The 57,671-nt window shown below is 43.7% G+C and carries 51 protein-coding genes, 2 tRNA genes and 3 pseudogenes (2 of these 56 only partly in view); 32 read left to right on the top strand and 24 right to left on the bottom strand.

Going from position 1 to position 57,671, the window contains the following annotated elements; genetic code table 11:
* The 4 genes from AC0L6V_RS08715 to AC0L6V_RS08700 all read right to left on the bottom strand — a co-directional run.
* A protein-coding gene (locus AC0L6V_RS08715) for an ABC transporter ATP-binding protein (RefSeq protein ID WP_265219190.1) crosses the window boundary here: on the bottom strand, window positions 1-884 show its 5' portion. The gene continues 115 nt to the left of window position 1, outside the view; only the first 884 of its 999 coding nucleotides appear in the window; it begins with the start codon at window positions 882-884; its stop codon lies off the left edge, out of view.
* A 1-nt stretch (window position 885) separates the two neighbouring features.
* On the bottom strand, window positions 886-1,824 hold the full coding sequence (locus AC0L6V_RS08710; protein WP_265219191.1) for an ABC transporter permease: 939 nt from the start codon (window positions 1,822-1,824) through the stop codon (window positions 886-888).
* Window positions 1,821-2,801: an ABC transporter permease gene (locus tag AC0L6V_RS08705; protein WP_265219192.1), complete on the bottom strand. Its 981-nt coding sequence runs from the start codon at window positions 2,799-2,801 to the stop codon at window positions 1,821-1,823. Before AC0L6V_RS08705 ends, AC0L6V_RS08710 begins: the two co-directional genes overlap by 4 nt.
* Window positions 2,802-3,082: 281 nt before the next feature.
* Window positions 3,083-4,615, bottom strand: a complete 1,533-nt coding sequence (locus tag AC0L6V_RS08700; protein WP_409419672.1) for an ABC transporter substrate-binding protein — start codon at window positions 4,613-4,615, stop codon at window positions 3,083-3,085.
* A gap of 221 nt (window positions 4,616-4,836) precedes the next feature.
* On the opposite strand from AC0L6V_RS08700, the gene AC0L6V_RS08695 reads away from it, so the two are divergent.
* The 6 genes from AC0L6V_RS08695 to AC0L6V_RS08670 all read left to right on the top strand — a co-directional run bounded on the left by AC0L6V_RS08695 (window position 4,837) and on the right by AC0L6V_RS08670 (window position 11,457).
* Window positions 4,837-5,457: an acyl carrier protein phosphodiesterase gene (locus tag AC0L6V_RS08695; protein ID WP_265219194.1), complete on the top strand. Its 621-nt coding sequence runs from the start codon at window positions 4,837-4,839 to the stop codon at window positions 5,455-5,457.
* A 243-nt stretch (window positions 5,458-5,700) separates the two neighbouring features.
* Complete coding sequence (ylqF, locus tag AC0L6V_RS08690; protein ID WP_409419671.1) at window positions 5,701-6,729, top strand: ribosome biogenesis GTPase YlqF; 1,029 nt, start codon at window positions 5,701-5,703, stop codon at window positions 6,727-6,729.
* Window positions 6,730-6,740: 11 nt separating this feature from the next.
* Window positions 6,741-7,121 carry a YacL family protein gene (locus tag AC0L6V_RS08685; RefSeq protein ID WP_111636645.1) on the top strand — a complete coding sequence of 127 codons (381 nt, stop codon included), beginning with the start codon at window positions 6,741-6,743 and terminating at the stop codon, window positions 7,119-7,121.
* 85 nt (window positions 7,122-7,206) lie between these two features.
* Window positions 7,207-7,806, top strand: coding sequence for a hypothetical protein (locus AC0L6V_RS08680; RefSeq protein ID WP_265219198.1), 600 nt, complete (start codon window positions 7,207-7,209; stop codon window positions 7,804-7,806).
* 155 nt (window positions 7,807-7,961) lie between these two features.
* Window positions 7,962-10,316 carry a fatty acid cis/trans isomerase gene (locus AC0L6V_RS08675; RefSeq protein ID WP_265219199.1) on the top strand — a complete coding sequence of 785 codons (2,355 nt, stop codon included), beginning with the start codon at window positions 7,962-7,964 and terminating at the stop codon, window positions 10,314-10,316.
* A gap of 157 nt (window positions 10,317-10,473) precedes the next feature.
* The gene (locus tag AC0L6V_RS08670) at window positions 10,474-11,457 is read left to right on the top strand and encodes an LLM class flavin-dependent oxidoreductase (protein ID WP_265219200.1); all 984 of its coding nucleotides are present in this window, start codon (window positions 10,474-10,476) and stop codon (window positions 11,455-11,457) included.
* Window positions 11,458-11,536: 79 nt separating this feature from the next.
* On the opposite strand, the gene AC0L6V_RS08665 is transcribed toward AC0L6V_RS08670, so the two are convergent.
* Window positions 11,537-12,466 (bottom strand): lysophospholipid acyltransferase family protein, encoded by a 930-nt coding sequence (locus tag AC0L6V_RS08665; protein WP_265219201.1) that lies wholly within the window; start codon window positions 12,464-12,466, stop codon window positions 11,537-11,539.
* Complete coding sequence (locus AC0L6V_RS08660) at window positions 12,459-13,169, bottom strand: 3-deoxy-D-manno-octulosonic acid kinase (RefSeq protein WP_265219203.1); 711 nt, start codon at window positions 13,167-13,169, stop codon at window positions 12,459-12,461. The genes AC0L6V_RS08665 and AC0L6V_RS08660 overlap by 8 nt, the downstream gene beginning before the upstream one ends.
* A 108-nt stretch (window positions 13,170-13,277) precedes the next feature.
* On the opposite strand from AC0L6V_RS08660, the gene AC0L6V_RS08655 reads away from it, so the two are divergent.
* A complete protein-coding gene (locus AC0L6V_RS08655) occupies window positions 13,278-14,303 on the top strand; it encodes a glycosyltransferase family 9 protein (protein WP_265219206.1) in 1,026 nt (341 codons plus the stop codon).
* On the opposite strand, the gene AC0L6V_RS08650 is transcribed toward AC0L6V_RS08655, so the two are convergent.
* Window positions 14,296-15,255: a hypothetical protein gene (locus AC0L6V_RS08650; RefSeq protein ID WP_265219208.1), complete on the bottom strand. Its 960-nt coding sequence runs from the start codon at window positions 15,253-15,255 to the stop codon at window positions 14,296-14,298. The two genes, AC0L6V_RS08655 and AC0L6V_RS08650, sit on opposite strands and share 8 nt — an antisense overlap.
* A gap of 194 nt (window positions 15,256-15,449) precedes the next feature.
* Here AC0L6V_RS08650 and AC0L6V_RS08645 point away from each other — a divergent pair, with 194 nt between their 5' ends.
* The 4 genes from AC0L6V_RS08645 to ppnP all read left to right on the top strand — a co-directional run bounded on the left by AC0L6V_RS08645 (window position 15,450) and on the right by ppnP (window position 18,809).
* Entirely contained in the window at window positions 15,450-15,995 is a 546-nt protein-coding gene (locus AC0L6V_RS08645; RefSeq protein ID WP_265219210.1) for a DUF1285 domain-containing protein, read from the top strand.
* A gap of 88 nt (window positions 15,996-16,083) precedes the next feature.
* Window positions 16,084-17,430, top strand: coding sequence for a DEAD/DEAH box helicase (locus AC0L6V_RS08640; protein ID WP_265219211.1), 1,347 nt, complete (start codon window positions 16,084-16,086; stop codon window positions 17,428-17,430).
* Window positions 17,431-17,571: 141 nt separating this feature from the next.
* Window positions 17,572-18,459: a transcriptional regulator GcvA gene (gene gcvA, locus AC0L6V_RS08635; protein WP_321160320.1), complete on the top strand. Its 888-nt coding sequence runs from the start codon at window positions 17,572-17,574 to the stop codon at window positions 18,457-18,459.
* A 59-nt stretch (window positions 18,460-18,518) separates the two neighbouring features.
* Window positions 18,519-18,809, top strand: coding sequence for a pyrimidine/purine nucleoside phosphorylase (gene ppnP / locus AC0L6V_RS08630; RefSeq protein ID WP_265219213.1), 291 nt, complete (start codon window positions 18,519-18,521; stop codon window positions 18,807-18,809).
* 66 nt (window positions 18,810-18,875) lie between these two features.
* Here the strand turns inward: ppnP and AC0L6V_RS08625 are convergent, their stop codons facing one another.
* From AC0L6V_RS08625 to gloB, 4 genes are all read right to left on the bottom strand, one after another.
* Entirely contained in the window at window positions 18,876-19,331 is a 456-nt protein-coding gene (locus tag AC0L6V_RS08625; RefSeq protein WP_418138931.1) for a LysM peptidoglycan-binding domain-containing protein, read from the bottom strand.
* Window positions 19,303-20,442 (bottom strand): transglycosylase SLT domain-containing protein, encoded by a 1,140-nt coding sequence (locus tag AC0L6V_RS08620; protein ID WP_418138930.1) that lies wholly within the window; start codon window positions 20,440-20,442, stop codon window positions 19,303-19,305. The genes AC0L6V_RS08625 and AC0L6V_RS08620 overlap by 29 nt, the downstream gene beginning before the upstream one ends.
* Window positions 20,443-20,587: 145 nt before the next feature.
* Complete coding sequence (locus tag AC0L6V_RS08615; protein ID WP_418138929.1) at window positions 20,588-20,761, bottom strand: hydroxyacylglutathione hydrolase C-terminal domain-containing protein; 174 nt, start codon at window positions 20,759-20,761, stop codon at window positions 20,588-20,590.
* On the bottom strand, window positions 20,715-21,362 hold the full coding sequence (gene gloB, locus AC0L6V_RS08610; protein ID WP_418138928.1) for a hydroxyacylglutathione hydrolase: 648 nt from the start codon (window positions 21,360-21,362) through the stop codon (window positions 20,715-20,717). The genes AC0L6V_RS08615 and gloB overlap by 47 nt, the downstream gene beginning before the upstream one ends.
* A 95-nt stretch (window positions 21,363-21,457) precedes the next feature.
* Here gloB and AC0L6V_RS08605 point away from each other — a divergent pair, with 95 nt between their 5' ends.
* From AC0L6V_RS08605 to dnaQ, 3 genes are read left to right on the top strand one after another with little or no spacing between them, the layout of a single operon-like run.
* Window positions 21,458-22,198, top strand: coding sequence for a class I SAM-dependent methyltransferase (locus AC0L6V_RS08605; RefSeq protein WP_265219218.1), 741 nt, complete (start codon window positions 21,458-21,460; stop codon window positions 22,196-22,198).
* On the top strand, window positions 22,195-22,638 hold the full coding sequence (gene rnhA / locus AC0L6V_RS08600; RefSeq protein ID WP_265219219.1) for a ribonuclease HI: 444 nt from the start codon (window positions 22,195-22,197) through the stop codon (window positions 22,636-22,638). Before AC0L6V_RS08605 ends, rnhA begins: the two co-directional genes overlap by 4 nt.
* Entirely contained in the window at window positions 22,635-23,348 is a 714-nt protein-coding gene (gene dnaQ / locus AC0L6V_RS08595; RefSeq protein ID WP_265219220.1) for a DNA polymerase III subunit epsilon, read from the top strand. The genes rnhA and dnaQ overlap by 4 nt, the downstream gene beginning before the upstream one ends.
* Before the next feature lie 126 nt (window positions 23,349-23,474).
* On the opposite strand, the gene nhaB is transcribed toward dnaQ, so the two are convergent.
* Window positions 23,475-24,977 (bottom strand): sodium/proton antiporter NhaB, encoded by a 1,503-nt coding sequence (gene nhaB, locus AC0L6V_RS08590; protein WP_265219221.1) that lies wholly within the window; start codon window positions 24,975-24,977, stop codon window positions 23,475-23,477.
* Between the two features lie 258 nt (window positions 24,978-25,235).
* Here nhaB and sohB point away from each other — a divergent pair, with 258 nt between their 5' ends.
* Window positions 25,236-26,282 carry a protease SohB gene (gene sohB / locus AC0L6V_RS08585; protein ID WP_265219222.1) on the top strand — a complete coding sequence of 349 codons (1,047 nt, stop codon included), beginning with the start codon at window positions 25,236-25,238 and terminating at the stop codon, window positions 26,280-26,282.
* 111 nt (window positions 26,283-26,393) lie between these two features.
* Here the strand turns inward: sohB and AC0L6V_RS08580 are convergent, their stop codons facing one another.
* From AC0L6V_RS08580 to folX, 3 genes are read right to left on the bottom strand one after another with little or no spacing between them, the layout of a single operon-like run.
* A complete protein-coding gene (locus AC0L6V_RS08580; RefSeq protein WP_265219223.1) occupies window positions 26,394-27,074 on the bottom strand; it encodes a CsiV family protein in 681 nt (226 codons plus the stop codon).
* On the bottom strand, window positions 27,071-30,484 hold the full coding sequence (mfd, locus tag AC0L6V_RS08575; protein ID WP_409419668.1) for a transcription-repair coupling factor: 3,414 nt from the start codon (window positions 30,482-30,484) through the stop codon (window positions 27,071-27,073). The genes AC0L6V_RS08580 and mfd overlap by 4 nt, the downstream gene beginning before the upstream one ends.
* Before the next feature lie 7 nt (window positions 30,485-30,491).
* Window positions 30,492-30,860 (bottom strand): dihydroneopterin triphosphate 2'-epimerase, encoded by a 369-nt coding sequence (gene folX / locus AC0L6V_RS08570; protein ID WP_265219224.1) that lies wholly within the window; start codon window positions 30,858-30,860, stop codon window positions 30,492-30,494.
* Between the two features lie 439 nt (window positions 30,861-31,299).
* Here folX and AC0L6V_RS08565 point away from each other — a divergent pair, with 439 nt between their 5' ends.
* The 9 genes and pseudogenes from AC0L6V_RS08565 (at window position 31,300) to sthA (ending at window position 39,934) form a co-directional block, all read left to right on the top strand.
* Complete coding sequence (locus AC0L6V_RS08565) at window positions 31,300-32,637, top strand: Na(+)-translocating NADH-quinone reductase subunit A (protein WP_265219225.1); 1,338 nt, start codon at window positions 31,300-31,302, stop codon at window positions 32,635-32,637.
* 3 nt (window positions 32,638-32,640) lie between these two features.
* On the top strand, window positions 32,641-33,837 hold the full coding sequence (locus tag AC0L6V_RS08560; RefSeq protein WP_265219226.1) for an NADH:ubiquinone reductase (Na(+)-transporting) subunit B: 1,197 nt from the start codon (window positions 32,641-32,643) through the stop codon (window positions 33,835-33,837).
* Window positions 33,830-34,630, top strand: a complete 801-nt coding sequence (locus AC0L6V_RS08555) for a Na(+)-translocating NADH-quinone reductase subunit C (RefSeq protein ID WP_265219227.1) — start codon at window positions 33,830-33,832, stop codon at window positions 34,628-34,630. The genes AC0L6V_RS08560 and AC0L6V_RS08555 overlap by 8 nt, the downstream gene beginning before the upstream one ends.
* Window positions 34,630-35,292 (top strand): NADH:ubiquinone reductase (Na(+)-transporting) subunit D, encoded by a 663-nt coding sequence (locus AC0L6V_RS08550; protein ID WP_111607677.1) that lies wholly within the window; start codon window positions 34,630-34,632, stop codon window positions 35,290-35,292. Before AC0L6V_RS08555 ends, AC0L6V_RS08550 begins: the two co-directional genes overlap by 1 nt.
* On the top strand, window positions 35,293-35,901 hold the full coding sequence (nqrE, locus tag AC0L6V_RS08545) for an NADH:ubiquinone reductase (Na(+)-transporting) subunit E (RefSeq protein ID WP_111607678.1): 609 nt from the start codon (window positions 35,293-35,295) through the stop codon (window positions 35,899-35,901).
* A gap of 42 nt (window positions 35,902-35,943) precedes the next feature.
* Window positions 35,944-37,171, top strand: a pseudogene (gene nqrF, locus AC0L6V_RS08540) (NADH:ubiquinone reductase (Na(+)-transporting) subunit F).
* Window positions 37,172-37,233: 62 nt separating this feature from the next.
* On the top strand, window positions 37,234-38,247 hold the full coding sequence (locus AC0L6V_RS08535; protein WP_265219229.1) for an FAD:protein FMN transferase: 1,014 nt from the start codon (window positions 37,234-37,236) through the stop codon (window positions 38,245-38,247).
* Window positions 38,248-38,284: 37 nt separating this feature from the next.
* On the top strand, window positions 38,285-38,518 hold the full coding sequence (gene nqrM / locus AC0L6V_RS08530; RefSeq protein WP_265219230.1) for a (Na+)-NQR maturation NqrM: 234 nt from the start codon (window positions 38,285-38,287) through the stop codon (window positions 38,516-38,518).
* A gap of 21 nt (window positions 38,519-38,539) precedes the next feature.
* Window positions 38,540-39,934, top strand: coding sequence for a Si-specific NAD(P)(+) transhydrogenase (gene sthA, locus AC0L6V_RS08525; RefSeq protein ID WP_418138927.1), 1,395 nt, complete (start codon window positions 38,540-38,542; stop codon window positions 39,932-39,934).
* Window positions 39,935-40,051: 117 nt separating this feature from the next.
* On the opposite strand, the gene AC0L6V_RS08520 is transcribed toward sthA, so the two are convergent.
* Window positions 40,052-40,603, bottom strand: coding sequence for a hypoxanthine-guanine phosphoribosyltransferase (locus AC0L6V_RS08520; RefSeq protein ID WP_265219231.1), 552 nt, complete (start codon window positions 40,601-40,603; stop codon window positions 40,052-40,054).
* Window positions 40,604-40,642: 39 nt separating this feature from the next.
* Window positions 40,643-41,488 (bottom strand): YihY family inner membrane protein, encoded by an 846-nt coding sequence (locus AC0L6V_RS08515; RefSeq protein WP_265219232.1) that lies wholly within the window; start codon window positions 41,486-41,488, stop codon window positions 40,643-40,645.
* A gap of 489 nt (window positions 41,489-41,977) precedes the next feature.
* Here AC0L6V_RS08515 and AC0L6V_RS08510 point away from each other — a divergent pair.
* The 8 genes and pseudogenes from AC0L6V_RS08510 to AC0L6V_RS08475 all read left to right on the top strand — a co-directional run bounded on the left by AC0L6V_RS08510 (window position 41,978) and on the right by AC0L6V_RS08475 (window position 50,493).
* Window positions 41,978-42,054 (top strand) — tRNA-Arg (locus AC0L6V_RS08510).
* 118 nt (window positions 42,055-42,172) lie between these two features.
* Window positions 42,173-43,499: pseudogene (gene tig / locus AC0L6V_RS08505) on the top strand (trigger factor).
* Between the two features lie 74 nt (window positions 43,500-43,573).
* On the top strand, window positions 43,574-44,206 hold the full coding sequence (clpP, locus tag AC0L6V_RS08500) for an ATP-dependent Clp endopeptidase proteolytic subunit ClpP (protein WP_111607686.1): 633 nt from the start codon (window positions 43,574-43,576) through the stop codon (window positions 44,204-44,206).
* Between the two features lie 16 nt (window positions 44,207-44,222).
* A pseudogene (clpX, locus tag AC0L6V_RS08495) lies at window positions 44,223-45,504 on the top strand (ATP-dependent protease ATP-binding subunit ClpX).
* Between the two features lie 214 nt (window positions 45,505-45,718).
* Window positions 45,719-48,112 (top strand): endopeptidase La, encoded by a 2,394-nt coding sequence (gene lon, locus AC0L6V_RS08490; protein WP_265219235.1) that lies wholly within the window; start codon window positions 45,719-45,721, stop codon window positions 48,110-48,112.
* A 124-nt stretch (window positions 48,113-48,236) separates the two neighbouring features.
* Window positions 48,237-48,509 (top strand): HU family DNA-binding protein, encoded by a 273-nt coding sequence (locus AC0L6V_RS08485; RefSeq protein WP_012069435.1) that lies wholly within the window; start codon window positions 48,237-48,239, stop codon window positions 48,507-48,509.
* Between the two features lie 7 nt (window positions 48,510-48,516).
* Window positions 48,517-48,593 (top strand) — tRNA-Asp (locus tag AC0L6V_RS08480).
* A 76-nt stretch (window positions 48,594-48,669) separates the two neighbouring features.
* Entirely contained in the window at window positions 48,670-50,493 is a 1,824-nt protein-coding gene (locus AC0L6V_RS08475; RefSeq protein ID WP_265219240.1) for a SurA N-terminal domain-containing protein, read from the top strand.
* A gap of 121 nt (window positions 50,494-50,614) precedes the next feature.
* On the opposite strand, the gene AC0L6V_RS08470 is transcribed toward AC0L6V_RS08475, so the two are convergent.
* From AC0L6V_RS08470 to AC0L6V_RS08440, 7 genes are all read right to left on the bottom strand, one after another.
* Window positions 50,615-51,514, bottom strand: coding sequence for a Dyp-type peroxidase (locus AC0L6V_RS08470; RefSeq protein ID WP_418138926.1), 900 nt, complete (start codon window positions 51,512-51,514; stop codon window positions 50,615-50,617).
* A gap of 30 nt (window positions 51,515-51,544) precedes the next feature.
* Entirely contained in the window at window positions 51,545-53,398 is a 1,854-nt protein-coding gene (locus AC0L6V_RS08465; RefSeq protein WP_409419663.1) for a BatD family protein, read from the bottom strand.
* Window positions 53,392-55,143 carry a VWA domain-containing protein gene (locus AC0L6V_RS08460; RefSeq protein WP_418138925.1) on the bottom strand — a complete coding sequence of 584 codons (1,752 nt, stop codon included), beginning with the start codon at window positions 55,141-55,143 and terminating at the stop codon, window positions 53,392-53,394. Before AC0L6V_RS08460 ends, AC0L6V_RS08465 begins: the two co-directional genes overlap by 7 nt.
* Window positions 55,140-56,153, bottom strand: coding sequence for a vWA domain-containing protein (locus tag AC0L6V_RS08455; protein ID WP_265219247.1), 1,014 nt, complete (start codon window positions 56,151-56,153; stop codon window positions 55,140-55,142). Before AC0L6V_RS08455 ends, AC0L6V_RS08460 begins: the two co-directional genes overlap by 4 nt.
* Window positions 56,146-56,643 carry a DUF4381 domain-containing protein gene (locus tag AC0L6V_RS08450; protein ID WP_265219250.1) on the bottom strand — a complete coding sequence of 166 codons (498 nt, stop codon included), beginning with the start codon at window positions 56,641-56,643 and terminating at the stop codon, window positions 56,146-56,148. The genes AC0L6V_RS08455 and AC0L6V_RS08450 overlap by 8 nt, the downstream gene beginning before the upstream one ends.
* Entirely contained in the window at window positions 56,643-57,401 is a 759-nt protein-coding gene (locus tag AC0L6V_RS08445) for a DUF58 domain-containing protein (protein ID WP_265219252.1), read from the bottom strand. The genes AC0L6V_RS08450 and AC0L6V_RS08445 overlap by 1 nt, the downstream gene beginning before the upstream one ends.
* A 201-nt stretch (window positions 57,402-57,602) precedes the next feature.
* Window positions 57,603-57,671, bottom strand: the 3' end of a protein-coding gene (locus AC0L6V_RS08440; protein WP_265219254.1) for an AAA family ATPase. It continues 900 nt past the right edge of the window; only the last 69 of its 969 coding nucleotides appear in the window; the start codon falls outside the window, past its right edge — the gene reads right to left on this strand; it ends in the stop codon at window positions 57,603-57,605.

Here is a 57,671-nt window from a genome sequence, read left to right as displayed (position 1 = left end):
TGCGTTGCGTAAGGGCATCTCGGGTGGAAGGCGCAACCGGAAGGGCGCTCAGCCAGTGATGGCATGCTGCCCTGAATTTGGTTCAATCTTTGTCCTGGTAACGTCATTTGGGGTAAGGCATTCAGTAAGCCCTGTGTATAAGGATGTTGCGGATCATTAATGATTTCCAGTGTGGGTCCTTCTTCGACAATATGACCGGCATACATGACAATAGTCCGCTCAGCCACTTTAGACACTACGCCAAGGTCATGACTAATCAGCACTAACGCCACGCCATTGTCTCTGCAGATTGCCAGTAGCAGCTGTAGAATTTCCGCTTGAATGGTGACGTCCAGTGCTGTTGTCGGTTCATCTGCAATAATAATATCTGGGTTTAGCAACAAAACCGAAGCAATGATGACCCTTTGTCTCATGCCGCCAGATAATTCGTGTGGGTATTGGTTAAAGCGTTTTTCAGGCGAGGCTATTTGGACGTGGTGCAGTTTTTCGATGGCAATATTGCGCGCGTCTTTGTAAGAGATTTTAGTATGGCTGCGGATGGTTTCGACCAGCTGATCGCCAATGGTTAAAACGGGGTTAAGCGTCATCATAGGGTCTTGAAATATCATCGCAATGCGTTTGCCACGAATTTCCTGAAGTTGACGCAGGTTCATTTTGGTCAGTTCTTTGTTTTCTAATTTAATGGAACCGGATTCGATATACCCAGGTTTGCCAATCAAGTTCACAATAGAGAAGCCCAATACCGATTTTCCCGCACCAGATTCCCCTACAATCGCGATGCGCTCTCCACGGTTTAGCGTGAAGCTGACGTCAATGAGGGCGGCGAGTTCGCGCTCTTTAGTGTGAAAGTTGACGTGGAGGTTGCTGACGCTTAGTAAATTCATTTTAGTCTTTGTAGGTCCTAGGGTTAAGGTGGTCGCGTAGCCAATCACCAAGAAGATTCATGACGAGAATCAAGAGTATTAGGGTGAGGCTTGGTATCACACAGATCCACCAAGATCCAGCAAACATGTAAGCAAATCCTGCGGATATCAAGGAGCCAAGAGAGGGTTCAGTGGCTGGCATGCCTAAGCCTAAAAAAGACAAGGCGGCTTCAGCGACAATGGCATTGGCGATTTGCACGGTAAAAATGACCAAAATTGGGGACAAGGTGTTAGGTAGGATATGGCGAAACATGATGCGTTTAGAGCTGATGCCCATGACACGAGCTGCATCGACGTATTCTTTCTGCTTTTCGGCCAATACCGAAGCACGAATCGTACGTGCGAAAAGTGGCCACTCAGTCAAACCAATTACTAAAATCAGAATAACCATCGCCAGTTGTTGATATAACGCAATGCCAAATAAAGATTGAAAAATAGCAAGAAAAACAATGGCCACCATCATGTTTGAGAAAGACAGTTGGATGTCCGCACAACGCATTAAAAAGTTATCGATGCGTCCACCCAAATATCCTGCGATGAGGCCGATACAGATGCCTAATGTCGCTTGTATTAATACGGCACAAATACCTATTGTTAAGGAAAGTCGCGTGCCGTACAGGATGACTGACAATAAATCACGCCCTTGAGCATCTGTGCCGAATAAAAACCGTTCGTCACCACTGATCCAGCTCGGCGCGATCTCGGCGTTCATGAGATCCATAAAGGCCGGATCTGCTATATCAAATGGCGCTACCAATGGTGCTAACAGGGCAACAAGGCAGTAAAAAAGAAAAACAATCAAGGCTAGGATAGCCAGTTTGTCACCGACAAAGCCAGACCAAACATGGTGCCAGCGGCTGCTTGGGATAGGATGAATAAGGTCTTTTTTCGAGTACTTCATAATCCGTGACTCGCTAAGCGTACGGTGGGATTGACCAATCCGTAAATTAAGTCCACTAAGGTATTAGTGATAACAAATATGCCTCCAACGACGATTAAATACGCAGAGACAAGCGGTGTGTCTACTCGGTTAACCGCATCCATAAACAAAAAACCCATGCCGGGCCACTGGAAAATAGTTTCTGTCAATATGGTATAAGCCACCAAAGTCCCTGCTTGAATACCGCCAACGGTTATAACAGGCAGCATGGTGTTCTTTAGGGCGTGTTTAAAATAAATGCGTGGTGCAGATAGCCCTTTTGACCAAGCAAAGCGAATGTATTCTGACTGTAAAACCTCCATCATTTCAGCTCGTATTAAGCGAACAAAAATTGGCATCAAGGCAATGGCTAGGGAGAAACTAGGAAGGAGCAGGTGTTTTAAGCCGTCTTTAGTAAATAGTCCGCTTTCCCATAAGCCAAAAATCTCGGTCGTCTGTCCTCTACCAAAACTGGGGGCCATATTCAATTCAATCGAAAAGATATAGACCATAAGAATGGCGACAATAAAGATAGGCACAGAGAGGCCAATCGAGCTGACGATCATTAATAGGCGGGAGAGTATGTGTTTAGGCTTAATCGCTGCTAACACCCCGCAAGGTGTTGCCACAAGGACAATGATTAAAATGGCGCAAAATGCCAGCTCTAATGTGGCGGGTAATTTGTTAAGAATCACATCTAAAGCTGGCTCTTTATAATAATAAGATGTGCCTAAGTCGCCGTGCAGTACGCCCTTTGCAAAGCGCCAATATTGACTGAAAAAACCATCGTTTAAGCCTAATTCGTTGCGAAGTTGATTACGCTCTTCTGGTGATACTGTCATACCAACCATTTGTTGCACTGGATCACCTAGTTTGTCTTGTATGGCAAAGCTGATGATGCTGATAATGATCATAACAAAACAAGCCTGCATTAAGCGGCGGAGTAAGAATATCAACATGGAATGAGACCTTTCACGACTACTGCGCTCTCCAATACTTTGTTAAAAACAGACTCAAAATGCTCATTTATACCCCATAGACTCGGCTTTGGCTCTCTGCGTCGCTCTAACACCTGCATCCATGTAGGTGTCCGCTTTTTCGTCTGTTTTTGCCTCGTCTTGGCTTCGCTCGTGACATCGTGCAAAGTTCTCATGGAATAATTTTATTCCTTTTGGCCTTTGCTAGAGTTATTTTAGTCATTGCCTTTTGAACAAATGTGCCCGCAACACACTTGGGATTTTTACTGTTTTTCAATGAATAAATCTCCTAGATGCGGGTAGTTTTGATCATTGACTATGTCTTGTATTTTGACATTGTCCTTTGCTGCCCAAATCAGCGATTGCCAGTAGAGAGGGACAACGGCTGCATCATTGTAAAGTGTTCTTTCTATCTGTTGCAAAAGGCGTAAACGTCTTTCTGGGTTCATTTCTCTATTGGCTTGACGAATATCGTTATCAATACTAGGTTGGCAATATTCGCTGGCATTATAAGCACCTAAGCCCGTTTTGGCATCCGCGCAGGCGATAATAAATTCAAATAAGTTGTTCGAGTCCATGGTGTCTGACTGCCAACCCAGCATCATCATATCGGCACTGCGGTTATCAAACTCTTTAAAATATTGCGCTTTAGGTAAGGTTTTTAAATCAACCGTGATATTGATTCGGGCCAACATGGCGGTAATAGCTTGAGCGACTTTTTCATCGTTCATATAACGGTTGTTTGGTGCCATCATACTAATGCGAAAGCCTTTTTCGTAGCCGGCCTGTTTCATCAAATCTAGAGCCTTTGATACATTGTATTCGGGTTCTAGGCCATTAATGTGGCCTAAAAAACGATCAGGACTTAATTGGCTTGCGGGTGTGGCATAGCCTTTTAATATTTTCTCCACAATGAGCGGTTTGTTGATGGCTAAGTTAATGGCCCTTCTTACCCTGACATCCTGAAATTCGACACGACGTTTTTGATTCATATGTAGCAATAAAATACGCGTGCTGGGTAGAGTAACTAGTTGTATTCCGTGTATTTTTTTTGTTCGTTCTATGTCTATCGGGGAAACAGGGAAAATAAAATCCACATCGCCAGAGAGTAGCGCCGCCAGTCGAGTCGAGTCCGCGTGAATGGGTGTTAGGATAATCTGATCGACGTTGCCAACGGTATCTTTATCCCAGTAATTGGGGTTGCGTTTAAGTTCCATGCGGCTGCCCAGTTCACGGTTCGTGAGTATGAACGGACCAGTTCCGGAGACATGGCTAGAAGCAAAGGTTTCGCCGTATTTAATGATTTCGTCGTGACCTTGGTAAAATGCCTCATCGAGTGGAAAAACATAGGTCATTATGTTGAGTAACAGAGGATTGGTATAGGTCGTATGAACGTCGATGGTGTAATTGTCAACCATAGAGACAGCATCAATTGTGTCGAACATCGCGCGAAAATCTGGAGACCTTTTTAGACGCTGGATGGTATACACCACATCTTTTGCGGAAAACGGATTGCCATTGCTGAAGGTAACATCTTGGCGTAAATAAAAGCGCATGGTCTGAGCATCAAGACGCTGCCACTTTGTAGCCAAACGGGGCTCAAATTGGCCATTTTGTTTCCATCGTATAAGAGGGTCGAAAACTAGGTGAGAAAATTGTAATGTGCTTTCTGACAGCTGTTCGTGTGGATCCAATGAAACAGGGTCAGCGTCGAATGCCATTCTCAGGGTTGTTGCTGCCGCTTGATTCCATAAAGTGAGAGCCAAGCAGCAGGCTAGAATAACCTTTATTTTCATTATCTCTGTCTCTTTATTAGATGTGGCTTACACGCGATGATGGTGTGCTTTATCGAATGGCGTGAACACGATTTAGAAAGCATGACGATAATCCTGACCATGTAGACGACCCAGCATTTTTGCAAAAAAATAAGTAAAAAGACAGCAAGAGTATCTTGTTTTGTCATATTAAGATGGAATTGTGTTTTATTTAAAGTATTTCGCCAGCTGGGTAGGTAAATATGAATTATTTTGCACATCTACACATTGCCTTTATTACAAATACTTCTTGGGTTGGCAATTTATTGGGGGATTTTCCAGTTGAGCCAGCCAACTTAGATGCAGATTTGCTGGTGGGTTGGCGTATGCATCAAAAAGTTGATGTTATGGTTGATCAGCACGAAGCTAGCGTGTTGTTTCGGTCTATGGCACGCAAAGGGCGTCGCCGATTTGCAGGGATTGTTCAAGATATAGTCATGGATTACTGGTTAATTCATTATTGGTCAGATTTTAGCTCGCAACCTTTGTCCGTGTTTTGTGAGCAAGCGGTATCAGGCTTGGTGCAGGATAAAGAGAGAAGCCCTGCACGCTTAAAAAGCATGATCTATTCATTAGAGCGTGAAAACTGGTTGTCTAACTTGGGGACGTTAGACGGGGTTGAAAAAGCGATTCGCTCAATCATGCATCGTTGGCAACATGGTGCTCATTTACAAGGCTTTGTCGAGGAGCTGCCGAGTGTGATTGCTCAAGCAGAGGGGCCATTTTTACATTTATATCCAGATTTACTGGCGTATGTGCGAGAAGAAATAAAAAAAACCGAGGCCACACACAGCCTCGGTTCAACGGATCCTTTAACGATGTAAATCGCCGTGATCCGATCGAGAGAACAACCATATAAACGCTATAAGCTCAGTGCAGATTCTTTGCTTTCGTTTACATGGCGCAAATGAGTATAGAGCGTTTACGCCATACGTTGCTTTGATTTGGATCAGATTAGAGCTGGTTACTTAAATTAAAGACCCTCTAGCAGTATTTCCTCTATATTGAGAAGAACTTATGGTAGAATTCGCCACCGAAAAAGACTTGGTTAGAATAGGAGTGTTAGGTTGAGCGTTCAGTGGTATCCAGGGCACATGAATAAAGCGCGTCGAGAGATCGAAGAGGTCATGACGCAAGTAGATATCGTGATTGAAGTGTTGGATGCCCGCATTCCTGATTCAAGTCAAAACCCTATGCTTAATACGTTGCGTGGGGATGTCCCTGTGCTGCGTTTGTTGAATAAAAAAGACTTGGCAGATAAATCTCGTCTAGACTTATGGTTAGAGCACTGGCGTGGTAATGAGTCCATCTTGGCGCATCCGTTTTCTACTCTTGATAAAGCCGACATTGCCAAAATAAGTCAATGGGTGGGACAGATGGTGCCTCACAGAGGAAGTGCAGAGAAGCCTATTCGGGCCATGATTGCTGGCATTCCTAACGTGGGTAAATCCAGTTTAATGAATGCGTTATTAGGACGTCGAGTAGCGAAAGTGGGGGATGAACCCGCCGTGACGAAGTCACAGCAAAAATTGAAAGTCACGAATGGCTTCCAGATATTAGATACCCCTGGTATTTTGTGGCCGAAAATTGAAAACCCGGATGCCAGTTATCGCTTGGCTGTTACGGGTGCCGTTCGTGCCACTGCTATTGATTATGAAGATGTTGCCTTGGTGGGTTTGAAGTTTTTTATTGCAGACTATTTAGACTCTCTTGTGGCGCGTTACAAGTTAAAAGATCTTTCACCAGATCCTTACGAGGTGTTGAAAGTGATTGGCTCGAAACGGGGAGCGTTGCGCGCAGGTGGTAACGTTGACATGCACAAAGCGGCAGAAGTCTTCTTGAATGATGTGAGAACGGGGGCTATAGGGCCTTATGTCATGGAAACGCCAGAAATGATTGCTCACGAAGAGCGTTTGGTCGAGGAGGCCAAGGCGAAAAAAGAAGCCGAAAGGCAAGCAAGATTGGCTGCCGCTGTACCACAACGCCAGCAAGCGAATAATCGTGCTTATCGTCATGCTCAAGCGACAGATCAAGTAGAATCAACAGAACAAGTTCACACTATTCAGCAAGATGAGAACACAGATGACAAGCAGTGAGGTTCACGGTCATGGATTATGAAATTGCCTTTGATCAGGACGAAAATGTTTATCGCATTTACACCGGATACGAGTTTGCCGCTATTGGTGAATGGGTTTCCGAATACGTGCGCGATTTAGAAAGTATTCAGCGGGTATTAATGGCGGCACGTTTGGCGGAAACGGCAAAAGAAGTGACGGAATTTAAACATGGTCCTTTTGATGTTGTGCTAAGTGAAGAAGGGGTTTCTGTTTCTAGGCAAATCGATTTAGATTCGGCGGAAGAAGAGATAAAAGCGATGTTTGATAGCCAAGAAAGCTTCTATCAGACCTCGACCGACGGTATACAAGCAGAATGTGGCTTAGACGATTTAATTGATTTGATTGAAAATTGGCACGAAGTACTGCAATAACCTTAACGTGTTAGGGTAGTTGTTCCTTGCGCTGGCTGGGTTTACACTAGTGCTTGTTTATTTTTTACGTTTTTAGGGAGCCGATATGCTCATCGAATTGGAAAAAGCCCGCACTCGAAACAATGTTGTTCGCATTTTTCGTGAAGAATTGGATGGACCAGATAGCTGGACTGACGGTTTTGTTGTGGATGCCAACGAAGAAATGGTTTTGCTCCAATTGGTGGATGACAGTGTTCGTCTTAATGGTTATCAAATTCTCTTTTTAGAGGATATTAGCGACTTTGCTCACCCAGCGCCGTTTAATGACTTTCAGAAGAAAGTCCTAGAACTTCGTGGCGAGGAAGTAACGGATCCTGAAGTGGATCTGGATGACTTGGCGGTATTGTTGATTGATATCAGTGAAGAATTTGGACTTGTAACGCTGCATCGTGAAGAGGTTGAGCCTGACAGTTGCGAAATCGGACGCGTTGTTCGTGCCGATGCGGTGACCTATGAGTTAGAAGAAATTGGCTCTGACGCGCGCTGGTTTGATGATACTTTTGAGTACGATTTGTACGATATCACGCGTATTGAGTTTGGTGGCGCCTACGAGGATGCGTTGTTACTAGCAAACGAGGCAATGGGCGATGACGCCTATGAACGCTCGGATGAATACCCTGATGACGGTATTGTAGACGAAGATTAGTGAGAGACTCTTTTTCTTATTCAACATAAAAACGCCTTAACGGGCGTTTTTTTATTTATATTATCGTATTTATGTTGTTTTATTGGACGATCTTGGCGGTTTTTAGATGATGTGTTTTACGAATAAAACGAAATAAAAAAATAGGAAGCTTTTTTATGTCTCGGTGGATAACCCTTTTTCTGACATTGGTGCTTGTTTCTGGCTGTGCGGCGTACGCTACTCATCAGTTTGATTCTGTGTTTGGCTCGCAAGATACAGCGAACCGAACTGGCGATATCAATGACGAGGAAGCGGCCTTTTATAATGAACAAGTTAAGCCTATTTTAGACAGTCGTTGTGTCTCTTGTCATGCCTGTTACGATGCACCATGTCAGTTGAAATTGACCGCTACAGGCGGGATTGAGCGAGGCGGCTCAAAAGAGCTAGTTTATGATGGCACTCGCTTATTGGCATCCTCTCCGACGCGTTTGTTCATTGATGCTAAAAGTACCGATGAATGGCGGACAAAAGGTTTTCATCCGGTTTTAAACGAACGTGAGCAATCGCCTTCCGCAAATTTGCAAGGTAGCTTGTTATATCGTGCTGTTGCACTGCGCAAAAAACAGGGCGATTTTACTCAGCCGATTTTGCCTGATAGCTATGATTTCTCGCTCGCTCGTGATCAGCAATGCGTCAGTATCGAGGAGTATCAGCAGTTTGAAAGAGATTACCCTAATTGGGGGATGCCTTATGGTCTTCCCGCGTTAAGTGACAATGAATATGATGTGTTAACTCGGTGGTTGGCGAAAGGTGGCAAGATGCCAGAAGCCAAGCCTTTGCCTGTTAAGCTACAACAACAGGTGGCGTTATGGGAATCACGATTAAACGGCAATGATCTTAAAGGCCGATTGGTTTCTCGTTACATATATGAACATCTTTACTTATATAGTCTTTACTTAGGTGATGATGGTAGTGAAGATTTTCGCTTTCAGTTAGTGCGCTCTAAGACGCCTCCCGGAGAGCCAATTGATCGAATTGCTACGCGTCGTCCTTATGATCCACCGGGTGTTGATCGTGTGTATTACCGACTTTGGGCTGATCCAGAAGTAAAGGTTCAAAAAAATCATATTCCTATGCAGCTCGACGACGCGAGGTATGCTCGCTGGCAGTCCTATTTTTATGGCAATGATTACGAGGTAACGAGAGACCCAGGATATGCGCCGGAAGTGGCGACAAATCCCTTCAAAGCCTTCCGTGAAATTCCGGCTTATGGGCGTTATCGCTTTTTGTTGGATCACTCTCAGAAAACCATCATGTCATTTATTAAGGGTCCAGTGTGTCGTGGGCAAGTTGCGGTGAATGTGATTAATGAGCAATTTTGGGTGTATTTTCTCGATCCAGAAATTGCGTATAACAAAGGCTCAGCAGATTATTTAGAAGATCAAGTGCAAAATTTAGATCTGCCTGCTATTGGATCAAGTAACACACTATCACCCACTTCTTGGGTGACGTTTTCTGAGCAGCAAAAGTCATATTTATCAGCCAAAGCCGCATTGATTGAATCGGAAGTAGGTAAGACCATTCCTTTGGACTTAAGCGTTATCTGGGACGGTGACGGAAATAATAAAAATGCGGCATTAACGGTTTTTCGTCACTTTGATAATGCCTCTGTTGTAAAGGGGATGGTTGGTCAGCATCCTAAAACGTCGTGGGTGATTGATTACCCTTTATTAGAGCGCATTCATTATCTGTTAGTGGCGGGCTTTGATGTGTACGGTAATGTGGGTCATCAATTGGTCACACGTTTGTATATGGACTTTTTGCGCATGGAAGGAGAAATGAACTTCCTACTTTTATTGCCTAAGGAAGATCGAGAATCGATTCGACAGTATTGGTATCGAGACGCTGATCAAACCATCAAAAATTATATATTTAGTGATTACATAAAAGTGGATAGCCAGTCTCAAATCGAATACAGCACAGACGATCATCAGTCTGAACTGTATGAAAAGCTTAGGCATAAGCTGGCTGCTGTATTGGATCATAGTCATGACTTAGAGCAGAGTAAGTTGTCTGCGAATCAAATTGAAGCCTTGTATAAGCTTCAGTCTGTACGTGGTGGCGGTTTGGTGTATTTGCCTAATGTAGCGACAGTATTAGTGACTCAGCAAGGCGTGCCTTTGGAAGTGATTAGTCTGATCCATAATAAAGCTCACGCTAATATATCGAGCTTATTGGATGAAGAAGCGGCTCGCTTGCCAGAAGAGGATGGTGTGACCATTGCGAAAGGCGTATTAGGCGATTATCCAAATGTATTAATGCAAGTGGAAGAAAGTGAATTGGTTGCTTGGGCAGATCAAGTCGCTAATCTTAAAACACAGGCAGATTATGCCGCTCTTCTTGATAGTTTTGGTATACGCCGGACCCATCCAAATTTCTGGTTTGTGAGCGATGCAATCAGTAACTTAAACAGACTTGATCGTCCAAGAGAGAGTGGCATATTGGATTACAATCGCCTAGAAAATAAATAGCATAGTGTTTTTTTGAAAAAGTAGTGCGTCGTCTGTAGATGAAAATTCAAACAGGGCGACGCTTCTGCATTTTCTGCATGATTGTTGGCTTGTCCTCTCTCTAAAAGGACCCAAATAAAAGGTATATTCTTTATCACCTTATGATTGGGTAAGTATTATGATTCCTTTTTCAATTCTTGATTTGGCGCCAGTTGCTGCTGGTTGTTCCGTTGCCGACTCATTGGCGATGAGCCGCAGAATGGCAATTGCAGCAGAGGAGAACGGTTATGCGCGCTTTTGGTTGGCGGAGCATCATGGTATGGCTGGCGTAGCCAGTTCGGCAACGTCGGTTGTATTGTCTTACATAGGCGCTGCGACATCCACTATTCGCATTGGTTCTGGTGGTGTTATGTTGCCGAATCATTCGCCTTTAGTGATCGCAGAGCAGTTTGGTACTCTGGCTGAGCTTTATCCGGGGCGAGTTGACTTAGGCCTAGGTCGAGCGCCGGGGACGGACATGCAGACAGCACGCGCTCTGCGCCGTAATATGGATGCTTCGGTGGACAGCTACCCAGATGATGTTCTAGAGTTGCAGCGTTTACTTGGTCAGGGTACTCAAGGTGTAATGGCGGTACCTGGGCACAATACCCATGTGCCCCTTTGGATGTTGGGGTCGAGTCTGTATAGCGCTCAAGTGGCGGCAGAGTTTGGTTTACCTTATTCTTTTGCGTCGCATTTTGCGCCAGACCAACTGATTCAAGCGTTGACGGTTTATCGTCGAAATTTCAAGGCGTCTGAACAGCTTGCCAAGCCTCACACCATGGCAGGTGTTATGGCGGTTGTGGCGGAGACGGATGAAGAGGCAAAATACTTATTTACGTCGGCTCAGCAACAATTTGTCAATTTGCGTCGTAACCGCAATTTACCTTTTGCAAGACCGGTCGATAATATGGATGAGATCTGGTCGCCGAGTGAAAAGCACATGGTCGAGCACATGTTGCAGTATGCCATGGTGGGATCTAAAGAAAGCGTTGCATTTCAATTGACAAGTTTTCTAGAGTTGACAAAGGTGGATGAACTGATTGTTTCTATGCCGATTCATGACTCGGAAGCGAGATTGAAATCGCTGCGCCTAATGGCCGAGATCCGAGATGGTCTTTAATGTTAAGTAATATGGCGGTTTAAAAAAACTAGCCGTTAAAAAAGCCACTGGAAATTTGATGCTCTCCAGTGGCTTTTTTTTATTTGTCGTAAGGCGATGGATCGCCCGCAACAGGTTGTGTCTTAAAGCGTCGATGCGACCAATAATATTGCTCTTTTTTGGGTTCTATAACGGACTGCATTAATTCATTGATTCTCGTCGCGTTTTCAACATCATCTTGGCTTGGATAGTTTTCCACTTCAGTCAAACTTAGATGATAGCCCTTTTCGGTTCTACCATAATCATAAAGCACCACTGGCGCATTGGTCATGTTGGCGATACGTCCAATATGAGCGATGGTGGCACATTGGCGACCATAGAATGGGGCGAAGACAGAGTTTCTTCGTCCGTAATCTTGATCGACCGCGTACCAAACGGCTTTGTTCTGTTTGAGTGATTTCAGTACTTCTCGCATGTTGGTGCGTTCTATGGTTTTAGAAAAAATGGCTTGGCGTTGGCGCTCCATAACCCAGTTCATAACCGGATTAGTTTGTAGCTTGTAAATTGGGTGAACGTCAATAAAGCGTGGCATTTGGCTGCCGCAGATATCAAGAGGCGAAAAATGCCCGCTGATTAATATGCAGCCACGGCCTTTGGCTAACACCTTGTCTATTACTTCTTGTCCTTCAAAGGTAATACGATTTTGGCATTTTTTGGGGCCTTGAAACCAAGAGGAAAACGTCTCGATTGTGCCTTTTCCCATGCTTTCAAAGTGGGCTTTAGTGAGTGCTTTTCTGTCTTCGTCGCACATGTCGGGGTAGCAGATTTTTAAGTTTACATCGCAAATATGTCTACGTCTTTTCGCGATGACATGCAGTGTACGACCAAGGTATTTGCCAAGTTTTTGTTGTAATGGCCAAGGTAAAAAACTCAATATGTAGGCAATTCCCATAGCGAACCAGCTTAACCAGTGTTTTGGGCCAAGATAGTGAGTGATACTTTTGTCCAGTGTTGATGTCTTTTTAGCCATGATAGCCTTCTAAAAAAGTGCGCCATTGCGCATCCGAAACAGTGAAATGAGAGTGGAGATTAGATTCCTTATCCAAAGAGCGTTTTAATCGGTCAATGTTGGCTTGTTTCCATTGTGTATCCTGAGTTCTTAGTTCGCACTTATCAAAATCAATCAGCCAAACTTTACCGTTCTGATCAACCATGATGTTATGGCAGTTTAAGTCTGAATGATAAATACCTTCATTGTGGAAGCGTTTTACGACTTTTCCAATCTCGTACCAGTTTAGTGTATGGCTGTTGCCTGCTTTAATAATATCAAAAAGATCGATCGCGTTTTCAATAGTCTGAGTCAATAGCTCCCCTCGGTAGAAGCCTTTGTTGAGGACATATAAGCCGCCGATAGGTCGAGGAACCGGTAATCCTATTGAGCACATATGCTCTAATAAGCTCAGTTCAAGCCATGGGCGTGTGTGTTTTTGACCTGTAAACAAGAAATGACTCTTATTAAATTTTGCAATAAGTCCACCTCGACGGTAGCGTCTTATGACAAATTTTCCAAACTGACTATTGATAAACCAGACAGCGCCTCGGCCATGGCCTGTACCAGTCAAAGCGTGTTGTGACTGCCAGAATTCTGGGTCGAACCAAGTGCTTGATAGTGGTAATGTCTGGTCGCTTTTTAATAGTGTCGTACTAGGCGATATTGTGATGGCTTCTGGCATTTTGCTCGCTTTACATAGGATGGTCTTTATCGCGTCTATAAATTTGGACACATTCAAAGAGGACTATTCTATAATACTTGCCACGTTTAAGCAGCCCTAGAGGAACACATGCAGCAAGAGTCAATACAGGAAAAGCGAGTGCAGCACGTGGCTGTCGTTAGATTGTCGGCGCTGGGCGATGTGTGTCATGCCATGGCAGTGGTGCAAGCCATTATAAAATCCAATCCATCTGTGCAGGTGACATGGGTAACGTCTCCGCTAGAAGCAAATTTAGTGCGTTTGCTAGAGGGAGTACGCGTGGTGGTTTATGACAAGAAAAGTGGTTTGTCTGGATTATTGGCGCTGCGCGCGTTACTGCGTGATCAAACATTTGATGTGTTACTGCATTTACAGTGGTCTCTCAGAGCAAGTCTAGTGTCCCGCATGATAACCGCAAAAAGACGTATCGGTTTTGCACTGTCTCATTCTCGCGAAAAGCAGCACTGGTTTGTCAATGAGTATGCACCTGAGCCGAAAGGTGAGCATGTTTTAGATTCCTTTTTATCTATCGCTAGTGTGTTGGGTGTGACGTCGCCTGTATTACCATGTGAGCTGGCGTTGCCTGATGTGGGTTTTCACTTGCCTGAGCGTTATGTAGTGATTAATCCTTCAGCTTCTAAGGCGGAGAGAAACTGGACGATAGAAGGATATCAGGCAGTCATAGACTGTCTCTTGCTGAAAGGTATTTGTCCCGTTATAACGGGTGGGCCTTCTACTGAGGAGGCGGCATTTGCTCGTACTATTATTGCCGATCGACCAGATCAAGTGATTAACCTAGTTGGCAAAACGCCACTGGCGATGATGATGTCTGTATTAAAAGGTGCGTCATTAGTGGTGAGTCCTGACACTGGGCCTGCGCACATGGCGACGTTAGTGGGGACACCAGTGATTGGTTTGTATGCGCACTCTAATCCTAAACGAACAGGGCCTTATCGAGATTTAGACAAGGTCGTAAGTGTCTATGAGGTGTTGGTCGTAAAAGAATATCAAAAGCCCGTGTCTGAACTACCATGGTCGACACGCGTGCATGACCCTAAGGCCATGCAGCATATTTCTATCGATCAGGTGCTTGCTGCGCTAGAAGCGGTTATCTAGCTAGCGCTTGCTCAGCCAGTTTAAGATCTAAAGTCGCTTTAAGTAGCTTATACAGCTTGATTGAAGCGTCTATTTCTTCTTTGCGGTTGGTTAAACTTTCTATGTTTAAGCCGAGTGGAACTCCAAGAGGGAGGGCCGTTTCAATAATTTGCTCCAAAGCATTGCGACAAATTTTAATGGACTCTTCCAATGGTGCTTGAGCGTCCAAAATGCGATGCTTAGTTGCATCGGGAACGGAAATCCCCAGCCACTCCATGAACTCAAGTGTTTTGGCGCTGCCGCAGGGTGTGAAAGTTAAAATGATACGCTTTGGCGTTTCGCCTCTTTTTTTGCAGGTTCTTGCGTAGCGGCTAATTAGATCTGCGGTCGCTTGGTGGTTATAAACGGCTTGTGAGATGAAGAATTCGCATCCAGATTCTGTTTTTTTCAACAGGCGTAAGTGTTCGTCGCCTTTTTTTGCATGTCGTTCTGCAATGGTAACACCGCCTAAGTTAAAAGCATGCGGTGATGCTTTTAATGTGTCATAGGCCTGCGGTAAAGGTAGTTTGATATCGCCCGTTGAAGAGGGTGACCCAACCAAAACGAGGTCACGAATACCATATTCTTCCCATGCTTGTGTTAACCAGCCAGAAAACTCTTCAGAACTACGTGAAGAGACGGATTTGTAAGTAATAACAGGTTTGCCAGATTGTTGATGAAGGCGTTTTGACCAAGCGCGTGGGTCGTGGGTTTCCATGAAAGGAAAAGGGCGCGGCTTGTCAATGCGGCTGGTTTCATCTTGAATGTCATAGACAATCAAACCGTCCACATCGATATTATCAAGACGCTCAAGTAATTTATGGCTTACTTGCTCTAGTTGCTCTTCTTCCATAGAAGACTTAGGTGGTGTTGTACCAATGAAGTATACGCCTCGACTCGGATCTTGAAATTTTGTTGCTAATGCCGATTTCATAATGTCACACTCTAAATAGACGAGGCAGCTATGTGGTTCTGCGGCTCGATAAGTTTGTTTGTTGTGGTTATTCTAACAGTGAAATGAATTCAAGGCTTTGACTGTAAGTTGAATAATATTATTGATGAAGTGAAGGTCTCTAATCTTAATTTGGGGATTGGCTGGGTTGCACGTCATTATAAGTGAGAAAGCGCATGTCAAATATAGATTTGAAAGGTTTTTCTGAAGTGACCTCTTCGGGTTTGCCGCCGGTGCATACTTGGACGCCGCCGTTTTGTGGTGACATGGACATGGTGATTAAAGCAAATGGTGATTGGTGTCATGAAGGCAGCAAAATTAAGCGTTCTGCTATGGTGACAATGTTTAGCCGAATATTGTGGTTCGAAAATGGCGAGTATTTCTTAATGACGCCTGTCGAAAAGGTACGAATTAAAGTAGAAGATGCGCCTTTTCACGTTAATCGTTGGCAATGGATAGAAACCGTGCACGGTCGAGCGATAGAGTTTCGAACTCAGACTGAGGATGTTCTGGTGCTCGGAGTTGACTGTGATATTTGGATGGGTTTTTACCATGAAGAAGAGCGTCCTTACATTTCTATGCGCTATGGCATGAAGGCTCTAGTGGGGCGAAATGTGTTTTATGGTCTCGCTGAAGGTCTTACTGAGGTTGAAACGTCACAGGGCCGAGGTGTGGGTGTAATAAGTGCGGGTAAAAGCTATCTTTTAATGCAAGATGCATAACGAATTTTAGATTGTCTAGGTTATAATGCGTGCATTAGACGCGACGTTTTGGTTACGCGGTATTGTTTAGTTTTGAAGGGGTATTTGTTTGTTATTCGAAGAATTTGGTTTTGATAATCGTATTTTAAAGTCTATTGGTCATCTAGGATTTGATGAGGCAACGGAAATACAAGCTCGCGCTATTCCAGAAGCCATGGCTGGAAGAGACTTATTGGCGTCATCAAAAACGGGTTCTGGAAAAACGCTCGCCTATCTTTTGCCTGCGTTGCATCGAGTTTATAAGAAAAAAGCGCTGTCAAAACGCGACCCTCGTGTTGTGGTTTTAGTGCCGACTCGAGAATTGGCTAAGCAAGTGTTTGGTCAGCTAAGGTTGTTATTAGCAGGCAGCCGCTTTACGTCTATTCTCATTCAAGGTGGTGAAAACTTTAACGATCAGCACAAATCCTTGCAAAAAGACCCGCATTTTATTGTGGCGACACCTGGTCGTTTGGTGGACCATTTAAAACAGCGTCATGTTTTTCTAGAAGGGCTTGAGTTGCTCATTTTAGATGAAGCAGATCGTATGCTGGATTTGGGTTTTGCCGACGCGATGCGCGCGATTAATGCGGCCGCCAGCCATCGTCAACGTCAGACATTGTTCTTCTCAGCGACATTGGATAATACGGAAGTTAGTATTATTGCTGGCGAGTTATTACGGGAGCCTTCGCGTGTTGCTGTTGGTCAAGGTTTTGACGAGCACACGGATATTTCTCAGCACGTTTTGTTGTGTGATCATTTGGATCATAAAGAAGCTTTACTTAAGCATCTATTGTTGGGCCAAACGATCAAGCAAGCAATTATTTTTACGGCAACGAAAAGCGATACTGTACGCTTGTCTGAGATCATCGCAGGGTGGGGGTTAAGTACGCAGGCTTTGAATGGCAATTTATCGCAAAGCGCGCGCAATAAAACCATGGAAAGCTTTGCCAAAGGGCAGTTTGATGTCCTTGTGAGCACAGATGTGGCTTCTCGTGGTTTGGATATTGCCAGCGTGTCTCATGTTTTCAACTTTGATTTGCCCAAGCAAGCTGAAGAGTTTGTTCACAGAACGGGACGTACAGGTCGTGCTGGTTTTAAGGGCGACGCTTATTCTTTGGTTGGTCCGAAGGATTGGTTGAATTTCAAAGCAATAGAGGCTTTTTTGCAAAAAACATTTGCTATTGAGTCTATTGAAGGGCTTGAGCCAACGTTTAAAGGGTTGTTGCCACCTAAACCTGCCCGTAAAGAATTGAAAAAAGACTCTGTTAAAACTCCGGCTAAAGCGCCTAAAAAAACAAATAAAAAGCCTGCAAGTAAAGCCCGCTTTCATGATAATCAACAGGACGGCTTTGACGCATTTAAATTACCACCTAAGCGTTTTATCACGTCGGAAGTGACCAGTGATGAAGATGAGTAATCCGATTCGTATTGTGTAAAATTATTGTGTGTGTAGGGCTATAATAATTGACAGGTGAGCCATTTTCACGCTATTGATTAGATAAAGTGTAGAAATCTTTCTTTACCTTTCTTATCTATTGGAGATGAGCTTATTAATCGTTTGCCCCCTTTAAATTCATTGAAGTGTTTTGAATCTGCTGCTCGCCATGGCAGTTTCAATAAAGCAGCCAAGGAATTGTCTGTAACGCCTTCTGCGATTAGTCATCAAATCAAGGGTTTGGAAAGTTTTCTAGGCCTTGAGCTTTTTCGCCGTACAAAACGTAAAGTGATTTTAACGGAAGCGGGTGAATCGTATTTAAAACCCATAAAGAGTATTTTTGAGCAGTTAGAAAACGCGACATCTGAACTGAAGAGCAAGCAAAAGTCTGGATCGTTGCGATTAGCGGTTGCCCCAGCTTTCCTTACTCGCTGGCTTATGCCAAGAATGGAACGATTTCAAGAGCGTTATCCTGATATTCAGATCGAAATTAGTTCTTCTACAGGGTTAATTGATTTCTCTGCCAACGACATAGATATGGCGGTGTACTTTGGTAGTGGCGATTGGGAGGATGTTGAGGCGCATTATTTACGCCCAGCACGCTTGGCTCCAGTTTGTAATCCTCGGTTGATAAAGCCTGAACAGCCTATCGTTAAACCAGAGGATATGCGTTTTTATCCGCTCTTACACGTTACTAAACGAAAAGACGAATGGCATGATTGGTTACAACAACATGATCTTGATCCTAAGTTATTTCGTCGTGGTTTGATGTTTTCTAGTGGGTCTTTAACCGCTGGTGCGGCGGCTCAAGGTTTGGGTATATCATTGACAGACCCAGAATTGATTATGCCAGAAATAGAGGCTGGGACGCTAAAAGTGTTGTTTAATCAGCATTTGATTACCAATCGGTCTTTTTATTTAGTGTATGAGAAACGTCGTTCAGTTACCTCTGCTATGTCGGCTTTCAAAGAATGGATAATTGAAGAGATGGTGGGAAATAAAAACACATAAGTGCACTTTGAATCGTGGCTAAAAAAACATATTTTTAAAACGGAAATGAGAACTTGTATATGAGCACAGCGTTAAAAGTAAATAGCTATTTTAATGATCAAGTAAAATCCATTGCATTGGATAACGCGGAAGGAACATCAACGGTTGGTGTAATGGCAATTGGTGACTATGAGTTTGGCACGAGTCAACGAGAATATATGACGGTTGTATCAGGTGCACTAACGGTAAAATTACCGGGACAAGACGATTGGACAACCTTTGCGAAAGGTGACACTTTTATTGTAGAAGCGAATCAAACCTTCCAATTAAAAGTGACCGAGATGACTGCTTATCTTTGTCGATATGAGTGATACGACTTTTTTAAAAGTAGTATAATAAAAAAAGGGCTGATCAAATCAGCCCTTTTTGTTGATTGTTTAGCCACCGACCACGTTTACAAGAAGAGTGACTTTGTCGCCCGGTTGAACGTACTTTTTGCTGCTGACTTTGGGGTTCCATTCACGAATGTCATTGATGGACACCTTAAATTTGTTGGCAACAACAGCCAATGACTCACCCGATCTTATAGTGTAAACCACTTTCTTGATTACACTGCGAGTACTGTCACTGTTTTTTGATTGATCAGGTTCTAGCCAAAGTACCAGTTTTTTGCCAGGCATTAGCGGATCGCCAAGCCCCATATTGTTCCAACGGGCAAGCGTTTTTGTATCTGTTTTATATTTATTGGCAATTGACCATAAGCTATCACCAGAATTGACGGTGTAGTTTATTTTAATGCGATTGCGGTTTGGTGCCTTAGATTGCTTGGCTAGTAAGCGTTGGTGAGAGCTTAATGTGTAGCTTTCAATGTTGTTTCCGGCTACTGGGATCATGAGCCTCTTGCCCAACGCGGATCATAGAGGAAGACATTTTATTAACGTCTTGCAGGACGTTGACTGTTGTGTTGTGTTGTTTTGCCACTAAGAGTAAATTGTCACCAGCTTTTACCGAATAGCGAACCCAAGTTACTCGCTCTTTGCTGGGGATTTCTGCCAGCTTTGCTCTGAATTTTTTAGCCTTGGAAATAGGCATTAACAGTCGGTGGGGGCCATCAGGGGAGGTTGCCCACTGGTTAAAGCCAGGGTTTAATAAGTAAACCTCATCAATACTAACGTTCGCCATCTCCGCCGCTTGAGCTAAATCTATTTGACCGCCAATGTTGACAATATCAAAATAGGGTTTGTTCGGGATGGAATACGTTGAGTAATTGTATTTTTCTGGATCTTTGATGATTTTAGCAAGGGCTATTAACTTGGGGACATAAGCACGAGTCTCTCGCGGCAGGTCTAGGGACCAGAAATCAGTAGGTTTCCCCGCTTTTTTGTTTTTTCTGATCGCTCTCATAACAGTGCCTTCACCTGAGTTATAAGACGCCAGTGCATGGAGCCAGTTACCATCAAACATTTTATGCAGTCGAGTCAGGTAGGCAATGGCTGCCTGAGTCGAGCCTATAATATCGCGTCGACCGTCGTACCACCATGTTTGATCCAACCCATACATTTGACCTGTAGATGGGATAAATTGCCAAGGACCAGAAGCGCGTCCATGACTGTATCCGAATGGATCGAAGCCACTTTCTACGATGGGTAATAGGGCGATTTCTGTAGGAATACCTGCTTTTTCTAATTCTTCAACGATGTAGTACAAGTAACGTTCACCACGCTTTGATACTCTATCTAAATATGAAGGATGAGAGCTGAACCAGCGTAGCTGAGAGGATAGGCGAGGGCGATCTATATCAAGATCAAGCTGGTATCCGGCGCGAATTCTTTCCCATATGTCAGCGTGTTCTTGTGGTTTTATCGTTGTGACCAATTGCTCATCGGTTGCTTCTTCACTGTCTTCTGTAGTCGATTCGACTGGTGGTACAGTGTCAATAAAACCTAATTGTTCGGTATCTGCTTCGGCAATATCTCCATCTTCTAAAGACTCTGTGAGGCTCATTCGAAGCGTTATCTTGATCTATTTTTGAGGCGGTTTGGCAGGCGCTCAGTGTTAGGCTGACAAGGCAAATCCAGAATATTTTATATATCATGTAAGTCACAAAATTGAATAAAGTTTGGACATTTTAAGGGAGTATCGCGATAGGTCAACTAAAACTATCCTTGGCTCGTCTAACTTGACTGAATGCCGCCACAGAATTATCGGCTGGTTTTTCGTTAAGTTGTTGTGCTGCTTTAACTTTTAAGGACTTAATGTGGGTTCGTAAAAAGGGGTTAGTTTTTTTCTCTACGCTGAGTTTTGTTGGTAAAGTGGGCTTCATTATTGGCCCTTTTTGCTTGGCTTATTCGGTTTGAGCGTAAAAGTGATTTGTTGTTGGGTTCTAAAGAAAGAGCAAAACGGTAGTTTGCTAATGTATATTCGTGGGTGCCGTAGATGAGTGCGTTGTCGGGTAAATGGAAAATTTTTGTCATCGCGTCTAACATCTGCTCTGGTGTTCCTTCCATTATTCGACCACAGCCGCCCCTGAATAAGGTATCGCCACTGAATAAAGTGTTTGCCCCCTCGGGACAAAAGTAACACAAATGATCAAGCGTGTGCCCTGGGGTAGCGATAACATGAAAGGTGTGTTTGAAAATGGCTACTTGATCACCTTCGTACATGGGCGTAGTAATGAGATCCGTAAGATGCGCAGGACCATAAACATGGCAAGCAAAATATTGTTTTAGTCTACTGACGCCCCCAGTATGATCTTTGTGGTGGTGGGTAATTAAAATGCCTGTTAAGGTTTTGTTCTCTTTGTGGCAATAATCTAATACGACGTCGGCATCTCCCGGATCTACAGCCCAGATGGCTGAACTATCTTTATCTTGGATGATCCAGATATAATTGTCCTGAAAAGCGGGAAGCGGAAAAATAGTCATAAGTTGTCTGCTTTATAGAGGCGGTTGTTGTTTATATGGCGTGTCTATAAAAAAATAAATACAGCGTCATACCGTTTAAAAAGAGAATTCATTGTATGTTGGATGATCAATCAAGACAATTTTTTCAAAATTGGTACAAGAGTAATTTAGGCGATAGTGTCTTGCAGTTGGAGCGCGATGAAGTCGCAGCTGAACTCGATTCCGCAGTCGGCTATTATCTTGTCACGCAATCTCCTCTCAAAGACTTCTCTGTGCGAGAGCATCGTTTACGTGAGAGTATTTTAATCGCGCCTATTTTGGAATTTGGTGCGCCATCGAATACGGTTGTTGCCAGGGCAAGTGAACTGCCTTTTGAGGCGGATGGCATCGATGTCCATGTTTTTCACCATACGTTGGATATTTCCGCAACGCCACACGATGATTTACGTGAAGCGGCAAGAACCCTGTTACCAAGTGGCAAGTTGATCATTATCGGCTTTAATCCTTGGAGTGTTTGGGGGTTTTGTCGTTTGTTTTCTAAAAAGGTGAAAGCGCCATGGTGCGGTCATTTTATTGCTCATCAACGCTTGGAGGATTGGCTAAAAGTAGCGGGCCTCACCTTGGAAACAAAGCGTTTTGTGTATTATCAACCCCCTCTGCAAAATGGCAAATGGCGATCGCGTTTTGCTTGGGTTGATAGAATGTTTAAGCCGCTTAAGCTGCCTTTTAGTGGTATTTATGTCATGGTGGCAACAAAGCAGGTAAAGCGCTTTATTCCGCTAAAACCTCGTTGGTCTGGGGCTAGAGTCCGAGTGCCTCCTTTAACGAAACCAACAGTGAAAGAGATGAAAGAGTGAAAAAGGTTGTAATGTATACAGACGGTGCTTGTAAGGGAAACCCTGGTATTGGTGGTTGGGGAGCTTGGTTAACCTTTGGTGAGCATGAAAAACATTTATGTGGTGGTGAGCAGGATACGACGAATAATCGTATGGAGCTTATGGGAGCAATAGAAGGACTGCGGGCATTAAAAGAAAAGTGTGCAGTGACTTTATATACAGACTCTTCATATGTACAAAAAGGCATCACTGAATGGCTGGCTGGCTGGAAACGAAAGGGGTGGATGACGGCGTCCAAACAACCAGTAAAAAATAAAGATCTTTGGCAGGCTTTAGATGAGTTGTGTCAGTATCATGACGTGACGTGGAAATGGGTAAAAGGTCATGCTGGTATTGAAGGGAATGAAATTGCGGATCAATTGGCAAACAAAGGTATTGAGGAGTTAAGGGCGCTATCATGAGACAGGTTGTGCTGGATACAGAGACAACGGGTATCGATCCAAAACAAGGGCATCGAATTATCGAAATTGGTTGTGTGGAAATGATTGGTCGTAAGTTAACCAATCGGCATTTTCATGTATATATTAACCCAGACAGAGAGGTGGAAGAAGAAGCCTTTAAGGTTCACGGGATAAGCAACGAGTTTCTTGCTGATAAGCCTCGTTTTCATGAAATTGCGCAAGAGTTTTTCGATTTTATCAAAGGTGCTGAACTGATCATCCACAATGCACCATTTGATATTGGCTTTATGGACCATGAGTTTGCTCGTATTGGTGGCTATCCGAAAACAGCTGAGGTATGTGGTGTCTTTGATAGCTTAGTTTATGCTCGTAAGAAACACCCAGGACAGAAGAATAACCTCGATATTTTATGTAAACGTTATGGCATTGATAACTCTCACCGAGAATTGCATGGCGCTCTTTTAGACTCGGAAATATTGGCCGATGTCTATTTGTTGATGACGGGTGGGCAGACTAGTTTGGGGCTTGCTAATCATGCGGACTCAGACAGTAAAGAAGAGGGTGGAGTGGAAGCTATTCGTCGTTTTTCTGCCAATCGCCCTGCGCTAAAAATTATCCGAGCCAGTGAGAGCGAGTTAGAAATGCATGAAGCGCGTTTAGATTTGATCGACAAAAAATCCGGTCAGTCTCTCTGGCGTATTAAGCATTAATAAGCAGTAAAAAGCAGTAAAAAGCATAGATATACAAGCTTCCAAATAAATATCCCCCCAATCCTTGATTAAACAGATTGGGGGGATATTTATTTTTATGTAGCTTATTGGTTAATTAAACACATATTACAATAGGTAAACAACACATAGCCCGCCAACGATGCTCAACACTATCGTATAAGGAAGGGCCATCCACACCATTTTGCCGTAAGACAAACGTAAGAGTGGCGCAATGGCAGAAGTCAATAAAAATAAGAAAGCGGCTTGACCGTTTGGTGTGGCAACACTTGGTAAGTTAGTGCCTGTATTAACAGCCACAGCTAAGGTGTCAAAATGTTCTCGAGTAATGGTGCCAGCATCCAGTGCGGCTTTGATTTCATTGATGTATACAGTAGCAACAAAAACGTTGTCACTGATAGCAGATAGTAAGCCATTAGCAATAAACAGCATAATTGGCTGGCTATCTGTGGGCATCTGTAGCACTACATCAATGACAGGTTGAAATAGATGTTGCGAATGGATAACGGAAACCACAGTAAAAAATACCACCAATAATGCCGTAAAGGGTAATGACTCCTCAAATGCATGGCCAATCTGACGCTCTTCAACGATACCGTTGAATGACGTTAGCAGTACAATGACCATTAAGCCAACCAGTCCAACTTCCGCAACATGGAAAGCAAGAGATAGTACGAGAATAATAGCGACAATGCCTTGCACAATCAGTTGAGCTTTGGTTTTGCTTGTGTGTTTTTTGCTTTCTTCTTGTTCAAAATTATTAAGAATATCTCGAACGGTATCTGGTAATTGAGCGCCGTAATCAAACCAAGCGGTCTTTTCTAAAACGATCACCGTTAATAAGCCACAAATTAAGACAGGCATTGAGACGGGGGCAACATTCATGAAGAATTCGCCAAAATTCCAGCCTGCAACCTTAGCAATCAGTAAGTTTTGTGGTTCGCCTACTAGCGTTGCGACGCCACCAAGCGCGGTACCCACCGCACCGTGCATTAATAAATCGCGTAGAAACGAGCGAAATTCGTTTAAGTCTTCTGTGTTGACTGGCAATATTGAATCGTCTTTACCATGGTCGTGATTTTTATTAGAGCTTTGGCCTGAAGCCGCCTTGTGGTAGACCGAATAAAAGCCAACGCCAACACTGATTAGAACGGCTGTCACCGTTAAGGCATCTAAAAAAGCCGAAAGCAATGCAGCAGAAAAACTAAAAATTAATGAGATGACGATTTTTGATTTTACTTTGACTAGAAGCTTGTTAAAAATAAACAGCAGCATGTCTTTCATAAAGTAAATGCCAGCCACCATAAACATGAGCAGCAGAATAACTTCCATGTTGTGAGATACTTCAGTGTATACACCCTCAGGGGAAGTAAGCCCAAGGACTACGGCCTCAATGGCAAGCAAGCCCCCAGGTTGTAATGGGTAGCATTTTAGCGCCATCGCCAGTGTAAATATGAACTCAATAATTAATAGCCAGCCTGCAACAAATGGCCCTAATACCACTAAGACAATTGGGTTGATAATCAGAAACGCTAAGATGACTTGCTTGTACCACAGTGGTGATGCACCGAGGAAATTTCTTCCTAGTGCTTGGGACAGAGAGGCTTTCATTGATGACTCCTTTTGGGAAAACACTGAAAATGTGCAAAAAATTAACAGGATTTTTCTGTTTTTGTATAGCAGATCAAAAAAATCTTGTTAGTTTTCTGGGGTTTTCAGGCTTTAAAATGCTCAGACTCTATCAAAGTGTGCAGATAATAAGGCATATGCTTGACAGTATCTATAGTGAAATATCAGTAAATATGATTGTTATTTGTAAAAATATCCCCAATATGCCAAGAACTTATGACTATTTAGAGGAAATAAACGTTGGAATTTTTAACTGACTATGCTGGTTTTTTGCTGAAGTTAATCAGTGTTGCTGTGGTGATTGGTTTATTGTTGGCAATAGTGGCAAGCGGAAAGCGTAAATCGCAACCTGGTAGCTTATCTATCACTAAATTGAACGAGACATATGATGCGATGAAGGCGGAGTTGGATCGTCAGCTAATGGATAAGAAAGCTCTAAAAAACATCGAAAAAGAGAAGAAGAAAAAAGACAAGCTTGAGAAAAAAGCTCAGAAAAAAGTCTCTAAAGTTGCTGATGCGAAAGAAGAGACCAAGAGGCGAGTGTATGTATTGGATTTTGATGGAGATATTAAGGCGTCCGCGGTAGAGACAATGAGAGAAGAGATAACTGCGATTCTAAGTATCGCCAAGCCGCAGGATGAAGTTGTTGTTCGTTTGGAAAGTGGTGGCGGTGTGGTTCACGGGTATGGTTTGGCTGCGTCCCAATTACAGCGAATTCGAGAGGCGAATATCCCATTAACGATTTGCGTTGATAAAGTAGCAGCTAGTGGGGGTTATATGATGGCGTGTGTGGCAGATAAAATTATCGCAGCGCCTTTTGCTATTTTGGGTTCCATTGGCGTGGTCGCCCAAATTCCAAACCTTCATCGCTTGTTGGATAAAAGTCTCATTGATGTTGAGTTGCATACAGCAGGGCGATACAAGCGTACGTTGACCATGTTGGGGGAAAACACAGATGAGGGCCGAGAAAAGTTTAAGCAAGATTTAGAAGATACTCATGATCTTTTTAAACGATTTGTCTCAAGCCAGCGTCCGCAGTTAGACATCGAAAGCATTGCCACCGGTGAGACTTGGTACGGTTCGGAGGCATTAGGCAACAAATTGGTTGATGTCGTGATGACCAGCGATGCCTATTTGGTGTCTAATTACAGTACGGCGGAAGTAATTCGTTTAGCGTACAAACAACCGAAAGGCATGGCTGAACGCTTAGGGTTGTCATTTTTTTCAGTGATTGAGCAAAAAGCCATTGCCTGGGTGGGGAAGTTGGCCCAGTCCCGCGGCTATTAGTCTGTTTTTTTGGTCAGTAAAAAGGAGCTTTTGTAAGCTCCTTTTTATTTAAGCGCTCGTTGCGGGAAAGAAGGGTTATACTTTATTTACTGCCCAAGTCGCTTTCTGGTGTCACTGCTGTTGCGAGATGGCCTGTTCCAATTCAATCGGTTCAAAGTATATTAAAGTGCCTATGGTTGGATGGTCTAAATAGTTGACCTTTTTGCTAGCGGTTCTATTGTTTTGGCGTAATTTAAGTACCGATGTAGGCGTTACTTCTGCCGAGCTGGCTGTTGTGGGTGCGATTGGTTGCGGCGTACTGTTTTTGTCCTGAGGTGTAGAAGCTGTTTGTTGAGCGCGGCCAAACAAATAATGCTGATAGCGTATGTCAGACTCCAAATATCGCCCTAGAGTGATAGCGATATTGCCAGTTAACACTGGGTAACCATTTACGTTTTGTTGGCTGACGAAACTTTTGTTGATGGTGTCACCTGGCTGCTTAAAGATAAGCGTCCATTTTTGGTTAGCAAGTATCTTTACCTGACGACCCAGTCTATTGCCAAATGGCGATGCCTGGTTGCTGTTAAGTGTGTTTCCTGCGACGTCATTGGGTGCTGGAAAACGAACAAGTCGGTCAGTTGGTAAGATGTTTTTGTAACTCACTTGTTCACTTGACTGGCCTTCAGGCCACATAAAGGTAACCACATAGGCCTCATAGGCCTTGGCAGTATTCGGATCGAAGCGGTTGTCAGCCGCATAAACGCCACTGGTTAACAGCGTTAAGGATAATAAATTACAAATTAAGGCTCTCAATGTAATAATTCCAAAGTCATTGTTGTGTGCTGGAAGCGCTCTTCTGCGCTGTTCATTGATACTAAAAACTTCAAGGTGTCAGAGCCTGCGAGTTTATAAACATCTGGCTTTGTTTGAATGAGTTTAATCAATTTCATCGGATCAACTGGCGTTTTGCTGTTGAAGATGATTTTACCTTCTTTTGCGTTGACTTCAATTTTATTAATGCCAAGGCTTTCTGCCTTGAGTTTCAGCTCAGTTTGGCGGAATAGGTTTTTGGTAGCATCAGGCAGTAGCCCAAAGCGGTCAATCATTTCCACTTGTAGGTCTTTCAGTTCGTCACTGGCTTTCGCGCTGGCAATGCGTTTATACAGAATCAGGCGTGAATGTACATCGCCTAAGTAATCTTCTGGTATCAGCGCGGGGACCCGCAAATTCACATCGGTTTGAGCGGGTGAGGTAATATCAATATCAGGCGATTCGCCATTTTTTAATGATTTGACGGCTCTGTCTAGCATGTCCATAAAGAGTGAGAAGCCAACATGTTCAATGTGACCGCTCTGGCCGTCACCTAATAGCTCCCCTGTGCCCCTAATTTCTAGATCGTGAGTGGCCAAAGTGAAGCCAGCTCCTAGCTTGTCGGCGAGCATAATGGCCTCTAAGCGTTTTTCGGCATCACTGGTGACCCTGCGATCATTGGGGGTAAGTAGGTAAGCATAAGCTTGGTGGTGTGATCGACCAACGCGTCCGCGTAATTGATGTAGTTGTGCTAAACCAAATTTATCTGCGCGTTCAATAATGATGGTATTTGCATTCGGTATGTCGATACCCGTTTCTATGATGGTCGAGCAGACGAGTACGTTGGCGCGTTTGTGATAAAAGTCAGACATCACTTGTTCCAGTTCTCTTTCACGCATTTGCCCATGGCCCACAATGACACGAGCTTCTGGAATGAGTGCTTCTAATTCTTCCGCCGCTTTCTGAATAGTTTGCACTTCATTGTGTAAATAATAAACCTGCCCGCCGCGATGCAATTCACGCAATATGGCTTCTTTGATTTGGTGCTCGTCTTTCTGTTTGACAAAGGTTTTTACAGATAAGCGTTTTGCTGGAGGTGTGGCGATGATGGATAAATCGCGAATACCCGATAAAGACATATTTAATGTTCGGGGAATGGGGGTCGCTGTGAGAGTCAGTATGTCAACTTCCGCTCTTAAGGCTTTAAATTGTTCTTTCTGTTTGACACCAAAGCGGTGCTCTTCGTCAATAATAACCAAGCCCAAATTGGCAAACTTAATATCACTTTGAATCAGTTTATGCGTGCCGACAACAATATCGGCTTTGCCTGATTCTAGTCGATCAATTGAGGTATTGGATTGCTTGCCAGACCGAAAACGAGATAGAAATTCGATTTCTACCGGCCAATCAGCAAATCGGTCACAAAAGTTTTCATAGTGCTGTTGGGCGAGTAGGGTGGTTGGTACGAGGACAGCCACTTGTTTGCCATCTTGCACTGCAAGAAAGGCTGCTCTCATAGCGACTTCTGTTTTGCCAAAACCAACATCGCCGCATACCAAGCGGTCCATCGGTTTTTTTGTTGACATGTCACGCATAACGGCATCAATGGCCATTTGTTGATCTGGGGTTTCTTCAAATGGGAAGCCCGCAGCAAATAGCTCATACTGATCGTCTGGTTTGGCAAAGGCATGACCTACTCTGGCTTCGCGCTTGGCGTATATTTCTAGCAATTCTGCTGCGGTATCGCGTGCTTTTTCGGCGGCTTTTTGCTTTGCAATGCTCCATTTGTCAGTACCGAGTTTATGCAATGGCGCGGTGTCTTCGTCTGCGCCTGTGTAGCGCGAAATCAACTGCAATGAGGAGACGGGAACATAGAGTTTTGCGTCATTGGCATAGCCAAGAGTGAGTAGTTCTGTTTCTTGCCCATCGATCTCTAAGTTGGTTAATCCAAGATAGCGACCTACGCCATGGTCGATATGAACTACGGGTGCGTTTAATCTCAATTCAGTGAGATTGCGAATAATAGCGTCTTCGCTAATAGTGTTTTGTTTATTGCGTCGACGATGCTGAGAAACGCGCTCGCCTAGTATTTCGCTTTCAGGAATGAGTGCTAATTCATTGTTGATGATGAAGCCGCGACCAATGTTGCCCTCTGTGATGGCAAGCGATTTGGTCGATTTTGTGAAGGCTTCCCAACTTTCAACCTGTTTAGGTTTAATGTTGTACTTTTTGAGTAAGTCGAGTAGAGCCTCTCGCCGACCGGCAGACTCAGCCACTATGAGCACTCTTGCTGTAGTGTTGGCAAGAAAATGCTGTAATTTGCTTAGTGGTTGCTCGGCTCGGGAGTCAATTTTTACCACATCAAGCGCGCTGTAGGCGGGGTGCTCACCGTCGGCAGAAAAAATAATGTTGGCATATTGGTTGAGTTTCGCAAACAGCTCGTCTTCTCTTAAGCAAATTTCATCGGGCTTTAAAATGGGGCGTTCAATATTGTAATTGAGTGACTCGTGACGGCTGCGGAAGTCGAGTTTAATACTGGCAAATTGATCATTAAAATTATCTGAGCGTATGATGAGTGTCTCATCGGGCAGATAGTCGAATACGCTGGCCGTTTGTTCAAAAAACAAAGGTAGATAGTATTCTACACCTGCAGGGATAATGCCGCTGGAAATGTCTTGGTAAATAGGGCTAGAAAGCGGGTTGGTGTCAAAACGCTCTCTAAACGCTTGGCGAAATTGCTGGATACCTTGGGCTGTGGTTGGAAATTCTTTTGCGGGCAGCATTTTTATTTCTGTTACTTTATTGATGCTGCGCTGAGTTTCTGGGTCGAACCAGCGTATAGAGTCGATGTCGTTATCAAACCAGTCTATACGAATAGGGTTGTCCGCCCCCATTGGGTACACATCCATTAATGCCCCGCGAATGGCATATTCGCCATGCTCGTGGACATTTTCTACGTTTAGGTAGCCTGCGTTCGTGAGTTTGCGAGATAAGTCTTCAAGAGGCAGTTCTTGCCCTTCTTTTAAATGAAAGCGCTGTGCATCTAAGTGTTGCTTAGGGCATAAGCGAGTTAAGCAAGACGCCACGGTTGTCAGGACTATTGGGTTCTTGGTTTCAGTCAGCTTCGCTAATGTTTCTAGACGTTGGGAAATGATGTCTTGGTGTGGCGAAAAGGCGTCATATGGCAGGGTTTCCCAGTCACTGAATCGGAGTATTTCGTGTTTATTTTGATTCAGAAACAGTATTTCATCTTCAAGCTCATTTAGTTCGGCAACCGTATTGGCCATAAAGAGAATAGGGCGTTTATGTTGAGCGGCAATGGCTAGCAACTGCAGGGCTTTACGACTGCCATCTAAACCATTAATTAAGTTTTTGAAGCCGGGCTTTAGGGTGATTGAAACGGTTTCTGACATGTTAGGCTTATTGATCTCTAGTGGCGGACAGTGTTAATGAAACAGAGTCGGCGAAACGCAATGCATGTGGTTTTGCCACTTCCACTTTCGCAAAAGTAACATGGTTTGAAGACATACACAGTTCCAGTAGGTCTGCGGTTAATTTTTCAAGCAGTAAAAAACGATTGTTTTCAGTATGGGCAATCATTTCTTTGCAAATGGTTCGGTAGTTTACCGCATTTTCTACGTTGTCTGTGTCATAGGCTTGGGAGGCTGGGTAGTGTATCCAAGCATTAATGACAACGTCCTGTTTGTTCTGTTTTTCCGATTCATTGAATCCAATATAGGTTCTTAAACGTAAGTTTTTAATATGAATTTGAGCTTCTGGTTTGATCATAGGTTTGCTTCCGTGTTTTGAGCCTATTCATTTGTTAGGCGATATTGTGTCGTTTTCAATAAGATATGGCAACCGACTAAAGTACGGCTGATCTTCCTATTTGGATTGCCTAGCTTTGATTTAATTTGCCAAGGCGGTTTGAGTGAGCTGGATTGTCACTCATCATGTAATAAAATAACAAAAAAAGTATTTTTTATGGCTGCACGTCAATGAATAAGGAGCAAGTTGTGCTTTTAAGTAAAAGTTGGTGCTTAAAGTCCGCTTCATGAGCTGGTCAATGGGGGGAATGATCTTTATAATACGTCGGTTTTTTGGTGAAGTGAGTTTGTGTTTTACAATTATCTTAAGATTGATTGTTCGCTCGTGCATGTTTTCCCGGAGGGGGTGTGAGCATTACACATTACGCTTTTTGTGTTCAATTTATTGTTGGGCAGAACATATGTATAAAATTACAAAAGGCCTAGATCTACCGATCTCAGGTGCTCCCAATCAAGTGATTGAGACGGCCGCTGCGGTGAAAGCAGTGGCTGTGATTGGTCCAGACTATCATGGAATGAAACCCACCATGTTGGTCAAGGAAGGGGATAAGGTCAAGAAAGGTCAAGTCATCTTTACGGATAAGAAGACGGAAGGCGTGAAGTACACGGCTCCTGCCTCTGGAACCGTTGCTGCGATCAATCGTGGTGAAAGACGTGTCTTTCAATCATTAATTATTAATGTTGAGGGCGATGAGTCTGAAACTTTCGCCTCTTACTCTGGTTCTGAATTGAAGTCTTTAGAGCGTAGTAAGGTGGTTGATAATTTGGTCGAATCGGGTTTGTGGACTGCGTTCCGTACTCGTCCATTTTCAAAAGTGCCCGAAGTGGCGTCCGTTCCGAACTCTATTTTTGTGACGGCGATGGATACCAATCCATTGGCTGCTTCTCCTGAAGTCGTTTTGGCTGATCAAGCTGAAGCCTTTGCTGATGGTCTTACTGTGCTAACGCGTTTAACGGAAGGTAAGGTCTTTGTTTGTAAAGCAGCGGGTGCAAAGATTCCAACAACATCTGATGTGACGGTTGAAGAGTTTGCTGGTATACACCCAGCAGGTCTTGCTGGTACTCACATACATTTCCTTGATCCAGTTAGTGATAAAAAGACGGTTTGGTCTATTAACTATCAAGACGTTGTAGCGGTTGGTAAGTTATTCGTTACGGGTGAGTTAAGTGTTGAGCGAGTGGTTTCTTTAGCGGGTCCACAAGTTAAAAAGCCTCGTTTGGTTCGTACTCAAGTTGGCGCAAGCCTCGATAACTTGTTGTCGGGTGAGTTGGCTGATGGCGAGAATCGAGTGGTTTCTGGATCTGTGCTTTCTGGTCGTGCCGCGAAAGGGCCTTACGCCTTTTTAGGTCGTTACCATAATCAGGTGTCTGTGCTGTTGGAAGGTCGTGAGCGTCAAATGATGCATTATCTTCGTGCTGGCGTAGAAAAGCATTCTATTATGAATGTGTTCTTATCTAAGCTGACAGGAAAGAAATCTTTCGATATGACCACCACGACAAATGGTAGTGATCGTACTATGTTGCCGCTTGGTAACTTTGAACGCGTAATGCCACTGGATATCCTTCCTACACAATTGCTACGTGCTTTGGTTGTGAACGATACAGAACAAGCTCAGAAGCTTGGTGCGCTTGAATTGGACGAAGAAGATTTGGCTTTGTGTACTTACAGTTGCTCAGGTAAGTTCGAATATGGCCCGATCCTTCGGGATTGCCTAACTCTAATAGAGAAAGAGGGTTGATTCATGGGGCTTAGAAAAGTACTTGATAAAATCGAGCCTGAATTTCATTCAGGTGGAAAATATGAAAAGTGGTACGCGCTTTACGAAGCGGTAGATACTATTTTTTACCGTCCAAGCTCAGTAACTAAAAATGGTTCCCATGTTCGTGATGCGGTGGATATGAAGCGCATTATGATTTTGGTTTGGATGTGTACATTTCCAGCCATGTTTTTTGGTATGTACAACATTGGTTTTCAAGCCAATACCGCTATGGATGCCATGGGCGTTACAGCGGGAGATTCTTGGCGCCACGGCATCATTGGTAGTTTAACTAATTATGATGCTTCCAGCATATGGGATAACATGATTTACGGCGCAATGTACTTTTTGCCTGTTTATCTTGTGACTTTCGTTGTAGGTGGTTTCTGGGAAGTATTGTTTGCGTCTGTACGTAAACATGAAGTTAACGAAGGTTTCTTTGTTACCTCAATCTTGTTCTCCTTATCTTTGCCTGCGACTGTACCTTTATGGCAAGTCGCTTTGGGTATCACCTTTGGTGTGGTATTGGCGAAAGAGGTGTTCGGTGGAACGGGTAAAAACTTCCTCAACCCAGCGTTGGCTGGCCGTGCCTTTTTGTTCTTTGCGTACCCAGCCTCTATGTCTGGTGATGCAGTTTGGACAGCGGTTGATGGTTTTTCTGGTGCAACAGCGCTTAGCCAATTGGCTGCGGATGGTGTTCCTGGTCTAACGGTTGCTTGGTCTGATGCGTTTTTTGGATTTATCCAAGGCTCAATGGGTGAGACATCGACACTGGCTATCTTGATTGGCGGTGGTGCTTTACTGATCATGCGAATTGCCGCATGGCGTATTGTGGCTGGTGTTATGTTAGGTATGGTTTTGACTTCTGGATTGTTGAACTTCATTGGCTCCGATACCAATCCTATGTTTGCAACGCCGTGGTACTGGCATCTTGTCTTGGGTGGTTTTGCCTTTGGTATGATGTACATGGCAACCGACCCAGTGTCTGCATCAATGACGAATCGAGGTAAATGGTTCTACGGAGCATTGATTGGTTTGATGGTTGTGTTGATTCGTGTTGTTAACCCTGCTTACCCTGAGGGTATGATGTTGGCAATTTTGTTCGCGAATTTGTTTGCGCCATTTATTGACCACTTTGTTGTTCAGGCGAACATTAAACGGAGGATTGCACGCAATGGCTAGCAGTAACGATAGTATTAAAAAGACCATTATAGTTGCTTTATCTTTGTGTTTGGTTTGTTCTATTTTTGTTGCTGCTGCAGCGGTAGGTCTTAAGCCTATACAGAACACCAATAAAGATTTAGACCGTAAACGTAACATTCTGTCGGCGGCTGGCATGCTTGAGCCAGGCAAGTCTGTGGACGAGATTTTCGAGACGGTTGAAACGCGTATTGTTAACTTGCAAACAGGTACATTCGCTACGCAAGAGGAATTGAAAGAGGCTAATATCAATGTAGCGACTTTCAATCAGCAGGCTGCTGCTAAAGATCCTAACTTGTCTATTGCTCTAAAAGCTGAGGAAGATCCAGCGAGTATCAAGCGCCGTGCAAATTTTTCGGCGGTTTATCTTGTTAAATCGGGCGATACGATTGAACGTATCATTCTTCCAGTTCATGGATATGGCCTATGGTCAACCATGTATGGTTTTATGGCTTTGCAGAGCGACTTTAATACAGTGCTAGGCTTTGGTTTTTACGACCAAGGTGAAACTCCAGGGTTGGGTGGCGAAGTAGATAACCCTAACTGGAAGGCTTTGTGGAAAGGTAAGAAAGTATACAACGACGAAGGTGAAGCGGTTATTCAACTTGCTAAAGGTGGTGTAGACAGTTCTGATCCTAAGGCAATGTATAAAGTAGATGGCCTATCTGGTGCAACATTGACAAGTCGTGGGGTGACTCATCTTGTTCAATACTGGTTGGGCGAAGAAGGTTTTGGACCATTCTTGTCACAGCTACGTAGTGAAGGAGTTCAATAATGTCTGATGTGAAAAAAGTCCTCTTTGGGCCGATTCTTGCGAACAACCCAATAGCCTTGCAGATATTGGGTATTTGTTCCGCATTGGCGGTGACGAGTAGTTTGAGTGTTAGTTTGGTTATGGCGATCGCTTTGACCTTAGTAACGGCTTTCTCTAGCTTCTTTATTGCGATTATTCGTAATCATATACCGAACAGTATTCGTATTATCGTACAGATGATCATTATCGCTTCATTGGTAATTGTGGTTGATCAGATTCTGAAGGCGTTTGCTTTCGAAATCAGTAAGCAGTTATCAGTGTTTGTAGGTCTTATCATTACAAACTGTATCGTTATGGGACGTGCTGAAGCATTTGCCATGAAAAACGGACCTGTAATGAGTTTTGTTGACGGTATTGGTAACGGTTTAGGCTACAGTGCGATGTTGATCGTCGTGGCGTTTTTCCGTGAGCTGTTTGGTGCTGGTAAATTGTTTGGTGTTGAGATTTTTGCGACGGTTCAAAATGGCGGTTGGTATCAACCGAATGGTTTGATGTTGCTTCCACCGAGTGCATTCTTCGTAATTGGCTTGGTTATATGGGCTTTACGCGCTTATAAGAAAGAGCAGGTTGAAGCGCCAGAGTTTAAAATTGCGGCAAATTCTCGTTCTCAGGAGGCGCTATAAATGGAACATTTAATCAGTCTGTTTATTAAGGCCGTTTTTGTTGAAAACATGGCATTGGCATTCTTCCTAGGTATGTGTACTTTTTTAGCATTGTCTAAAAAAGTAGAGACAGCAATAGGTTTGGGTATTGCCGTTGTGGTTGTTTTGGCGATTACCGTGCCACTGAACAACTTGTTGTATCAAAATCTTTTGGCAGATGGTGCTCTTGAGTGGGCCGGTTTGGGTGGTGTTGATTTAAGCTTTCTAGGTTTGTTGAGCTACATTGGTGTTATCGCTGCTGTGGTTCAGATACTAGAGATGACACTAGACAAGTACATGCCTGCTTTGTACAACGCACTGGGCGTTTTCTTGCCGTTGATTACAGTAAACTGTGCCATCATGGGGGCTTCTTTATTCATGGTGGAACGAGACTATAACTTCAGTGAAAGTCTTGTTTACGGTGTGGGTGCTGGTGTTGGTTGGGCGCTCGCTATCGCTGCCCTAGCTGGTATTCGGGAGAAACTTAAATATTCAGACGTTCCTGCAGGGTTGCGTGGTCTTGGTATCACTTTTATCACTGTTGGTCTGATGAGTTTAGGTTTTATGTCATTTTCGGGTGTGCAGCTTTAATCGGCCGCACATTTAGACAACCAAGAATAAGGTTTAACTAACATGGTCAACTTAGAAATTATTCTAGGTGTGGTGATGTTCACGGCTATCGTGCTTGCGTTAGTGGCAATTATCCTTGCTGCTCGTGCACGCTTGGTAAGTACTGGTGACGTTACAATCCGCATCAATGGTGAAAAAGAAGTGACTGCGCCCGCAGGTGGTAAGTTGCTTCAAACATTAGCAAATAGTGGCATCTTCCTATCGTCCGCATGCGGTGGTGGTGGTACTTGTGCTCAGTGTAAATGTAAGGTTATGAGTGGTGGTGGCTCTATGCTTTCCACTGAGCAATCTCACTTCACGCGTCGTGATGAAAAAGAAGGTTACCGTCTATCTTGTCAGGTTTCTGTGAAACAGGATATGGATGTGGAGGTGCCTGAAGAGGTGTTTGGTGTTAAAGCATGGGAATGTACAGTTGAGTCTAACCCTAACGTAGCGACCTTTATCAAAGAGTTGACGTTAAGATTGCCTGAAGGCGAAAACGTAAACTTCCGTGCTGGTGGTTATGTTCAATTGGAAGCGCCTGCCCACACTGTGCATTATAAAGATTTTGATATCGAAGAAGAATATCGCGGAGATTGGGATAAGTTTAATCTTTGGAAGTTTGTTTCTAAGGTGGATGAAACTGTTATTCGTGCTTATTCGATGGCTAACTACCCTGAAGAAAGGGGCATTGTTAAGTTCAATATTCGTATTGCTTCTCCGCCTCCAGGTAAAGATGATTTACCTCCAGGTCAAATGTCATCTTATGTGTTCAGCCTTAAGCCAGGCGATAAGATCAAAGTATACGGTCCTTTTGGTGAGTTCTTCGCTAAAGACACAGACGCTGAAATGGTGTTTGTAGGGGGTGGTGCGGGTATGGCGCCAATGCGCTCTCATATTTTCGATCAGCTTAAGCGTTTGAATTCTAAGCGTAAAATTTCTTTCTGGTATGGGTACTCGTAGTGTTCGAGAAGCATTCTATGTGGAAGAATATGATAAGCTTCAGGAAGAAAATGAAAACTTTGAATGGCATTTGGCTCTCTCAGATCCTCAACCTGAAGATAACTGGGAAGGCAAAACTGGGTTTATTCATAATGTTCTTTATGAAAGTTATCTAAAAGATCACCCAGCGCCAGAAGATTGTGAGTTCTACATGTGTGGACCTCCAATGATGAACGCATCTGTAATCAAGATGTTAGAAGACCTAGGCGTCGAAAAAGAAAACATTTTGCTTGATGATTTCGGTGGCTAGCACCTGATAAAGACCCACCCTCTGGTGGGTCTTTGTTTTATTGGCTATAACAAAGACTCTTTATGCGTAAAAAAATACTGTTCCCAGTTTTCCTGCTTATTATTGTTGCCGTTTTTTATAGACTTTCTGTGTTTACCCCAGAATTGGTGAGTTTCTCTGGTCCTACAATGGGGACAACTTATACGGTTAAATTTTATACCACGGAAGAGGTGAAAAACCCTTGGGATCTAAAAGATGACGTTGATGCCGTGTTGGTGAGAGTGAATAAGCTCATGTCAACCTATGACCCAAATTCTGAACTGTCTGAATTTAATGCGTTATCGGCAGGACAGTCATTTACGGTGAGCGAGGAGATGGCTTACGTTATTGATAAAGCTTTGCTTTTAAGTCGTATGACCGATGGTGAGTATGATGTGACTATTGGTCCTTTGGTGAATCTCTGGGGATTTGGTCCTGGAAAGCGAGAAGATAAGGTACCAACGGACGTTGAGATAGAAGCGGCTAAATCGAGAGTGGGTTATCAATTTTTAACGCTTGATGGTCTTCGTTTGAGCAAAGAAAAAGATATTTATGTGGATTTGTCATCCATTGCAAAAGGATATGGCGTGGATGCTGTAGCTAAAGTTTTGCAAGACAAAGGAATTGAAAGCTACTTGGTTGAAGTGGGTGGTGAAATTTCGTCAAAAGGGGTTAAGCCGGATGGTTCGCCTTGGCGCGTGGGTATTGAAAGTCCAGCTGGCGGTCATAACATTGCTGAGAGAATTATAGATGTAACCAATATAGCGTTGGCGACATCGGGGGATTATCGAAATTATTTTGAACAAAATGGTGTGCGTTATTCCCATACTATAAGTCCGCTTACTGGAAGGCCGATTACACACCGTTTGGTATCTGTTACTGTAGTGGATACAACCACAACGATGGCTGATGGATTGGCAACGGCCATTACGGTGCTTGGGCCAGAAAAAGGCTATGAATTTGCACAAGAGAACGGTATTGCCGCTTATTTGCTGGTGAAAACGGATTTTGGTTTTGAAGAGCGTCCGTCTGATGCCTTTAAGTCCTACTTAAAGTAGGCGAGCTATTTTTTGTATTTTTTATAGGAGAAAAGTCATGTTGACGATTGTTTTAGCATTTGTCCTTATGCTTTTGTTGGTTACTGCTATGTCTGTTGGTGTTTTGATGGGAAGAAAGCCCATTTCTGGCTCGTGCGGTGGTATGAGCGCATTGGGTATGGAAGTGGCTTGTGATATTTGTGGTGGCGATAAAGGTAAGTGTGAAAAAGAGACAAAAAAGAATGCAGCCGAGAAAGTCTCTGATGACACATTTTATGACGCAACGAAATAATTGAACAGTGAAGAGGGTGTTATGACAACAAGACATTATGATGTTGTGGTTTTGGGTACGGGCCCTGCGGGAGAAGGCGCAGCAATGAGTGCCGCAAAGGCAGGCAAAAAAGTGGCGGTTATTGAAGCCAGTTCACAAGTCGGCGGAAGTTGTACGCATTTAGGGACTATTCCATCAAAAGCATTGCGTCATGCTGTTAAAGAGATTATTGCCTTTAACACCAATCCTATGTTTCGTGATATTGGTGAGCCTCGTTGGTTTTCGTTCCCGAAAGTTTTAGACCGAGCGAACCGAGTTATTGATAAACAGGTTATGGGGCGTACTGAGTATTATGCACGCAATCGAATTGATATTTATTTTGGACGCGGTAAGTTCAAAGATGTGAACACCATCGAAGTAAATACTTATGAAAAAGGGCCTGAATTACTAGTGGCCAAAAAAGTGGTGATCGCTACGGGTTCTCGTCCATATCGACCAGCAAATATTGATTTTTCCCATCCTCGTATATACTGCTCAGATACTATTTTAAGTTTAAGTCATACTCCTCGTTCTTTGATTATTTATGGTGCGGGCGTCATTGGCTGTGAATACGCGTCGATTTTTTGTGGATTGGGCGTTAGAGTTGAACTGATTAACCTGGCGAAAAAATTATTGAGTTTCTTAGATGACGAGATTACTGATGCCTTGAGTTATCACCTTCGTGATGGTGGTGTGCTGATTCGTCATAATGAAACTTATGATTCTGTTGAGACAACTGAGCGTGGCGTTGTGATGCATATGGCGTCAGGTAAGAAGATACGTGCTGATGCATTGCTATTTTGTAACGGACGTTCTGGTAATACCGACAATTTGGGCTTAGAGGCTATCGGCTTAGAGGCCAATGCACGCGGTCAGTTAGCGGTAAATGACACTTATCAAACTCAAGTTGAGAGTGTTTATGCGGCTGGTGATGTCATTGGTTGGCCAAGTTTGGCAAGTGCTGCTTACGATCAAGGGCGTGCAGCGGCAGCTAATATGTTTGGTCTTGCGGGTGGCGAGTTCATTAGTGAAGTGCCGACAGGTATCTACACTATTCCTGAGATCAGTTCTGTTGGTAAAACAGAGTCTGAATTGACGGCTGAAAAAGTGCCTTATGAAGTGGGTCGGGCTTTCTTTAAAAACACCGCTCGTGCACAAATCACGGGCGAAGCAGTAGGGATGTTGAAAATACTGTTTCATCGTGAGTCGCTAGAGTTATTAGGGATTCATTGTTTTGGTGACCAAGCATCAGAGATTGTTCATATCGGACAAGCTATTATGAAGCAGCCAGGCAAGCAGAATACTTTGAAGTATTTTTTGAATACTACGTTTAACTATCCGACCATGGCTGAGGCTTATCGTGTCGCGGCGTTAAATGGCTTCAACCGAGTGTTCTAAGTGCACAGAGTCTGTTAGACAGAGTGTGAAATAAAAATGCCCACTTCAAAGGTGGGCATTTTTTTATCTATGATTTATCGTTTAATTAGCATGTGATGTAAGGATGTCTTGATAGGCTTAGCTGTCTTTGATGGCGTAAATACCTTTAAGGTTTCTGAAAAAACCTTTGTAATCCATGCCATAACCAAATAAAAATCTATCTGCTACCTCTGTACCAATATAATCGGGTGTCATATTTGTTTTGCGGTCGTGCAGTTTGTTGATCACGGTGGCTGTGTATACGCTGCTGCTTCCCTGTTGTTCCAGCCATTCTACGATAGCTTGGAGCGTATGACCTTGGTCGAAAATATCGTCAATGACCAATATGTGTCTATTTTTCAGGCTGGTTTGCGGGTAGCTTAGCCAGTTTAGAGAAGCGCCTTCGGTTTCCATTCCGTACCTTGTCGCATGGATATAGTCTAATTCTAATGGAAAATGCAAACGTTCTATTAAAGCAGCTGTTGGGATTAATCCGCCGTTCATCACACACAGAACAAGGGGCATTTTATCCGCGAGATCGGCAGAAATCTGAGATGCCATTTTATCAAGGGCTTCATTGAGTTTTACTTCGTCGACTAAGCAATCCGCTTCATCTAAAATTTTGTTTAGGTCGTTGATTGTATTTGTCATGGTAAGCCCTGTTGTGAAAAAATTTTGCGGGATTTTACATTAATCCTGACCAGATGCTAAGTTTTTCTGTTGAGAAGTGTGCTTTATGTTATGTAGCGTGGCACATAGGCAGATTGAGGCGAGTACAATAAGCCACGAGCTTTGCAGCCACACAAGAAAAATAGGTATGGCCGCAAAAGCACCGTAAACAACTTGATAGCCTGCAAAAAACTGCGCGAACGAGCCGAACAGGGTATTTAATAAGTATAGGCCCACGCTGCCAGCCAAAGCCGAGATGGCTGCCCATTTTGCGGATACTTCAGCATTCGGTGTTAAAAAATTCAGTGTAAACAGCATGAAGAAATAGAGAATGATGCTGCCAAGTTCCAATAAATTATCAAGCCAAGCATTTGTTTGTACTCCATATATCTGCATGGATATAAGTGTGCCGTATAGACTTAATGACGAGGCAAAAATAATGGGACCCAGTGTGAGAATAGCCCAGTAAGTAAGTAGTCTTTCCCTGATTTTCCGGGCTTTTTTAATTTCCCAGATCGATTGAACACTGCTTTCAAAGCTGTTGAGCAATAATAGGGCGGTGACAAATAGGGCGATTAGGCCTGCCAATGGGAGGTTTTTCGTTTGCGCTGAAAACTTAATGAGATAAGGCATCATGATGTCACTGGAGCCTGGTGCAAGATGCTGCTCAATTAATTTAAATAATTGTGTTTGCATTGACTCAAGGGCAGGTGTGAAGCTCAGTATTCCTACAATGATGGTGATGATAGGGACAGCTGCTAATAGACTCGATAGCGTGAGTTGCGCCGCCTTTTGTGACAGGTTGCTGTTTTTGAACCTTGCAATGGTCAAATATCCATAACGTTTGAAGACAAGGAAAAAATACATAAGGCGTTCAGACATGGTGGTGAAACTCTTTTGATTGAAGTGTTACGATATCATAGCCTGAGATTTTTTCACGGCTTCCAAGCGATTGGATGGTTTTTAGCGCCAAAATTTTTTATTTTTGTCTGACTTATCTTTTGTTTTTTTGCGTCATCTCTTTCACTGTTTGAAATCTGTTCTGCTTATTAGTGTGGTAGTAGGCGAATTTTAAAAAAGATCGATAATCTTCTTTTTAATGCACATTGCACAAACACAGTGCAAGGTGATTCCTTTTGGCGCACTTAGCTTGTTTTTTATCGGGTCTGCTTGTAATATTTAACTCGTTCCTTTTGTGATATTTGTGCTGCGGAGTAGTGAATTTTAACTATTCTCGGTTCCTTGGTTGCAAATAGTCATTTTTAGCCCAGTTTTACTGGGCTTTTTTATGTCTATTGGTTGACGATTGCTATTCCATCCCTATAATAGCCCACCACATGAAATGTAATGAGCATAGTTCCGTTAGCTCAGTTGGATAGAGCAACCGCCTTCTAAGCGGTAGGTCACTGGTTCGAATCCAGTACGGAGCACCATTTCAGTCCATTACTTTAATTAATTTTTATTTAGGTTTTGTTGGCTGGTAATTGAATGTATGTCTTGTTAATGACGAGATTGCCAACAAATTAAAGCAAGTTCCCGAGAGGAAGTTTTATGCAAGTTTCTGTAGAGACAACGTCTCCAATTGAGCGCGTTCTGACAATCAGTGTTCCCGCTGCTCGTGTGGACGAAAAAGTAAATTCTGAAGTGGCTAAAACAGCGAAGACAATTCGCATTGACGGTTTTCGTAAAGGTAAAGTGCCGGTTAGCGTTGTTAAGAAACGTTACGGCCAAGGCATTCGTATAGATGCTGTTGAACAAATCATGCGTGATGCTTACGTTGAAGCGATTCAAAAAGAATCTATTCAACCTGCTGGCATGCCTTCAATTGAACCTAAGAACTTTGCTGAAGGCGCCGACCTTGAGTTTGTTGTTAAGGTAGAAGTATACCCAGAAGTAACATTGGCTGATAACTCTGCGATTAAAGTAGATCGCGTGGTATCAGAAGTGACTGAAGCTGATGTTGATGTCATGCTAGAGACACTACGTAAGCAAAATGCAGAGTGGTCTGCTGTTGAGCGTGAATCTGCTGACGGCGATCAAGTGACGATTGACTTCGTAGGTTACCTAGGTGACGAAGCGTTTGAAGGCGGTGCTGCTCAAGGTCACAAATTGGTATTGGGCTTCTAACACTATGATCCCTGGTTTCGAATCAGGTATTTTGGGTGCTAAAGCAGGTGAAGAACGCACTATCGCTGTGACTTTCCCTGAAGATTACCAAGCAGAGAATTTGAAAGGTAAAGAAGCGACGTTCAAAATTACGGTTTCTGCTGTAGCTGAACAAATTCTTCCTGAGCTTAACGATGCTTTCGTAGAGAAATTTGGTCTAGAAGAAGCGACAGTGGCTGCATTGCGTGCTGAAGTACGCAAAAATATGGAGCGTGAGCTGAATCAAGCGATCAAAGCTAAATTGAAAAATGCCTTGTTCGAAGGTCTAGCTTCAATCAACGAAGTGGAAGTACCTTCTGCTCTTATTGATCAAGAAGTGGATGCACTTCGTAAGCAAGCTGCTCAGCAGTTTGGTGGTCAAGGTTTTGATGCTTCTCAGTTGCCAGCTGAGTTATTCCAAGAAGAAGCCAAAAAACGCGCTAAACTTGGTTTGCTTATCTCTGAAGTAATCAAAAAAGATAACTTGAAAGTGGATAACGACCGTGTTCGTTCTTTCTTAGAAGATATGGCTCAGGCTTATCAAGAGCCACAACAAGTGATTGATTTTTACTTAAAGAACAAAGAACAATTGGCGCAAGTGCAATCTGCTGTACTTGAGGAGCAAGTTGTTGATAAACTGTTGGAATCTGCCCAAGTTACTGAAGTAACATTGGGATATGAAGACGCTATCAAGCCAAATGCCCGAGCTGAAGAGGCTGGGGAAGAAGCATAAGACGAGTCTTATCTTTTTTAATAAGGTCGACATAGCATTTGTTATGTCGACTTTTTTGTTTTAAGGAATGCGATATGAATTTGATGAACCCAACTACCGGTCCTGTTGCTATTACAAGTAATGGCCTTGTTCCAATGGTTATTGAACAGACTGCTCGTGGAGAAAGGTCATTTGATATTTACTCGCGCTTACTTAAGGAGCGAGTGATATTTTTAGTTGGTCAAGTTGAAGATCACATGGCTAACTTGGTTGTCGCTCAGTTGTTGTTTTTAGAATCAGAAAACCCAGATAAAGACATTCATTTGTATATTAATTCGCCTGGCGGCTCTGTAACAGCTGGTATGTCCATTTATGATACTATGCAGTTTATCAAGCCAGACGTAAGTACTATGTGTATTGGTCAGGCTGCCAGCATGGGGGCGTTGTTGTTAACAGCGGGCGCAGCAGGAAAACGTTATTGCTTACCAAATTCACGAGTGATGATCCATCAGCCATTGGGTGGTTATCAAGGTCAGGCCTCTGATATTGAAATCCATACTCGCGAGATTCTAAGCATCAAGCATAAACTAAATGAAATCATTTCCTTTCATACAGGCAAGCCGATTGAGCAAGTTGCCATGGATACGGACCGTGACAATTTCATGAATCCGCAAATGGCAAAAGAGTACGGCTTGATTGATGAAATTTTGCAGAAACGAAAAGTTTAACAAAAGGGTGGAATAGATGTCGGATGATAAGTTTAGCCGTGGCGACCACTCTGATCGGTTATTATATTGCTCTTTTTGCGGAAAGAGCCAAGACGAAGTAAAAAAACTCATTGCAGGACCGTCTGTTTATATCTGCAATGAGTGCGTGGATTTGTGTAACAACATTATTACGCAAGAGTTGTCTCAAATTGCGGATGACAGCAGCGCTGGTGATGAGTTGCCAACGCCAGCAAAATTGAGCGCCGCACTTGATGATTATGTTATCGGGCAAGACAAGGCGAAGCGTGTCTTAGCGGTTGCCGTTTATAACCATTACAAACGTTTGCGTCACCAAGGTAAAACAGACACCAGTATTGAGGCTCGGTAAGAGTAATATTTTGCTAATTGGCCCAACAGGTAGCGGTAAAACCTTGCTTGCTCAAACGCTTGCACGCGTTCTGGATGTGCCTTTTACTATTGCGGATGCAACAACCTTGACCGAAGCGGGTTATGTTGGCGAAGACGTAGAAAATATTATTCAGAAATTGCTGCAAAATTGTGATTATGATGTTGAAAAAGCACAGCGCGGCATTGTTTATATTGATGAAATAGACAAGATTTCTAGAAAATCAGATAACCCTTCCATTACCCGTGATGTATCTGGTGAAGGTGTTCAGCAGGCTTTGCTAAAATTAATCGAAGGAACGGTTGCTTCTGTGCCTCCGCAAGGTGGTCGTAAACATCCTCAGCAAGAATTTTTGCAAGTAGACACATCCAATATTTTGTTTATTTGTGGTGGTGCGTTTGCGGGCTTAGAGCGCGTGATTAGTGATAGAACCGAAAAGAGCAGTATCGGCTTTTCTGCCACAGTGAAAAGCAAAGAAGAAGGGCGTTCTTTTTCTGAAGCGGTTCACCGTGTGGAAACTGAAGATTTGGTTAAATTTGGTTTGATTCCAGAATTCGTAGGTCGTTTGCCAGTGGTTGCGACATTGTCTGAGTTGGATGAAGAAGCATTGATGACCATTTTGAGTCAGCCTAAAAATGCGCTAGTTAAACAGTACCAGCATCTTTTTGAACTGGAAGGTGTAGAGCTTGAGTTTTCTCCCGAATCCTTGCGTGAAGCCGCCAAGTTGGCTTTGGAGCGTAAAACGGGTGCTCGTGGTTTGCGTAGTATATTAGAATCTGCACTGTTGGATTGTATGTATGAGCTTCCAACTCGTAATGATGTTGTGAAAGTGGTTATGGATGCAACTTCCATTCGCGGTGAGTCAGCGCCATTGATGGTGTTGGAAAAAGAAGAGTTGGCTAAAAACGCCTAACTCTTCAAAGCCTGATAGCGACATCTAAAGCCGAATTTAAGTATTATTGCTTGAATTCGGCTTTTTTTATGATGTTTCCTGTCAAAACACTGTGTAGACTAAATTCAAATGGTGATAGTGCTTGTAATTTTGGGCTTCGCCCCTATCTCTTTCCTAATCAATGTTGAAATATAAAAGTGCGCGTTTTTCTTATGTGCCCAGATTGGAAAAAAATATGACAGATTCTTTACTCCTTCCAATGTTGCCACTGCGTGATGTGGTTGTGTATCCCCATATGGTGCTGCCGCTTTTTGTAGGTCGTGCTAAATCCATCGCGGCTTTAGAGTCGGCTATGGAAAATGATAAATATGTGTTTTTGGTTGCCCAGCAAGATGCGTCTAAAGATGATCCTGCCATGGCGGATCTTTATTCAATTGGTACCACTGCAAAAGTAATGCAATTGTTGCGTCTGCCGGATGGCACGGTAAAAGTGCTGGTCGAAGGTAGTAAGCGTGCACGCCTTGAAAAGATGGAAGAGGCAGATGGTTTTGTTTTGGGTCGTATTGTTGAATTGGATTTGAAAGAGGAAGACAAAACTGAGCATGGCGTGATTCGTCATGCCCTGCTTAAGCAGTTGGACGAGTATGTGGCTGGTAGTAAGCGTATTCCGGCTGAAGTGGTTGCGTCACTAAAATCCATAGATGATTTGGCAAAATTGATCGACAACATCACCGGCCACATGAGCTTAAAGCTTGAAGATAAGCAAAAAGTGTTGGAAATAGATTCTCTGACAGGGCGTGGTGAGTACCTTATTGGTTTGATGGATGGCGAACTTGATATTGCTCACTTAGAAAAGAGCATTCGCAGCCGTGTTAAGAAGCAAATGGAAAAAAGCCAGCGTGAGTACTATTTGAATGAGCAAATGAAGGCGATTCAAAAAGAGTTGGGGGACATGGAAGATGGCAGTAATGAACTGGATTTGCTGCAGGAAAAAATTGCTCAAGTTGGTATGTCTGATGAGGCAAAGGAAAAGGCGGAAGGGGAGTTGAAGAAACTTCGCATGATGTCACCTATGTCGGCAGAAGCCGCTGTGGTTCGTGGTTACATTGATTGGCTAACGTCCTTGCCTTGGAAAAAACGCAGTAAAGTGCGTAATGACTTGGCGTATGCTGAAAAAGTATTGAACCAAGATCATTATGGTCTTCAAGATGTTAAAGAGCGAATTCTCGAATTCCTTGCTGTGCAGCAGCGTGTGAAGAAAGTAAAAGGCCCTGTTTTGTGTTTGGTTGGGCCTCCAGGTGTGGGTAAAACGTCTCTTGGTCAATCCATCGCGAAAGCGGTGAATCGTCAATACGTTCGCATGGCGCTGGGTGGGGTGCGTGATGAAGCTGAGATACGCGGTCATCGCCGTACTTACATTGGCTCAATGCCGGGTAAGTTGTTACAGAAACTGTCTAAAGTAAAAGTGAAGAACCCGCTCTTTCTGTTGGATGAAATCGACAAAATGGGGATGGATCAGCGTGGTGATCCAGCGTCTGCGCTTTTGGAGGTGCTTGATCCGGAACAAAATCATACTTTCAATGACCATTATCTTGAAGTGGATTTTGATCTGTCAGATGTGATGTTTATTTGTACGTCAAACAGCATGAATATACCAGGGCCTCTTCTTGACAGGATGGAAGTGATTCGAATTCCTGGTTATACCGAGGATGAGAAGCTGAACATTGCTAAGCGTTACTTACTGCCTAAACAAGTTAAATTGGCAGGTTTGAAAGAACGCGAGATTAATGTAACCGATGCGGCTTTGATGGATGTGATTCGTTATTACACCAAAGAAGCGGGTGTTCGTGGTCTAGAGCGTGAATTGAGTAAAATTTGCCGCCGAGTTGTGAAAAAGCAAGCCTTGAGCAAAGAAAAAGAGTCTGCCGCTGTGGAAGTGACAAGCGACAATTTAGAAGATTTTTCTGGGGTGCATAAATTTAGTTACGGCAAAGCAGAAGAAAAAAATCAAATTGGTCAAGTAACCGGACTGGCATGGACCTCTGTAGGTGGTGAATTATTGACCATCGAGGCGGCAGGAGTGCCAGGTAAAGGTCGCCATGTGAAAACTGGATCCCTCGGAGATGTCATGCAGGAGTCCATTCAAGCGGCGTTAACCGTGGTGAGAAGTCGTGCCGTTGGTCTTGGAATTGACGATGATTTTCATGAGAAAACAGATTTGCATTTGCACGTGCCGGAAGGGGCGACTCCGAAGGATGGGCCAAGTGCCGGTGTGGCAATGTGTACGGCGATTGTGTCTGTGTTAACTAAGATCCCTGTTAAAGCCTCTGTGGCGATGACTGGCGAGATTACGTTGCGCGGGGAAGTGCTACCCATAGGTGGACTCAAAGAGAAGCTTCTAGCGGCTCACAGAGGTGGTATAAAAACCGTTATTATTCCACAAGAAAATGCTCGTGATTTGAAGGAAATTCCTGATAATATCAAGGCAGACATTGACGTCATACCTGTTAAATGGATTGATGAGGTGCTTGATATCGCTTTGGAGTACATTCCTTCGCCAAAAAAGGTAGAAACCTTGCCTTCGAGTGAAAAAACTGTTGATGAACAAGAAACTGTAAGTCATCATTAGAAGCATATCCTGTGTTGACAGGGAGTAGGTCGGGCTTGTATAACTTCTCGCTCGGCCTTTTTGGTAGGTTATATTGCGCCGAAAAAAATACTAAGGAACCACGAAAATACTGAAGGGGTACAACGTGAACAAATCTGAATTGATTGATGCTATTGCAGCGTCTGCTGATTTATCTAAAGCTTCTGCTAGCAATGCTCTTGACGCTACTCTAAAAGCAATTGAAGCGGCTTTGGCAAAAGGTGACCAGGTTACACTAGTTGGTTTTGGTACTTTTGCAGTGAAAGAACGTGCGGCGCGTACAGGCCGTAATCCTCAAACTGGTGAGGAAATCCAAATTAAAGCAGCGAAAGTTCCTGGTTTTAAAGCCGGTAAAGGTCTAAAAGACGCTGTAAACTAATGTTTTTGGAGCAGTAGTTCAGTTGGTTAGAATACCTGCCTGTCACGCAGGGGGTCGCGGGTTCGAGTCCCGTCTGTTCCGCCATTAGACACAAAAGGTGTATTCCAAGCGGAATGCACCTTTTTTATTTGTCATTTAATTCATTCATTCGGAGGCAGTAATGCTCCAGGATATAAGAGATAAGTCACAAGGCATTGTGGTAAAGATCATTGTTGGTTTTATCGTTGTGACTTTTGCTCTATTTGGCGTAGACGCCTTGGTTCAAAGTTTTAACTCATCCGATACGGTTGCCGAAGTGGATGGGGTCGATATTTCTCGAACACAAATGTTGCAAGGCGCAGAAACTCAGCGTCGTCAGTTGATTTCTATGATGGGCGGTCAAGTTAACCCTGCATTGTTGGAAGATAACCTATTACAGCGTCGTGCATTGGAAGAGCTTATTCAGCGTGTCGTACTAACGAATCAGGCTAAAGAGTTAGGCTTGGGAGTGTCTGATGCTCAAGTTAATGCTTACTTGTTGCAAGCTGAACAATTTCAAACGGATGGACAATTTGATCAAAACAAATATTTGAACTTTATACGATCACTTGGCTTTACGCCTTTAGCTTTTAAAGAGCGAATTAAGCAGGATGTTTTGATTCAGCAGCCACGTAATGCGATTGCAGGTTCTGAGTTTGTTTTGCCTTATCAGGTTGATAGTGTTGCGAAGCTGCAATCTCAGCAGCGTTCTTATGATTATGTTTCTTTCTCGTTAGCAAGCGAGTCAGAAAATACGAATGTGTCAGAAGAAGAATTACAAGCTTACTACGAGGCAAACAAAGACAATTTCAAGACACCAGAACAGGTGAAAGTGAATTATGTGGTTGTTTCAAGCGCCGATTTTTATAGCAAAGTAAACGTCACGGATGCTGAATTACAAGAAGCATATCAAGCTTCTATTTCAGGTTTGACGCAAGAAGAAAGATCAGCATCGCATATTTTGATAGAAACATCGGATCGCAGTGATGCTGACGCGCAAAAACGTGTTGATGAGATTCAAGAGAAGTTGAAATCTGGTGAGGCATTTGCCGATTTAGCGGCAACCTATTCAGATGATATTGGTTCTAAAGACGATGGTGGTAATTTAGGTTACGTTGAAAAAGGCACCATAGATCAGGCTTTTGATGATGCGTTATTCTCAATGCAGAAAGACGAAGTGAGAACAGTAAAAACACAGTTTGGTTACCATGTTATCAAGTTAGATGATATCACTAAGCCAGATGTGCCTAGCTTTGCTTCACTAGAAGCGGATCTAAAGCAAAAGCTATTAGATGAGAAAGCCAGAGACGCTTTGTTGACTGCGCACGAGGATATTACGGATTTGGCGTATGCAAGTGATAAATTAGACGCAATCGCTAAAGAGTACGGCGTCGATGTCTTGCAAAGTGCCTACTTTGGGCGCGATGGCGGCTCTGATGAGATATCAAGCAACCCTGCGGTGATTGCAGCGGCGTTTGATGTGCCGGTATTGGAAGACGGTCAAAACAGTAATTTGATTGAATTGAACGAAGACCAAGTGGTTGTGATTCATTTAAATGATCATAAGCCAGAATCTTTCCAATCTTATGAAGAAACAAAAGAGCAAGTGGCTTCGATTGTTGTGCAAAACAAAGCAGTAGAATCGCTTAGAGCGAAAGCAGAAGCGGCGAAAGACGCGGAAGGTACTGCTTGGTCTTCTGTGAGCGATGCACAGCGTGGTCAGGACGAAATGACATCATTGGCTTTCTCTATGCCGCACCCAGATGATAAGCCTGTTGTGGCAATCAAGGGGTTGTCTAATGGGGATTTGGCTTTGATTCGTCTGAATAAGGTCGATGTGGGTAATGACGTTGCACCTGATGATCAAAAGTTAGCTTATGAGCGTTACTTGAGTCAGACTCAAGCGACTCTTAGCACGCAAGGTCAGCAAGACTTCTTGAAAAATAATGCAAAAATAGAAAGATAAATTACTATTACGCGTAACAAAAAAGCCACTTCTATCATGAAGTGGCTTTTTTTTGTTTGACGGTTCTTGTGGATCAATGAGCTGAGGTGATGTTTGTTTTGTTGAAATCAAACTAAAGACATTAGCCAGTGGTTCGAGGGCACAAAAAAGCCTGGCCTGTTGTGGCGCGAGTGTATTTCATAAGGTGATCTGTATTACCCTGTTCATCGCCTTTTACCATACTTTCGAGCATTTGATTAAAAATGACAGGGGTTTTGCTGTAGCTTGCAAACATGAGGCCTTTTTCTGTTAAAGAGGCGAAAGGCATGCTGTGACGCAAGATTTCCAAAGAGCGACCTTGCTCATCTTTTAATGAGGTTCGCTTGGTATGAGCATGAACAGATTTTTCTGCAGAAGGATACTCTTGGTTGCTGTGTTTGGTTCGACCGTAAATATCCTCTTGGGTTTTTAAGTCTTCTTTTTCCCATTTGGCTAGGTCGTGGACAAAGCGCATTAAATTAAAATACGAGCCATTTTTGAAGTCTGGATCCTCGTCATCAACGAGTGCCACCGCTTTGCGTTTTTCTCCTTCAGGATTTTCTGTGCCGTCCACAAACCCTGTCAAATCACGGTTATCTAGATATTTAAAGCAATTGACTTCTTCTACCAGCGTAACGCTTTTGCCAAAGGCGGCAAACAATGTGGTGCCTAACTGGTAGGTCACATCTCGACGAGAAGAGCGAATATGTAGCACAAGGTCCACGTCCGTCGGCAAGATTTCTGTTTCTTGGCCTACAATGTGGGGGAAAGGAGACAGCAGTTGTGGGCGCTTAGTGTCTAGCGTGTCCCATATTTGGCTGCTAAGGCCGATACTGGCATGCAGCGCCGCATCAGGAAATTGTTGTTGCATTCCTTCGATTAGCCGAGGGGCGGCCGCTAACGTGTCTTTAAACGTTTTGATTTCGGATTTATTGACATTAAGTGTGATAAAGAGAGCGTCACTAGATGCTTCGGCAATAATACCGGATTGAAAAGGTGTCATTATGGTCGTCCTTACTGACGCTAAAGGTCATTAGAAATTGGGGTAGAGTGTTTTCAGTTGACTAGCCTGAGACGGCTTGGCTTGGCCGCTGGTGTACTCTTCTAGCGCTTCGGCAAGAGGGTGTCCTTGCCATTCATGAGCTGGGTTATTTGAGTACAGCATCAATTCAGCTTCCATTAGTAATTGTGTAACCTGAACAGTTGTGAGGCGTTTGATATCATCGACGCTGCGAATTTCATTGTCGCCCCAGCGATGACGTGCCCATTCTAACAAACTCGGTCTTAGGGAAGGTAGATCGTTTTGGTTGCAGCATTCCATTAAGGCTTTAAACGCGCTCTGCTCATCGTAAGTGCTGAGTGGCGCAAAGTCCTGCAACGTAGGAACTTGGTAAGTATTTTCTGGCTCTGTTTTCTTGCGTTTGAACCACAGCACAGCCCAACTGGCCGTCATAACCGCTGCCAGTAGAAGCAACCCAGCGATGAGGTACTGGCGAACCGTATAACCGTCATGTGCGGGTGTGATTTTCACCGCCAAAGGCTTGGGTTGGTTTTGGGTATTAGGTTCGGCCACTTGTTGCGGTGGTTGCGAAGGCTCTACAGGTTTTTTTGCCAGAGAGATGGGAGCCATAGAACGCGTTGGCTCTGGTGATGCTTCGCTTACAACGGGCGGTGTTGGTGTTGAATCGCTGGCTTTGTTTGTGCTGCTGGGTAGTGGCGCAATCTCGATGCTTTGCGTGGTCGCACTGGCCACGCTGATGGCTTGTTTTTCTGTGTCCCAGTAAGGGATATTAATGTCGGGCAATACCAGTGTGCCTTCTTGAGTTGGAACAACTTCAATCGTTATGCTCTGGCTGCCTATGACCCCCGCAGCGGTTTTTTGAGTATCAAATTTCGGTGGTTGAGGATACAGTTTGTAGAGGCGTGTGCTATTAAAGTCTACCGCTGGAATTTGTTCTGGCAATGCGCCTTTCGCTTTTATATCAATGGTCCAAACCAGTGTATCGCCCACTCTTGGTGAAGCGTCTGATTTTGTGAGCGAAGTGGATACGGTGACGGCTTCGCTTGGCAACCAAGCATCTGCTGTGTAGCTTGCAGGAATAGGAATAACTTGAAGGTTCAAAGGTTCACTTTGCACCTTGATCATTCGGCGTCCAGTGGAGGTGTTGACCATGGCTTGGATGCTTTGTGGTGGTATAGTGACTTGGCCACTACGCTGTGGAAACACCATATACTCTCGTGTGATGACTTGGTACTGGGTGCCATTGATCGTCTGATAACTCATCTGGTCATCTATCAGTCTTTCAATGATCAAGTCAGGATGAGAGGGTATTGCTCGATTGGCATTCTGCAGCGCGACAGATGTATAAAGCTTCACGCTGAGCGTGATTTCTTGTTGAAGGTATGGCTCTGTTTCAGATACTTCTGCTTTTAGCATTACTGGCGGATTGCCATTACTGTCCAGTAGCTGAGGAGAGCTTTTGACCGTGAGTCTAACGGGTTGCGATTGAAGGTCGCCTATTTGTATCGGCGGGATTTCAACGGTACCAACCGATTTTGGCATTAAGCTAACAACCCAAAAGTTCAACGCAGTGCTGGTGCCGAGATTAAAACTAAACTGGCTGTTTTGGCTTTTGCCTAAGATGTTGAAATCGCGCTCAAGGGGAGTGAGATCTGGACCGTTTCCGGTATTGGAAAAATCAGCGCGCAGCGTAAGTTGGACCACTTCATTTTCGGTGACGACATTTTTATTAAGCGTCGCGGTAACACTGGCGGCTTGAAGAGAGCTTGAAAGCACAATAAAAAGCACAGCCATCATTAGTGAGAAAAACAGGCGCTTCAGCGTGTTTTGCGAAATTAATGAAAGGGAATATTGCTTTGTTACCATGGGTTTTGCCCATCCTCTTGCGAAAATCGAGTGTCATTGCGTTTTTCTTGGTGTAAGTACCAAAGTTTGCGCTGCAGCAATAATCCAGGGTCGTCTTGGATTTGCCTTAGCCACTGGTTTAATGCCTGTTGTTTTTCTTTATTCAGCGGTATTTTTTCCGCTTCGTCTTGGTTTTCATTGTCTGAGTGTTCATTTTGCTTATTATCCTCAGGTGTTTTGTTCTTGTCTTGTTTTTCGTTCTTTTTATTGTCATTTTTTGAGTCAGATGACTCTTTGGCGTCATTTTGGTCGCTAGAACGGGAAGCGTCGTCCTGGTTTTGTTCTTGTTTTTGCTCTTGTTCTTGATTTTGTTGGTTTTTGTTTTCGTTATCTTTTTGTTCTTGTTGCTGGTTTTGTTGTGATTGTTGTTGCTTTAAGTAGTCCAGATTCTCTTTGGCCGCCTTGAAAGAAGGGTCCTGTTCCAAGGCTTTTCCATAGGCTTGGATGGCTTTTTCAATGTCGCCAGACAAGGCCAATGCGTTGCCCAAATTATAATTCTCCGCAGCGTTTCTACTGAGGTTATCAAGTTGCTGAATGGTGTCTGGATAATTTTCTAACGCGTAAGCGGAGGCCGCTTTCCAATCAGGGCGTTGGAAATATTGATCGGCCGTTTGCCAATCGCCTTTATCTACCGCCTGCTGACCTTTTTGATCTGGTGTTAAAAACCAATCCAGTGGTGAGGCGTATGACTTCTCTGCAGGAAAAGACAATACGCCAAGTAACAGCATAAAAAGCATGCCTTTTCTAAACTGGATCCCTAGCCACAGTAAAAAGGGCAAAGCAAACCAGTGGCCTTGCTCTATCCAATGAATGCTTTTGTTTTGAGCTTTTTGAGTCTGTTGATTGTCCATTGAAGTATTGGTGATTTGTGTGATTTCTTGCGGCGTCAAACGACCCTGATAAAACTGCCCGCCAAGGGCAGTTGTCATATTCTTGAGTTCGTCTATCGGGGTAATGGGTGTAACGTTTTTTCCATTTTTTCTGAGCACTTGCCCATCGGGTAATTGGATGAAAGTGGTATTGGTTGTGCCAACCGCAATGAGGCTTAATTGTATGTTTTTATCTTTAAACAATGCTGGAATGGCGGTTTTATCTTGTTCGCTAATGTCGTCCGTTAAGACAATAAGGCGCAGTGGCAAGGTATCATCCGTACTGAGCGAAAGTGCTGCTTCGAGGCCACTGGTTAGATTGCTGCCGTACGTTGGCATGATGATCGGATCTAATGCCAGCAAAAAATGGGTAATGGTTTCTCTATCTTGGCTAAAAGGGCTAATAACAAAACCCTCGCCAGCAAATGCCACCAGCGCAATGTCGCCTTCTTTGCTTTGCTCTAGTATATCTCGTATCGTCTGTTTTAATTGAGTTTGTCGATTGGGCTTGATATCGGTCGCGTACATGGATAAAGATTGATCGACAACCAAAACGGTTTTTTGGGTGTTTTCGAACATGGTAGTGGGTGCTTTTGTCCAGCTGATGCCCGCCAAGCCAATCCAACACAGTGATATTGCGATTAAACCAAGCCACTTGTTCGTATTGCTGGCGCTATTTTGATAGACCAAATGCGGCATTAAACGTGGGTCGACCACTTTATTGAGTGTGCTTTTGTTCGCGCTTTTTGCCGTAATAAACAAAGCCAATAGCAGGGTAATAGGGAGTAAAATTAGCCAGTAAGGCCGTTCAAAATGCACCGCATCAAACAGCATCATGCTTTGTCTCCTTTACGCCAAATTTCTCGGTTCCATGACAAGGAGTTGCTGGTCAGTAGGGCCAAACCAAAAAACAGCATGGAGGCTAACCCTAGCCAATGGAATAAGCTGGTTAGTGGGCGTTGCCATACCTCTTCGGCGGGGGTGGGTTCCAAGGCGTCAAGCGTTTGATAGATAGCGTGCAGGTCTTCCGTGCTTTTAGCGCGGAAATATTCGCCACCGGTTTGCGCGGCGATATTCTTCAATAGCGTTTCATCTAGGTCAGTGGATGGATTAATCGCTTTTGGTCCGAAGAAGCTTTGTACAATCATGCTATCGGCACCAATACCAATGGTATGTATTTTGACATTCTGCGACGCCGCAAAGGTGGCTGCCTGTTGCGGCTGGACGCGGCCAGCGGTATTCGCGCCATCCGTCATTAGGATAAGGACTTTTTTATCGGATGGTTTGTCTTCCAAGCGTTTAATACCTAAACCTATGGCATCACCAATGGCAGTCTGTTCGCCAGCAAAACCAATTTGTGTTTCTTGCACCAGCTGATTAATGGTTTTGGTATCAAAACTTAACGGGGCTTGCAGATAGGCTTTAGAGCCAAACACGATAATACCAATCCGATCACCACGACGTTGTTGGATAAAATCAGAGAGAACCGATTTTGCGGCTTCTAGTCGGTTTGCCGATTGATTATTGAGCGTCATATCGGTGACTTGCATGCTACCAGATAAATCCAAAGCAATAAGCAAATCGCGTCCAGAGGGCGTGACTTTTGTTGGCTCGCCAAACCAAACAGGTCGTGTCATAGCAAAGATTAACAGCACCCAAGACAAGAGCAGGAGTAGGTAGCGCCATGATAGACCTTTGGACGTTGCTTTACGGTCTTGATGATGGATTAACTGTCCTGTATTTCCCCACCAAATACCGTCGCCTTTGGGTTTGGCTTTGGGGAGGAAATACATAAAAAAAGGCAAAGGTAAAAGAAGGAGAAACCAAGGCCAAGATAGCTCAAGCATGGTGTTTCCTTATCCAATAACAGGTTGTTTTTAGCATGGCAGTACGTTGTTGTTTGGTGAGTTCAATCTGACTTCTATAAGGGCCATCGATAAATTCGTTGCCAATGACTGAAAATTGTCGTTTTGTGGGCAAGGTTTTGTCTAATATTTCAAACAGCGTTTTGCTTGGTAGCGCCGCGGTTTCTATTTTTCCTTCACTCATCAAGCAGCGGCGAACCATTTCGTGACACAGTAAAATGCAGTCTTTGTCGTTAAGTTTGCCCGCTTTTTGGGTAATGCCGGCTAAGGCTTCGCGTCGGTAAGTGCGCTTCTTGTATCGTCGATAGTAAAAGATCAGTGCGCCGATTAATAACAAAACAATCGCAGCAACTATTAGCCAAGTCCACCACACGGGTGGCCACATAGGGACGGATTGCGGCAGCATGTAGGCTTTGTTTGGTAAGTCAATGACCTGTGACGGAGCTTGAACTGGCGTGAGCGCGGCAGACATTAGTGCAGTGCTCCTTGTGACAATAGATAACGGGCGATTTTTTCGGGAGATTCTGTGATATCAAATATTTGATGGCGAACACCAAAAGACATTAGTTTGTTACGCATTAAGGTGTTTTGTGAGAGAAAATCGGCTTTTGCCTGTTGCATACTGTTTTTGCTGATAGAGACCGATTGAATGCCGCTGTTGTCTGCTATTTGGTATTGTCCAGCGGGTAAATTAAAGACGTTACTATCAATGATTTGTATCCAGTGAACAGTATTGTGCTCGGCTAGCTTTATCAATGCGCTTTCTTCGTCATCATTCCAGCTTTGTTTGTCCGTCAGGATGATCACATCTTTATTATGAGTTTTGCGGGTCAGTGGGGTATTGGACCAAATACTGACCGTGTTATGGTCACAGGATCGATGCACTAGTTTAGAGGCGTCTTTTAGGGTGCTTAGCAGGGTCGACAATGTGGCCACTTTATTGCTGGCATGCTCTTGATCGCCATAGGTCATGCGATAAGACAGTGTGTCGCCTTGTTGTTTTGAGCGCCATGCGATAATCCCAGCGAGCTGAATAAAGCGTGTGGAAATAAAGGTATGGCGAGTACCAAAATAGGCGCTACTAGACAGGTCTAACAAGAGAAGTCGCTGGTGGTCATTTTCTTGGGCATACAATCGAGTATGAGCGTGGCCAGTGCGAGCGGTTACCCGCCAATCTATGTGGCGCAAATCGTCGCTGGCTTGATAGGCCCGCAGCTCAAGCATTTCCATGCCGTGGCCTTTTTGTCGCGAGCGACGTTCACCAGATTGAGTGGCAAAACGAATGGCTTTTGGCGCTCGTCCTAAATGTTTGGCATAGTTTGCCAGCAGCGAAAAGTGGGCGTCATCCAGCTCTGGCGATTCAGGTGATAATAATGGAGCTCATTGTGCTATTGCCTTTTACTACTATGCTATGAGTGACTATGCTTTGAGTTACAGTGCTGGCACATGACTGATCAATCGCTTCAATAAATCATCAACCGATAATCCAGCGGCTTGTGC

This window comes from Marinomonas sp. G8-14 (assembly GCF_055808935.1).
The sequence above is the reverse complement of the archived record's forward strand: the minus strand, read 5'-3'. Positions and strand labels throughout refer to the sequence as shown.

Coding starts and splice junctions, on each gene's coding strand:
- AC0L6V_RS08470 (WP_418138926.1), bottom strand. CDS start 51,514: ATGACACCTTTTCAATCCGGTATTATTGCCGAAGCATCTAGTGACGCT.
- AC0L6V_RS08695 (WP_265219194.1), top strand. CDS start 4,837: ATGAATTATTTTGCACATCTACACATTGCCTTTATTACAAATACTTCT.
- AC0L6V_RS08650 (WP_265219208.1), bottom strand. CDS start 15,255: ATGAAATCGGCATTAGCAACAAAATTTCAAGATCCGAGTCGAGGCGTA.
- AC0L6V_RS08665 (WP_265219201.1), bottom strand. CDS start 12,466: ATGGCTAAAAAGACATCAACACTGGACAAAAGTATCACTCACTATCTT.
- AC0L6V_RS08475 (WP_265219240.1), top strand. CDS start 48,670: ATGCTCCAGGATATAAGAGATAAGTCACAAGGCATTGTGGTAAAGATC.
- AC0L6V_RS08450 (WP_265219250.1), bottom strand. CDS start 56,643: ATGTCTGCCGCGCTCACGCCAGTTCAAGCTCCGTCACAGGTCATTGAC.
- lon (WP_265219235.1), top strand. CDS start 45,719: ATGACAGATTCTTTACTCCTTCCAATGTTGCCACTGCGTGATGTGGTT.
- AC0L6V_RS08620 (WP_418138930.1), bottom strand. CDS start 20,442: ATGAGCCTCACAGAGTCTTTAGAAGATGGAGATATTGCCGAAGCAGAT.
- dnaQ (WP_265219220.1), top strand. CDS start 22,635: ATGAGACAGGTTGTGCTGGATACAGAGACAACGGGTATCGATCCAAAA.
- ppnP (WP_265219213.1), top strand. CDS start 18,519: ATGAGCACAGCGTTAAAAGTAAATAGCTATTTTAATGATCAAGTAAAA.
- AC0L6V_RS08565 (WP_265219225.1), top strand. CDS start 31,300: ATGTATAAAATTACAAAAGGCCTAGATCTACCGATCTCAGGTGCTCCC.
- nqrE (WP_111607678.1), top strand. CDS start 35,293: ATGGAACATTTAATCAGTCTGTTTATTAAGGCCGTTTTTGTTGAAAAC.
- AC0L6V_RS08625 (WP_418138931.1), bottom strand. CDS start 19,331: ATGATCCCAGTAGCCGGAAACAACATTGAAAGCTACACATTAAGCTCT.
- AC0L6V_RS08660 (WP_265219203.1), bottom strand. CDS start 13,169: ATGCCAGAAGCCATCACAATATCGCCTAGTACGACACTATTAAAAAGC.
- AC0L6V_RS08615 (WP_418138929.1), bottom strand. CDS start 20,761: ATGAAGCCCACTTTACCAACAAAACTCAGCGTAGAGAAAAAAACTAAC.
- mfd (WP_409419668.1), bottom strand. CDS start 30,484: ATGTCAGAAACCGTTTCAATCACCCTAAAGCCCGGCTTCAAAAACTTA.
- AC0L6V_RS08560 (WP_265219226.1), top strand. CDS start 32,641: ATGGGGCTTAGAAAAGTACTTGATAAAATCGAGCCTGAATTTCATTCA.
- AC0L6V_RS08555 (WP_265219227.1), top strand. CDS start 33,830: ATGGCTAGCAGTAACGATAGTATTAAAAAGACCATTATAGTTGCTTTA.
- nhaB (WP_265219221.1), bottom strand. CDS start 24,977: ATGAAAGCCTCTCTGTCCCAAGCACTAGGAAGAAATTTCCTCGGTGCA.
- AC0L6V_RS08520 (WP_265219231.1), bottom strand. CDS start 40,603: ATGACAAATACAATCAACGACCTAAACAAAATTTTAGATGAAGCGGAT.
- AC0L6V_RS08655 (WP_265219206.1), top strand. CDS start 13,278: ATGCAGCAAGAGTCAATACAGGAAAAGCGAGTGCAGCACGTGGCTGTC.
- gloB (WP_418138928.1), bottom strand. CDS start 21,362: ATGACTATTTTTCCGCTTCCCGCTTTTCAGGACAATTATATCTGGATC.
- AC0L6V_RS08700 (WP_409419672.1), bottom strand. CDS start 4,615: ATGAAAATAAAGGTTATTCTAGCCTGCTGCTTGGCTCTCACTTTATGG.
- AC0L6V_RS08645 (WP_265219210.1), top strand. CDS start 15,450: ATGTCAAATATAGATTTGAAAGGTTTTTCTGAAGTGACCTCTTCGGGT.
- AC0L6V_RS08705 (WP_265219192.1), bottom strand. CDS start 2,801: ATGTTGATATTCTTACTCCGCCGCTTAATGCAGGCTTGTTTTGTTATG.
- folX (WP_265219224.1), bottom strand. CDS start 30,860: ATGATCAAACCAGAAGCTCAAATTCATATTAAAAACTTACGTTTAAGA.
- sthA (WP_418138927.1), top strand. CDS start 38,540: ATGACAACAAGACATTATGATGTTGTGGTTTTGGGTACGGGCCCTGCG.
- nqrM (WP_265219230.1), top strand. CDS start 38,285: ATGTTGACGATTGTTTTAGCATTTGTCCTTATGCTTTTGTTGGTTACT.
- AC0L6V_RS08710 (WP_265219191.1), bottom strand. CDS start 1,824: ATGAAGTACTCGAAAAAAGACCTTATTCATCCTATCCCAAGCAGCCGC.
- AC0L6V_RS08460 (WP_418138925.1), bottom strand. CDS start 55,143: ATGATGCTGTTTGATGCGGTGCATTTTGAACGGCCTTACTGGCTAATT.
- AC0L6V_RS08515 (WP_265219232.1), bottom strand. CDS start 41,488: ATGTATTTTTTCCTTGTCTTCAAACGTTATGGATATTTGACCATTGCA.
- clpP (WP_111607686.1), top strand. CDS start 43,574: ATGAATTTGATGAACCCAACTACCGGTCCTGTTGCTATTACAAGTAAT.
- AC0L6V_RS08445 (WP_265219252.1), bottom strand. CDS start 57,401: ATGGAAATGCTTGAGCTGCGGGCCTATCAAGCCAGCGACGATTTGCGC.
- AC0L6V_RS08680 (WP_265219198.1), top strand. CDS start 7,207: ATGCTCATCGAATTGGAAAAAGCCCGCACTCGAAACAATGTTGTTCGC.
- AC0L6V_RS08675 (WP_265219199.1), top strand. CDS start 7,962: ATGTCTCGGTGGATAACCCTTTTTCTGACATTGGTGCTTGTTTCTGGC.
- AC0L6V_RS08550 (WP_111607677.1), top strand. CDS start 34,630: ATGTCTGATGTGAAAAAAGTCCTCTTTGGGCCGATTCTTGCGAACAAC.
- AC0L6V_RS08670 (WP_265219200.1), top strand. CDS start 10,474: ATGATTCCTTTTTCAATTCTTGATTTGGCGCCAGTTGCTGCTGGTTGT.
- AC0L6V_RS08605 (WP_265219218.1), top strand. CDS start 21,458: ATGTTGGATGATCAATCAAGACAATTTTTTCAAAATTGGTACAAGAGT.
- AC0L6V_RS08535 (WP_265219229.1), top strand. CDS start 37,234: ATGCGTAAAAAAATACTGTTCCCAGTTTTCCTGCTTATTATTGTTGCC.
- AC0L6V_RS08465 (WP_409419663.1), bottom strand. CDS start 53,398: ATGGTAACAAAGCAATATTCCCTTTCATTAATTTCGCAAAACACGCTG.
- AC0L6V_RS08455 (WP_265219247.1), bottom strand. CDS start 56,153: ATGCTTGAGCTATCTTGGCCTTGGTTTCTCCTTCTTTTACCTTTGCCT.
- AC0L6V_RS08685 (WP_111636645.1), top strand. CDS start 6,741: ATGGATTATGAAATTGCCTTTGATCAGGACGAAAATGTTTATCGCATT.